The sequence below is a fragment of the Streptosporangium sp. NPDC023963 genome, from assembly GCF_040639135.1.
Taxonomy (GTDB): domain Bacteria; phylum Actinomycetota; class Actinomycetes; order Streptosporangiales; family Streptosporangiaceae; genus Streptosporangium.
In genome coordinates this window covers 285217-341240 of record NZ_JBEZZK010000006.1, presented here as the reverse complement: position 1 = coordinate 341240, position 56024 = coordinate 285217, and the positions used below count along the sequence as shown (strand labels likewise).

Annotated in this window: 58 protein-coding genes (1 of these 58 running past the window's edge); 38 read left to right on the top strand and 20 right to left on the bottom strand. The window is 71.6% G+C overall.

The genetic code is table 11. The features are described 5' to 3' along the window. Positions 1–425: 425 nt before the first annotated feature. The 4 genes from AB0F88_RS21365 to AB0F88_RS21350 all read left to right on the top strand — a co-directional run bounded on the left by AB0F88_RS21365 (position 426) and on the right by AB0F88_RS21350 (position 3748). The gene (locus AB0F88_RS21365) at positions 426–935 is read left to right on the top strand and encodes an integrase core domain-containing protein (RefSeq protein WP_362686436.1); all 510 of its coding nucleotides are present in this window, start codon (positions 426–428) and stop codon (positions 933–935) included. A 530-nt stretch (positions 936–1465) separates the two neighbouring features. Next, a complete protein-coding gene (locus tag AB0F88_RS21360) occupies positions 1466–1903 on the top strand; it encodes a PPOX class F420-dependent oxidoreductase (protein WP_362686433.1) in 438 nt (145 codons plus the stop codon). A gap of 196 nt (positions 1904–2099) precedes the next feature. After that, positions 2100–2582: a cation:proton antiporter regulatory subunit gene (locus AB0F88_RS21355; RefSeq protein ID WP_362686430.1), complete on the top strand. Its 483-nt coding sequence runs from the start codon at positions 2100–2102 to the stop codon at positions 2580–2582. 86 nt (positions 2583–2668) lie between these two features. Further along, positions 2669–3748, top strand: coding sequence for a cation:proton antiporter (locus AB0F88_RS21350; protein WP_362686427.1), 1080 nt, complete (start codon positions 2669–2671; stop codon positions 3746–3748). A 54-nt stretch (positions 3749–3802) separates the two neighbouring features. Here the strand turns inward: AB0F88_RS21350 and AB0F88_RS21345 are convergent, their stop codons facing one another. The 6 genes from AB0F88_RS21345 to AB0F88_RS21320 all read right to left on the bottom strand — a co-directional run bounded on the left by AB0F88_RS21345 (position 3803) and on the right by AB0F88_RS21320 (position 9777). Beyond that, the gene (locus tag AB0F88_RS21345; protein ID WP_362686424.1) at positions 3803–4174 is read right to left on the bottom strand and encodes a VOC family protein; all 372 of its coding nucleotides are present in this window, start codon (positions 4172–4174) and stop codon (positions 3803–3805) included. Between the two features lie 89 nt (positions 4175–4263). Continuing rightward, a complete protein-coding gene (locus AB0F88_RS21340; RefSeq protein WP_362686421.1) occupies positions 4264–4635 on the bottom strand; it encodes a VOC family protein in 372 nt (123 codons plus the stop codon). 270 nt (positions 4636–4905) lie between these two features. Continuing rightward, positions 4906–6039, bottom strand: a complete 1134-nt coding sequence (locus AB0F88_RS21335; RefSeq protein ID WP_362686418.1) for an MsnO8 family LLM class oxidoreductase — start codon at positions 6037–6039, stop codon at positions 4906–4908. Continuing rightward, positions 6036–7250: an LLM class flavin-dependent oxidoreductase gene (locus tag AB0F88_RS21330; RefSeq protein WP_362686415.1), complete on the bottom strand. Its 1215-nt coding sequence runs from the start codon at positions 7248–7250 to the stop codon at positions 6036–6038. Before AB0F88_RS21330 ends, AB0F88_RS21335 begins: the two co-directional genes overlap by 4 nt. Continuing rightward, positions 7247–8572, bottom strand: a complete 1326-nt coding sequence (locus AB0F88_RS21325; protein ID WP_362686412.1) for an NtaA/DmoA family FMN-dependent monooxygenase — start codon at positions 8570–8572, stop codon at positions 7247–7249. Before AB0F88_RS21325 ends, AB0F88_RS21330 begins: the two co-directional genes overlap by 4 nt. Next, positions 8569–9777 carry an LLM class flavin-dependent oxidoreductase gene (locus tag AB0F88_RS21320; RefSeq protein WP_362686409.1) on the bottom strand — a complete coding sequence of 403 codons (1209 nt, stop codon included), beginning with the start codon at positions 9775–9777 and terminating at the stop codon, positions 8569–8571. The genes AB0F88_RS21325 and AB0F88_RS21320 overlap by 4 nt, the downstream gene beginning before the upstream one ends. A gap of 153 nt (positions 9778–9930) precedes the next feature. On the opposite strand from AB0F88_RS21320, the gene AB0F88_RS21315 reads away from it, so the two are divergent. Further along, entirely contained in the window at positions 9931–10908 is a 978-nt protein-coding gene (locus AB0F88_RS21315) for a hypothetical protein (RefSeq protein ID WP_362686406.1), read from the top strand. Here the strand turns inward: AB0F88_RS21315 and AB0F88_RS21310 are convergent, their stop codons facing one another. Beyond that, positions 10909–11340, bottom strand: a complete 432-nt coding sequence (locus AB0F88_RS21310; RefSeq protein WP_362686403.1) for a MarR family transcriptional regulator — start codon at positions 11338–11340, stop codon at positions 10909–10911. It lies immediately after the preceding gene. 79 nt (positions 11341–11419) lie between these two features. Here AB0F88_RS21310 and AB0F88_RS21305 point away from each other — a divergent pair, with 79 nt between their 5' ends. Next, a complete protein-coding gene (locus AB0F88_RS21305) occupies positions 11420–11836 on the top strand; it encodes an organic hydroperoxide resistance protein (RefSeq protein WP_362686400.1) in 417 nt (138 codons plus the stop codon). A gap of 32 nt (positions 11837–11868) precedes the next feature. Here the strand turns inward: AB0F88_RS21305 and AB0F88_RS21300 are convergent, their stop codons facing one another. Then, positions 11869–12231, bottom strand: a complete 363-nt coding sequence (locus AB0F88_RS21300) for a DUF2203 domain-containing protein (RefSeq protein WP_362686397.1) — start codon at positions 12229–12231, stop codon at positions 11869–11871. 199 nt (positions 12232–12430) lie between these two features. Between AB0F88_RS21300 and AB0F88_RS21295 the strand changes: the two genes are divergently transcribed. Beyond that, on the top strand, positions 12431–12658 hold the full coding sequence (locus AB0F88_RS21295) for a helix-turn-helix domain-containing protein (RefSeq protein ID WP_362686394.1): 228 nt from the start codon (positions 12431–12433) through the stop codon (positions 12656–12658). 2 nt (positions 12659–12660) lie between these two features. Next, positions 12661–13269, top strand: a complete 609-nt coding sequence (locus AB0F88_RS21290) for a Clp protease N-terminal domain-containing protein (protein WP_362686387.1) — start codon at positions 12661–12663, stop codon at positions 13267–13269. 35 nt (positions 13270–13304) lie between these two features. Here AB0F88_RS21290 and AB0F88_RS21285 read toward each other — a convergent pair whose 3' ends face one another. Together AB0F88_RS21285 and AB0F88_RS21280 are read right to left on the bottom strand one after the other, a co-directional pair. Beyond that, entirely contained in the window at positions 13305–14147 is an 843-nt protein-coding gene (locus AB0F88_RS21285) for an amidohydrolase family protein (RefSeq protein WP_362686384.1), read from the bottom strand. Between the two features lie 325 nt (positions 14148–14472). Then, positions 14473–15834, bottom strand: coding sequence for a cation:dicarboxylase symporter family transporter (locus AB0F88_RS21280; RefSeq protein WP_362686381.1), 1362 nt, complete (start codon positions 15832–15834; stop codon positions 14473–14475). Between the two features lie 86 nt (positions 15835–15920). Here AB0F88_RS21280 and AB0F88_RS21275 point away from each other — a divergent pair, with 86 nt between their 5' ends. From AB0F88_RS21275 to AB0F88_RS21265, 3 genes are all read left to right on the top strand, one after another. Further along, positions 15921–17654, top strand: coding sequence for a sensor histidine kinase (locus tag AB0F88_RS21275; protein WP_362686379.1), 1734 nt, complete (start codon positions 15921–15923; stop codon positions 17652–17654). Continuing rightward, positions 17651–18322, top strand: coding sequence for a response regulator (locus AB0F88_RS21270; RefSeq protein WP_362686376.1), 672 nt, complete (start codon positions 17651–17653; stop codon positions 18320–18322). Before AB0F88_RS21275 ends, AB0F88_RS21270 begins: the two co-directional genes overlap by 4 nt. 81 nt (positions 18323–18403) lie before the next feature. Continuing rightward, the gene (locus AB0F88_RS21265; protein ID WP_362686373.1) at positions 18404–18748 is read left to right on the top strand and encodes an anti-sigma factor antagonist; all 345 of its coding nucleotides are present in this window, start codon (positions 18404–18406) and stop codon (positions 18746–18748) included. Here AB0F88_RS21265 and AB0F88_RS21260 read toward each other — a convergent pair whose 3' ends face one another. Both AB0F88_RS21260 and AB0F88_RS21255 read right to left on the bottom strand, forming a co-directional pair. Further along, entirely contained in the window at positions 18749–18976 is a 228-nt protein-coding gene (locus tag AB0F88_RS21260; protein WP_362686370.1) for an HGxxPAAW family protein, read from the bottom strand. Positions 18977–19013: 37 nt separating this feature from the next. Beyond that, positions 19014–19451, bottom strand: a complete 438-nt coding sequence (locus tag AB0F88_RS21255; protein WP_362686739.1) for a MarR family transcriptional regulator — start codon at positions 19449–19451, stop codon at positions 19014–19016. Between the two features lie 88 nt (positions 19452–19539). Here AB0F88_RS21255 and AB0F88_RS21250 point away from each other — a divergent pair, with 88 nt between their 5' ends. From AB0F88_RS21250 to AB0F88_RS21155, 20 genes are all read left to right on the top strand, one after another. Next, on the top strand, positions 19540–19722 hold the full coding sequence (locus AB0F88_RS21250; RefSeq protein ID WP_362686367.1) for a hypothetical protein: 183 nt from the start codon (positions 19540–19542) through the stop codon (positions 19720–19722). 207 nt (positions 19723–19929) lie between these two features. Further along, positions 19930–20133, top strand: coding sequence for a DUF5302 domain-containing protein (locus tag AB0F88_RS21245; protein WP_350967627.1), 204 nt, complete (start codon positions 19930–19932; stop codon positions 20131–20133). 147 nt (positions 20134–20280) lie between these two features. After that, positions 20281–20721 (top strand): type II toxin-antitoxin system PemK/MazF family toxin, encoded by a 441-nt coding sequence (locus AB0F88_RS21240; RefSeq protein ID WP_362686364.1) that lies wholly within the window; start codon positions 20281–20283, stop codon positions 20719–20721. 209 nt (positions 20722–20930) lie between these two features. Continuing rightward, positions 20931–21473, top strand: a complete 543-nt coding sequence (locus tag AB0F88_RS21235; RefSeq protein WP_362686362.1) for an RNA 2'-phosphotransferase — start codon at positions 20931–20933, stop codon at positions 21471–21473. A 525-nt stretch (positions 21474–21998) separates the two neighbouring features. Beyond that, positions 21999–22760, top strand: a complete 762-nt coding sequence (locus AB0F88_RS21230; RefSeq protein ID WP_344744161.1) for a DeoR/GlpR family DNA-binding transcription regulator — start codon at positions 21999–22001, stop codon at positions 22758–22760. After that, a complete protein-coding gene (locus AB0F88_RS21225) occupies positions 22757–22891 on the top strand; it encodes a hypothetical protein (RefSeq protein ID WP_362686359.1) in 135 nt (44 codons plus the stop codon). The genes AB0F88_RS21230 and AB0F88_RS21225 overlap by 4 nt, the downstream gene beginning before the upstream one ends. Next, positions 22888–23829 (top strand): 1-phosphofructokinase, encoded by a 942-nt coding sequence (pfkB, locus tag AB0F88_RS21220; RefSeq protein WP_362686357.1) that lies wholly within the window; start codon positions 22888–22890, stop codon positions 23827–23829. Before AB0F88_RS21225 ends, pfkB begins: the two co-directional genes overlap by 4 nt. A 61-nt stretch (positions 23830–23890) precedes the next feature. Continuing rightward, a complete protein-coding gene (locus tag AB0F88_RS21215; protein WP_362686354.1) occupies positions 23891–25018 on the top strand; it encodes a PTS mannitol transporter subunit IICB in 1128 nt (375 codons plus the stop codon). Between the two features lie 3 nt (positions 25019–25021). After that, positions 25022–25330: a PTS lactose transporter subunit IIB gene (locus AB0F88_RS21210; RefSeq protein WP_344744158.1), complete on the top strand. Its 309-nt coding sequence runs from the start codon at positions 25022–25024 to the stop codon at positions 25328–25330. After that, a complete protein-coding gene (locus AB0F88_RS21205) occupies positions 25323–25778 on the top strand; it encodes a PTS sugar transporter subunit IIA (protein WP_362686351.1) in 456 nt (151 codons plus the stop codon). Before AB0F88_RS21210 ends, AB0F88_RS21205 begins: the two co-directional genes overlap by 8 nt. Next, on the top strand, positions 25778–26809 hold the full coding sequence (locus AB0F88_RS21200; protein WP_362686348.1) for a zinc-dependent dehydrogenase: 1032 nt from the start codon (positions 25778–25780) through the stop codon (positions 26807–26809). Before AB0F88_RS21205 ends, AB0F88_RS21200 begins: the two co-directional genes overlap by 1 nt. 143 nt (positions 26810–26952) lie before the next feature. Next, complete coding sequence (locus tag AB0F88_RS21195) at positions 26953–27258, top strand: HPr family phosphocarrier protein (protein WP_362686345.1); 306 nt, start codon at positions 26953–26955, stop codon at positions 27256–27258. After that, complete coding sequence (ptsP, locus tag AB0F88_RS21190) at positions 27251–28930, top strand: phosphoenolpyruvate--protein phosphotransferase (protein ID WP_362686342.1); 1680 nt, start codon at positions 27251–27253, stop codon at positions 28928–28930. Before AB0F88_RS21195 ends, ptsP begins: the two co-directional genes overlap by 8 nt. A gap of 281 nt (positions 28931–29211) precedes the next feature. Next, positions 29212–29670 (top strand): hypothetical protein, encoded by a 459-nt coding sequence (locus tag AB0F88_RS21185; RefSeq protein WP_362686339.1) that lies wholly within the window; start codon positions 29212–29214, stop codon positions 29668–29670. Then, complete coding sequence (locus tag AB0F88_RS21180) at positions 29667–33446, top strand: tetratricopeptide repeat protein (RefSeq protein WP_362686336.1); 3780 nt, start codon at positions 29667–29669, stop codon at positions 33444–33446. The genes AB0F88_RS21185 and AB0F88_RS21180 overlap by 4 nt, the downstream gene beginning before the upstream one ends. Before the next feature lie 216 nt (positions 33447–33662). After that, the gene (locus AB0F88_RS21175; protein WP_362686333.1) at positions 33663–36446 is read left to right on the top strand and encodes an AAA family ATPase; all 2784 of its coding nucleotides are present in this window, start codon (positions 33663–33665) and stop codon (positions 36444–36446) included. Positions 36447–36738: 292 nt separating this feature from the next. Continuing rightward, positions 36739–37611 carry a dienelactone hydrolase family protein gene (locus AB0F88_RS21170; RefSeq protein WP_362686736.1) on the top strand — a complete coding sequence of 291 codons (873 nt, stop codon included), beginning with the start codon at positions 36739–36741 and terminating at the stop codon, positions 37609–37611. 275 nt (positions 37612–37886) lie between these two features. Next, positions 37887–38708: a DUF3152 domain-containing protein gene (locus tag AB0F88_RS21165; RefSeq protein WP_362686330.1), complete on the top strand. Its 822-nt coding sequence runs from the start codon at positions 37887–37889 to the stop codon at positions 38706–38708. A 276-nt stretch (positions 38709–38984) separates the two neighbouring features. Then, complete coding sequence (locus AB0F88_RS21160; RefSeq protein ID WP_362686327.1) at positions 38985–40034, top strand: NAD-dependent epimerase/dehydratase family protein; 1050 nt, start codon at positions 38985–38987, stop codon at positions 40032–40034. A gap of 30 nt (positions 40035–40064) precedes the next feature. Continuing rightward, positions 40065–41090: a DUF72 domain-containing protein gene (locus tag AB0F88_RS21155; protein ID WP_362686324.1), complete on the top strand. Its 1026-nt coding sequence runs from the start codon at positions 40065–40067 to the stop codon at positions 41088–41090. A gap of 132 nt (positions 41091–41222) precedes the next feature. Here AB0F88_RS21155 and AB0F88_RS21150 read toward each other — a convergent pair whose 3' ends face one another. The 7 genes from AB0F88_RS21150 to AB0F88_RS21120 all read right to left on the bottom strand — a co-directional run bounded on the left by AB0F88_RS21150 (position 41223) and on the right by AB0F88_RS21120 (position 48282). After that, the gene (locus AB0F88_RS21150; protein WP_362686321.1) at positions 41223–41495 is read right to left on the bottom strand and encodes a WhiB family transcriptional regulator; all 273 of its coding nucleotides are present in this window, start codon (positions 41493–41495) and stop codon (positions 41223–41225) included. A 279-nt stretch (positions 41496–41774) separates the two neighbouring features. Continuing rightward, entirely contained in the window at positions 41775–43433 is a 1659-nt protein-coding gene (locus AB0F88_RS21145) for a catalase (protein ID WP_362686318.1), read from the bottom strand. A gap of 191 nt (positions 43434–43624) precedes the next feature. Next, positions 43625–44017, bottom strand: a complete 393-nt coding sequence (locus tag AB0F88_RS21140) for a ChaB family protein (protein ID WP_362686315.1) — start codon at positions 44015–44017, stop codon at positions 43625–43627. 248 nt (positions 44018–44265) lie between these two features. Then, positions 44266–45204: a DUF2268 domain-containing putative Zn-dependent protease gene (locus tag AB0F88_RS21135; RefSeq protein ID WP_362686312.1), complete on the bottom strand. Its 939-nt coding sequence runs from the start codon at positions 45202–45204 to the stop codon at positions 44266–44268. A gap of 95 nt (positions 45205–45299) precedes the next feature. Continuing rightward, the gene (locus AB0F88_RS21130; protein WP_362686309.1) at positions 45300–46739 is read right to left on the bottom strand and encodes an FAD-dependent monooxygenase; all 1440 of its coding nucleotides are present in this window, start codon (positions 46737–46739) and stop codon (positions 45300–45302) included. A gap of 1 nt (position 46740) precedes the next feature. Then, positions 46741–47346, bottom strand: coding sequence for a PadR family transcriptional regulator (locus AB0F88_RS21125; RefSeq protein WP_362686306.1), 606 nt, complete (start codon positions 47344–47346; stop codon positions 46741–46743). Between the two features lie 171 nt (positions 47347–47517). Then, positions 47518–48282: a hypothetical protein gene (locus AB0F88_RS21120; protein ID WP_362686303.1), complete on the bottom strand. Its 765-nt coding sequence runs from the start codon at positions 48280–48282 to the stop codon at positions 47518–47520. Between the two features lie 215 nt (positions 48283–48497). Between AB0F88_RS21120 and AB0F88_RS21115 the strand changes: the two genes are divergently transcribed. The 5 genes from AB0F88_RS21115 to AB0F88_RS21095 all read left to right on the top strand — a co-directional run bounded on the left by AB0F88_RS21115 (position 48498) and on the right by AB0F88_RS21095 (position 52933). Then, complete coding sequence (locus AB0F88_RS21115) at positions 48498–49502, top strand: MoxR family ATPase (protein WP_362686300.1); 1005 nt, start codon at positions 48498–48500, stop codon at positions 49500–49502. Beyond that, entirely contained in the window at positions 49499–50479 is a 981-nt protein-coding gene (locus AB0F88_RS21110; protein WP_362686297.1) for a DUF58 domain-containing protein, read from the top strand. Before AB0F88_RS21115 ends, AB0F88_RS21110 begins: the two co-directional genes overlap by 4 nt. Continuing rightward, positions 50476–51423 carry a VWA domain-containing protein gene (locus tag AB0F88_RS21105; RefSeq protein ID WP_362686294.1) on the top strand — a complete coding sequence of 316 codons (948 nt, stop codon included), beginning with the start codon at positions 50476–50478 and terminating at the stop codon, positions 51421–51423. The genes AB0F88_RS21110 and AB0F88_RS21105 overlap by 4 nt, the downstream gene beginning before the upstream one ends. 153 nt (positions 51424–51576) lie before the next feature. Further along, on the top strand, positions 51577–52188 hold the full coding sequence (locus AB0F88_RS21100; protein ID WP_362686291.1) for a methyltransferase: 612 nt from the start codon (positions 51577–51579) through the stop codon (positions 52186–52188). Between the two features lie 187 nt (positions 52189–52375). Then, the gene (locus tag AB0F88_RS21095) at positions 52376–52933 is read left to right on the top strand and encodes a TrmH family RNA methyltransferase (RefSeq protein ID WP_362686288.1); all 558 of its coding nucleotides are present in this window, start codon (positions 52376–52378) and stop codon (positions 52931–52933) included. Between the two features lie 22 nt (positions 52934–52955). Here AB0F88_RS21095 and AB0F88_RS21090 read toward each other — a convergent pair whose 3' ends face one another. Then, positions 52956–54716 carry a cytochrome b N-terminal domain-containing protein gene (locus AB0F88_RS21090; RefSeq protein WP_362686285.1) on the bottom strand — a complete coding sequence of 587 codons (1761 nt, stop codon included), beginning with the start codon at positions 54714–54716 and terminating at the stop codon, positions 52956–52958. Between the two features lie 271 nt (positions 54717–54987). Between AB0F88_RS21090 and AB0F88_RS21085 the strand changes: the two genes are divergently transcribed. Next, entirely contained in the window at positions 54988–55785 is a 798-nt protein-coding gene (locus tag AB0F88_RS21085; RefSeq protein WP_362686282.1) for a glycerophosphodiester phosphodiesterase family protein, read from the top strand. Between the two features lie 128 nt (positions 55786–55913). Beyond that, positions 55914–56024 carry the 5' end (the start) of an MFS transporter gene (locus tag AB0F88_RS21080; RefSeq protein WP_362686279.1) on the top strand. The gene runs 1245 nt beyond the window's last position, so only the first 111 of its 1356 coding nucleotides appear in the window; its start codon is at positions 55914–55916; the stop codon falls past the right edge of the window.

Sequence of the window (56024 nt, the reverse complement as noted above, 5' to 3'; positions counted from 1 at the left end):
GTGGCACGGCGCAAGGGTCCGTATTCTCGGGAGTTCAAGCGACGAGGCCGTCCGCATGGTGCTGGACGGGGACCGTCCGGTGACTCATGCGGCCAAAGCTCGGTATTCACGACACGACGCTGCATAACTGGGTGGGTGCGTGGCGCGTGAACACGGGGGTGTCGCATCCGGTTCTTCTTCGCATGACGGGGAGAAGAACGGGCGGGAGCTGCAGTTGGAACGGGAGAATCGTCGACTCCGCAAAGAGAACGGCTTCCTGAAAAAAGGCCGCTACCTTCCTCGCGGCCAAGGAGCGATGACGGCGGCGTTCGAGTTGATCGACGCGGAGAAGGCGAATCATGCGATCGCGGACAGGTGCCGGTGGCCGGCCGTTTCCCGATCCGGTTTCCACGAGTGGCGGGGGCGTCCGGCCGTCGTGGCGGCCGGTGGCCACCGACGCCGATGCGCGACCCGGGATCCCCGACCTGGCCGGGCGGGACTTCACCGCCCCGGCGCCCGGGATGAGGTTCGCGGGTGACATCGCCCATATTCCGACCTGGGAAGGATTCCTTCAGCCGGCGACGGTCATCGACTGCTGCAGCAAGAAGGTCGCCGGCCGGGCGATGGTGGACCATGTCAAGACGCCGTTTGATCGAGGCGGCCATGGATATGGCCGCGGTGAATGTCCGGATCATCGAGGGAACGGTTTCCATTCGGATCGCGAGTCGAACTACACCTCGGAGGCGTTCGGCCGGAAGCCGGCGGCTATGGGCGCCCGGCAGCCGGTCGGCCGTACCGGTGTGTGCGGGGATAATGCGATGGCCGAGTCGTTCTTCGCTACGTTGAAGAACGAGTGGTTCAACAGATTCATGTTCGTCACTCGCGATAAGGCACGCTGTCAGGTTGTGCGCTATATCGAGGGGTTCTATAACGGCAATTGTAGATCGAGACCTTGATGCGGGCAAGGATTACGGGGTGCCTGCGGGCATGAGAACGGCCACCGGCAGCATGACCGTCTGTAACAAAGAATCCGGATGCGGTGACCGCGGGGGTCACCGTATCCCCGACTCGGCGACCTGAGCACCGTGCTCGTCGTCGATGAGACCGGTGATGCGAAATCCTCCACCGACGCTTTCGCGGCGCGAGGCTCGGACTAGTTCCTGTGAGCTGCCGTGAACGGTGAGACTCCTCCGCCGATTCGCCCTTCCCCGCCCCCGGCAAGACATCGCTCCCGAACACGCCCCGCACTGGTCCCGGTGGCGGCGTCGCCACCGATATCGGACAGCGACCTGCCATCGGCAGTGGAATGAGGTGACAGCGGCCGCCGGATCCCCTCGGGCCCGCCCGGCACCGGATCAGCCGCGGCTGACCCATGAAACGGCTTTGCGCATCACCGTGCCCCCGGCCGAGTTCGAAAACCCCCCGATCAGCCGATCGAGACCATTCTGAGAACTGTCACACGTGTATGGAGCGCCATAATCTTCGCATGACTGTTTCGTCTTTCAACCCACGCGCCCTGCTTGCGGAAAGCCGTCTCGGTGTTCTCGCGACGATTAAGCAGGACGGACTCCCGCAGTTGTCCCCCGTGATGCCCTTCTACGACCGGGACGCGGATGTCATCTATGTGTCGACGAGCGCCGGGACGGCCAAGATCGTGAACCTGCGCCGGAACCCGCGCGCCGCGCTGGAGGTCACCAGCTCCGACGGCTGGTCGTGGGCTACCGCCGAGGGCACCGTTACCGTGACCGGCCCGGGAACCGACCCGAACGGGCCCGAAGCCCAGGCCTTAGTCGACTACTACCGCGCCGCCGCGGGCGATCATCCGAACTGGGAAGAGTACCGAGCGGCCATGGTCGCGCAACGCCGCGTCTTGATCACGCTCAAGGTCGACCACGTCTACGGGAGGCGCGTTGCTCCGGCGTGAGCGGCTGCTGACTTCGCACACCTCCGAATGGCGTAAGGCTCGTACGGGCGAGGCGTCGAAGGCACTGGAGCCAAAGGCGCGCAAGCCCGCAAAGTCAATCGGAAATACGGGATATTACCGGTTACGCGCGGCATGGCCCCGATTGGTAGGTTTTCGGTAAAGGACAAGGGAACGCGCACGCGGAGGAGCTGGCACGGTGGAGGTCGAGCAGACGGCACTGCCCGGTATAGGACTGCGGCACGAGTTCACGACGCGGTCGGGCAGGCGCATCGGGATCGTCTCTCACCGCACCGGCCGCCGCGACCTGGTGATATACGACCCCGACGATCCCGACCGCGCGTGCGAGACCATCAAGATGAACGACGAGGAGGCCGACGCGCTCGCCGAGCTGCTCGGCGCCCCGCGCATCGTTCAGCGCCTCAACGCCCTGCACCGCGAGGTCGAGGGCCTGGTCAGCCTGCAGCTGCCGATCCTGCCCGGCTCTCCGTACGCCGGTCGGCCGATGGGTGACGCGCGCGTCCGCACCCGCACCGGCGCCTCCATCGTGGCCGTGGTGCGCGAGGGCCAGGTGTTCGCCAGCCCCGCCCCCGACTTCGGGCTGGCCGAGAGTGACGTGGTGGTCGTGGTGGGCAGCCCCGAGAGCACGTCCGCCGTCTCCGACATCCTTTCCGGCGGGTAGGGCACCGGGTGCACACTGCGATTCTCTTCCTTGAGCTCGGTGCTGTCCTTCTCGGGCTCGGCATACTGGGAGCACTCGCCCTAAAAGTGGGCATATCCCCCATCCCCCTCTACCTCATCGCGGGCCTGGCCTTCGGCACCGGCGGCATCCTGCCCCTCGCCACCAGCGAGGAGTTCATCGCGGTCGGCGCCGAGCTCGGCGTCATCCTGCTGTTGCTCACCCTCGGCCTGGAGTACAACGCCGACGAGCTCGTGACGAGCCTCAAGAGCAACGCGCGCGCGGGCGTCGTCGACCTGGTGCTCAACGCCGCGCCGGGCGCGATCGCCGCGCTGCTGCTGGGCTGGGGTCCGGTGGCCGCCATCGCCATGGCCGGCGTCACGTACGCGACCTCCTCCGGCATCACCGCGAAGGTCCTGTCCGACCTCGGGTGGATCGGTAACCGCGAGACACCGGTGGTGCTGTCGCTGCTGGTCTTCGAGGACCTCACGATGGCGATCTACCTGCCGGTCCTCACCGCGGTGCTGGCCGGGCTGAGCTTCGCCGGCGGCGCGGTCACCGTGGCGATCGCGCTGGCCGCGGTCAGCGTCGTGCTGCTGGTCGCGCTCCGCTACGGCAAGGCCATCGAGGCGTTCGTCTCCAGCCCCAACTCCGAGGTGCTGCTGCTGAAGGTCATCGGGCTCGCGCTGCTGGTCGCCGGGGTGGCCCAGCAGCTGCAGGTCTCGGCCGCGGTCGGCGCCTTCCTGGTGGGCATCGCGCTCTCGGGCGAGCTGGCCGAGGACGCCCAGGCGCTGCTCACCCCGATCCGCGACCTGTTCGCCGCGGTGTTCTTCGTCTTCTTCGGCCTGCAGACCGACCCGACCAAGATCCTGCCGGTCGCCGGGCTGGCCGCGCTGCTCGCCCTGATCAGCATGATCACGAAGCTGCTCACCGGCGCCTACGCCGCCCGCCGGGCGGGAATCGCCAAGGCCGGGCAGGCGCGGGCCGGCATCGCGCTCATCCCCCGGGGCGAGTTCAACATCGTGATCGCCGGACTCGCGGTGGCCGCCGGGGTGCACCCCGACCTGGGCCCGCTGGCCGCCGCGTACGTCCTCATCCTCGCCGCGTTCGGCCCGCTGGCCGCGCGGCTCGTCCAGCCCTTCATCACCGCCATCGCCAAGCGCGCCTGAGATCCGCCCGCCCCGCCGTCCCGGCGGGGCGGGCGGATCCCGCCGCTCAGCCGATCATCCGCCCTGGAGCACGGACAGGACGTTGCCCGCGGGGTCCTTGAACCACGCGATGGGAGGTCCCTCCTCCCGCATGACGCCCCTGTCGTCCTGCGGGAGGCCGTCGTACCGCTCGAAGACCACCCCGCGCCCGACCAGCCCGTCGACGGCGGCGTCGATGTCGTCCACCGGGAAGTTGAGGATGGTGTACGAGGCCGGGACGTGGCCGTGCTTGGGGTAGACCAGCACCTTCCCGCCCTCGGCGAGGTGCAGGGTCAGCATGCCGTTCTCCTCCGACACCTCCAGTCCCAGGGTCTCGGCGTAGAACTTCCTCGCCGTCTCGACGTCGTCCACCGCGAACCCGCTGAACGCCTTGGTCTGCCGGAACATGTGCTTCTCCCTTTCCCGTCGTTCCCCGGACAGGTCCTCTTCCCCGTCGTTCCCCGGACGGACCGTCTTCTCGCCGTTCCCCGGACGGGTCATCGCCGCGCGGCGGCGAGATACTCCGGGCTGAGCTCGATGATCTGGATGTAGTTGCCGTCCGGGTCGACCAGCGTGCCGAACAGCCCGGCGTCGCGCCGCTCGACCTCGACCAGCCAGGTCACCCCCAGGCCGTCGAGATGCGCGGCCGTGGCGCGAGCGTCCTCCACGTGGAAGTTGAAGATCACCCGTCCTGGTTCGGCGGTCGCCGGGGCAACGTCGGCGCGGCCTTCGAAGAGCACCCGGACACCGCCGAAGTCGATGAAGCCGTCTCCGGAGTGCTCGGGTTCCAGCGCGGCGACGTACCAGGCGTGCAGCCGGGCCGGGTCGGCGCTGCCGAACAGGATGCTGCCGAGGGCAGAGGTGCTCACAGTATTGTCCCTTCCCGCACCCCGCGGGGCGCGGTTCTCCTCCCGTGACGGATCCCCGCCCGCCGTCGGGTTGTCCCCGCTGACGGATCGTCGTCCCGTGACGGACTCTCTTCGGCTGACGGATCTCGGACACCCCCGTCGCGGGGCGCCTTACCGGGGACGTCGGAGCCCGCGACGCTTTCTCGACGTCCCTCGACCGGATTCCCGGAAAAAACCTCCGGCACCCGGCGGTGACCGCCGGGTGCCGGAGAGGGTGTGGGTGGTGCGGGCTCAACCTGTGACGGCGCCTCCTTCCCATTCCGCGGCGAGCAGCTCGTAGGAGCGGACCCGGTCGGCGTGGTCGTGGGTGATGGTGGTGACGAGCAGCTCGTCGGCGCCGGTGACGTCGCGCAGCACGCGCAACCTCTCCGTGACGGTCCGCGGGGAGCCGACGAACTGGGTGGCCAGCCGGTCGGCGACCAGCGCGCGGTCCTCCTGCGTCCACTCGTGGGCCGCCGCCTCGGCCGGTGTCGGGAACGGCATCGCCCCGGCGCCGGTGCGGATGCTGCGGACCCAGAGCCCGTACGGGGAGGCGAGCTCCCTGGCCGTCTCGTCGTCCTCCGCCACGACGACGTCGGCCGAGACGACCAGGTAGGGCTCGGCGAGGACCTGCGAGGGCTTGAACGCCGCCCGGTACGCCTCCGCGGCGTCCAGCACCCCGGACGGGCTGACGTGGTAGTTCGCCGCGAACGGCAGTCCCCGCTCCCCCGCCACCTGCGCGCTCTGCCCGCCGCTGCTGCCCAGGATCCACAGCCGCAGATCCGCGCCCTCGCCCGGTGTGGCGTGCGCGGCCACCCCCTCGGGGGAACGGTAGGTCCCGGCCAGCAGCGCCGCGATCTCGTCGACCTGGTCGGCGAAGTCGGGACTCTCCGCGCCCGGCTGCTGCAGCAGCGCGCCGTACAGGGAGAACAGCGGCGACTTCGCGAGCGCGGTGAAGGAGAAGGCCTCCGGGATGAGCAGCCCGTCGACGATCCTGGCGGGTTTCGGCGGGGGCGGGGTCTTCTTGGCGAGCTCCGCGAACTCCGCCTTGCGCTGGCCCGAGCGGCCCAGGCCGAGATCGACGCGGCCCGGGTAGAGCGCGTCGACGAGGCCGAACTGCTCGACCACGGACAGCGCGGTCTGGTGGCCGACCTGGACGGCTCCCGAGCCGACCCTGATCGTGCTGGTCGCGGCGGCCAGCAGGGCGATGAGCACGGCGGGGGCGGCGCCGGCGACGCCGGGCGCGAGGTGGTGCTCGGCCACCCAGTAGCGGCGGTAGCCGAACTCCTCGGCCCGCCGGGCCAGGTCCAGGGTGTTGCGCAGCGCGTCGCCCGGGGTGCCGCCGGAGGGGATGGGGGCGAGGTCGAGGATCGACAGGGAGGTCACGGCCGCCTCCCGTCCCGCGCGTCACCGTGCCGCGAGCCCTCGTGCGGTGCGCCCACGTCCCGCACGTCACCGTGCCGCGAGCCCTCGTGCGGTGCGCCCTTGTGCGGTGTGTCCTCGTGCCGGGCGCTGTCCGGTCCCCGGCCCGGGGTCCCGTGCTCGGAGTCCCCGTGATGGGGGAACGGCCTGCTGGGGATCTCCGCGCGCAGCACGGGGGCGATGTCGCTCTGGAAGAGTTCCAGGGCCGCCCGGTGCTGCTTGTCGGTGAGGCCGTCCGCGTCGGCGTGCAGGTGCATGACCTCGTGCCCGAGCCGCTCGTGGTAGCGGTGGACCTTGTCGATGATCTGCTGCGGGCTGCCGACCAGGATCGAGCTGCGCTCGATGGCGTCCTCCAGGGTGTGGAAGACCGGGGTCACGCCGACCTTCCTGAACAGCTCCAGCCGGGCGTTGAAGATCGGCCGGTAGGTCTCGATCGCGTCCTGGGAGTTCTTCGTCGCGTAGTAGCCGGCGGTGCCCGCGCCCACCAGGGCGTCGGCGGGGTCGTGGCCGTGGAACTCCCAGCGTTCCCGGTAGTGGCGGACCAGTTCCTCGTACGGCTCGACCGGGTTGCTGACGTTGGCGGAGAAGAGCGGGTCGCCGTACAGGGCGGCGAGCTCCACCGACTCCTTGCTGGTGGCGCTGCCGTGCCAGACGCGGATGGGCCGCTGCAGCGGGCGCGGCCAGGTCTCCGCCTCGGTCAGGGACGGCCGGAACGTCCCCGACCAGGTCACCTTGTCCTCCCGCCACAGGCGGCGGAACAGCTCGTAGCCCTCCCGGTTGCGCTCCCACTGGTCCTCGCCGGTCACGTGGAACAGCTGGGCCTGCGCGGCGCCGTTGCCCTTGCCGATGATGAGTTCCAGGCGGCCGCCGGAGAGGTGGTCGAGGGTGGCGTAGTCCTCGTAGGCCCGCACGGGGTCCAGCAGGCTCAGCGTGGTGACCGCGGTGAACAGCCTGATCGCCGACGTCCTGGCCGCGATGTGGCTGAGCACGACCGGCGGGGACGAGGAGATGAACGGGCGCTCGTGCCGCTCCCCGACGCCGAAGCCGTCGAAGCCGAGCTCCTCGGCCAGTACGGCGTTCTCGACGACCTCGCGCAGGCGCGCGTTGGTCGACTTGAGCTCGCCGGTGATGGGGTCGGGGCCATGGACGATCAGGGTGATGGCTAGAAATTTCATCGTTCGTTCTCCAGGCCCAGGTGTCCGCGCAGCGTGGTGGTCTCGTAGTCGGCGCGGAAGACCCCGCGCTCCTGCAGCAGCGGCACGACCCTGTCGACGAAGTCGTCCAGGCCGCCGGGGGTGAGGTGCGGCACCAGGATGAAGCCGTCGGAGGCGTCGCCCTGTACGAACTCGTTGATCTCCTCGGCGACGCGTGCGGGCGAGCCGATGAAGGACTGCCTGCCGGTCACCTCGATGATCAGGTCGCGGATGCCGAGCTTCTTGGCCTCGGCCAGGGCCCGCCACTCCGCCGCCGTCTTGAGCGGGTCGGGGAACATCCGGGTCCGGCCCTTGATGATCGAGTCGTCCGAGACGTCCGGGTCGATCTCGGGCAGCGGGCCCTCGGGGTCGTAGGCCGACAGGTCCCGGTTCCACAGCTGTTCCAGCAGCAGGATCGCGGTCTGCGGGCTCACCTGCTGGCGGCGGATGTGGTCGGCGTTCTCCTGGGCCTCGGCGTCGGTGTCGCCGAGCGCGAACGTGACACCGGGCAGGATCTTCAGGGAGTCGGGCGACCGGCCGTGCGCGGCCAGCCTCGACTTGATGTCGCGATAGAAGGCCTGCCCCTCCTGGAGCCTGCTGTGCCGGGAGAAGACGGCGTCGGCGGTGGCCGCGGCGAAGGCCCTGCCGCCCTCGGAGTCCCCGGCCTGGATGGTGAGCGGGCGGCCCTGCGGGCTGCGCGGCACGGTGAAGTGGCCGCCGATGTCGAAGTGGGTGCCCCGGTGGGCGAACTCCCCCGCCTCCCGCCTGGCGAACGTGCCCGCCTCCGGATCGGCGACGAGGTCGCCGGCGGCCCACGAGTCCCAGAGCTCGTTGACGGTCCGCACGAACTCCTCGGCCCGCTCGTAGCGCTGCGAGTACTCCAGGAAACCGCCCCGCCGGAAGTTCTCCCCGGTGAACGCGTCGGAGGAGGTGACGACGTTCCACCCGGCCCGGCCGCCGGACAGGTGGTCGAGGGTGGCGAGCTTGCGGGCGAGCTCGTACGGCTCGTTGAAAGTGGCGTTGATCGTCCCGGCCAGGCCCAGGTGGTCGGTGACCGCGGCGAGGCCGGAGAGCACGGTGAGCGAGTCGGGGCGGCCGACCACGTCGAGGTCGTGGATCTTCCCGCGCTGCTCGCGCAGCCGCTGCCCGTCCGCGAGGAAGAAGAAGTCGAACCTCCCCCGCTCGGCGGTCCGCGCCAGGTGGGCGAACGAGGCGAAGTCGATCTGGCTGCCCGAGGCGGGATCGCTCCAGACCGTGTGGTTGTTCACGCCCGGGAAGTGGGCGGCGAGGATGACCTGCTTCATCGTCGGCTCCCTGCGTAGCGATTGGCGGGCCGGGGCAGGCGGAGGTGGCCGCGCAGCGTGTCCGCCTCGTACGCGCGGCGGAAGGCGTCGCGCGCCTGGAGCTCGGGCACCAGGCCGCGGGTGATCGCGTTCAGGTCCGTCGGCAGAACGGCGGGCCGGAGCCTGAAGCCCTCCAGACCGGCCGCGCGCCACTCCAGGAGCAGGTCGGCGAGCTCGCCGGGCGTGCCCGCGAAGACGGCGGCGTCGGAGGTGTAGGCGGCACCGTCGAGCTCGTCGAGCCGGGCCCTGCGCTCGCGGGCGTCGTCCCCGTCCTCTCCCAGGAACACGACGAGGTCCGCGAAGATCTTCAGCTCTCCGGCGCCCGGATCGCGCACCTCTCCCTCGGTCTCGCGCACCTCCGCCACGATGGCCCGCGCCCGCTCGGTGTCGTGCGGCGTGACGTGGACGACGTCGGCGCCGCGCGCGGCGAACTCGTACGGCAGCCGGGCGTGCGCCAGCGCGGTGACCAGTGGCTGCCCCTGAGGAGGGCGCGGCACGATGGACGGCCCCTTGACGGTGAAGCGCTCGCCCTCGAAGTCGACGTAGTGGAGCCTGTCGCGGTCGACGAACCGGCCGGTGGCCACGTCGCGGATGACCGCGTCGTCCTCCCAGCTGTCCCACAGGCGCCGCACCGCCTCCACGGCGTCGGCGGCGTCGCCGAACAGCTCCCGCACCAGGGGGGACCTGTCGATGTCGCCGAGGCTCTCCGGCGTCAGCTCGGGGACCTCCCTGCGGCCGAAGTGGGCGGCCTCGGTGTGGCGCCCGGAGATCTGGGCGCGCCATCCGGCCCGCCCGGAACTGACGTGGTCGAGGGTGGCGATGGAGCTCGCGACGTGGAAGGGCTCGGTGTGCGTGGTGGTGACCGTGGGCACCAGCCCGACCCTGCTCGTCAGCGGGGCGATCCTGGAGGCCACGAGGGCGGCGTCGAGACGCCCGCGCACCTGGTCGGTGCGGCCGTCGTGGCCGTCCAGGCGCGTGGTCTGCAGGGCGAGGGAGTCCTCGATGGTGACGAAGTCGAGGAGGCCGTGCTCGGCCTCGGCCACCAGGGCGGCCCAGTAGGCGGCGGTGAACAGGGCTTTCGGGGAGGCGGCGGGGTCACGCCAGGCCGCGGGATGCCATCCGGCGCCGTCGAGAGCGACGGCGAGATGCAAGGGAACTGCCGACATACGACGACGATAACACCAAAACCCTTAATCTCTACATGTTTAGTCGGTTATATCGCGGGAGCCCGCCTGCCGAGCCGCCGCCTCCGGAACGGGGAGCCCCCTGCGGGGACGTCCACCTGACGTCGGCGCCGGGATCTGATAGGCATTCGTCCCGTGACGCGTTTTCTGGTGGTCCTCGCGACGGTTCTCCCCTTGATGGCGGCCACGGCTCCGGCCTCGGCCGCGGCCCCCGGCAAGCCGCACGTCCCGGCGGGAGTGACAGCCGGGTACGTGGTCTTCGACCGGCAGGCGGCGAAGGTGACCGAGTACCGCAACGCGCATCGGAGGTTCCGGTCGGCGTCGGTGGTGAAGATCCTCATCGCGATCGACTATCTGGAGTCGCGCAGGAGCGTTCCCTCGCGGGACCTGGCGCTGCTCAAGGTCATGCTGCGGGTCAGCGACGACGACGCGGCGACGTCCTTCTGGACCCGGGGCGGCCAGGGCAGGATCGTCCAGCGGATGGCGCGCAAGCTGCGGCTCACCGACACCGTTCCCCCGCCGGCCGACAAGCCGGGCTTCTGGGGTTACACCTCGCTCAGCGCGATGGACGTCGTCAAGACCTACCGCTACCTGCTCGACCGGGCCGACCCCGGCGTCCGCGACCTGATCCTGGGCCATCTGCGCAGGTCGGGGCAGTGCGGCTCCGACGGCTTCGACCAGTACTTCGGCATCCCCCGCGCGGTGCGCGGGCCGTGGGCGGTCAAGCAGGGCTGGTCGGGGTACGGCTCCACGCCCCCGGTCCGCTGCCGCCCCGCGACCCCCTCCACGTCCTCCACCGCGCCCTCGACCTCCACCGCATCCTCCACCGCATCCTCCACCGTGCCCGCGCCCGCGTCCGCGGCCCGGCTCGCGTCCGGCGGCGACGTCCCGCTCACCGCGCGGGTCGTGCCCGCCGCGCAGGTCGCGCCCGCCCAGACCGGGCCGGTGCCGGACCTGGGGCGTCCGGTCCTGCACACCACCGGGCTCGTCGGGCCCAAGGAGCGCTGGATCGTGGTCCTGCTGACCGCCCACCCGGCGGGGACCACCTGGCAGCGCTCCACCGCCCAGACGACGAAGCTGGCCCGGGAGGTCCACCTCAGCGGAACCTCCTGATCACCGCGCGGACTCGTCGAGGAAGGCGATGACGCGGCGCAGGGTGCGCTGCAGGTCGAGGACCTCGGCGGGGGCGAGACCGGCCGCCCCGAAGATCTGGGCGGGGACGTCGCACGCCCGCTCCTCCAGCTGGGACCCCTTGGACGTGAGCCGCACCAGCACGGAACGCTCGTCGTCGGCGCTGCGCTCGCGGCGCACCAGGCTCGCCGCCTCCAGCCGCTTCAGCAGCGGCGACAGGGTGCCCGAGTCGAGCCGCAGCCTGACCCCGAGCTCCTTGACCGTCACCGGCTCGCGCTCCCAGAGCACCATCATGACCAGATACTGCGGGTAGGTCAGGCCGAGCTCGGCCAGCACCCTGCGGTAGGCGGCGTCCATCGCGCGAGACGCCGCGTGCACGTCGAAGCAGACCAGGTCGTCGACGGAGATCTTCACGCCTCGATTGTACCGAACTTGACTGCTACCAACTAAATTGCACACAATTGAGTTGCCCGCAATCGAGAAGGAGATCCAGATGAGCACGCTTTACACCGCCATCGCCACCGCCAACGCCGGCGGCAGGGAAGGACGGGCGGTCTCGTCCGACAAGCGTCTCGACGTGGCCCTCACGCCGCCGAAGGAGATGGGCGGCTCCGGCGAGGGCACCAATCCCGAGCAGCTGTTCGCGGCCGGGTACGCCGCCTGCTTCGCCAGCGCGCTCCAGCTGATCGGCCGCAAGCAGAAGGCCGACGTCTCCGAGGCCTCGGTGACCGCCGAGGTGGGTCTCGTCAAGGAAGGCAAGGGCCTGGCGCTCTCCGTGACGCTGCGCGTCGAGCTCCCCGACGAGCTGCACGGCGAGGCCGGCACCGCCCTCGTGGAGGCCGCCCACCAGGTCTGCCCCTACTCCAACGCCACCCGGGGCAACATCCCGGTCAAGCTCGTGATCGAGTAGCCGGGCTCCCGGGGATCGCGGTCAGGGAACGGTCAGGGAAGGGGCCTGCGGCCGGCGAAGCCGAGCTCGTCCCGGTGGTACCACACCAGCTCGCGATCCCCTTCGAGCCAGCACAGCCGCACCCGCACCCCGTCGAGCACCGAAGGGAAGTCGACCAGCAGGGGCGCGACACCCTTGACCTCGATGCCCCGCTCCTCGAACCAGCCGAGGATCTCCTCCAGCCTGGCCTCGTAGGCCTTCGCCTCCGCCAGCCCGCCGGCCTCGGAGGTGCCGGTGCTGCGGAGCTCGTACGCGAGCTCGGCCAGGTCACCCCGCATCGCCACGAACGCGGCGGCCCGCTCCAGCAGCACGGGCATGAGCGCCCGCGCCTCCTCGACGGTGAAGATCCTGTCCACCCCTGCACGCTAGCGCGTCCCCGCCCGGAACGCTGCGAAGCACCGGGAGCACCAGGAGGCGTCGAGGGGTACCGGCGAGGCGCTCGGCGAGATACCCCGCGGGGCGCTCGGCGAGACACGCGGCAGGACAGCCGGCGAGGCGCCGAAATTCCGTCAGCAAATGCTGACAGAACCGGATCTGTCAGCTTATGCTGACAGCATGGGATCGCTGAGCGAGTTCGCCGAGGCCGTCGACGGCGAGGATCCGGTGGTGGCGCTGGCGGCCGTGGCGGCACTGCGCAGGCTCCTGGAGGAGCTTGAGGCCGCGCACGTCATCGAGGCCAGGAACCGGGGTTCGTCCTGGGAGGTCATCGCCGCGGCGCTCGGAGTCAGGCGGCAGACGGCACACCGCAAGCACGCACACCGAATCACCGAGGGCGGGAGCTGACGATGTTCGCGAGATTCACCCCCGAGGCCCGGCGGACCACGGTCCGCGCCGGACTGCTGTCGCTCGACCACGGCCGCACCACGCTCGACGAGGACATGCTCCTGCTCGCCCTGGCCGAGTCGTGGCCGGCGGCGGGTTTCGCGGCCACCCCGCAGGCCGTCACCCCGGGGGTGGCCGGCGCGGAGGCCGTCACCCCCGAGGCGGTCGGCGCGGAGATCCGCGACCGCGAGGCCGCGAGGGGCCGGGCGGGCGACCGCGAGCTGCTGGCCGCCATCGGCGTCGACCTGGACGAGATCAGGCGGCGCCTCCCGGCCCGGCGGACGGATCCCCTGGCGTGGCGGCTGACGCGCTCACGGCTGCGCCCGCTGAACGTGACGCTCAGCGGGCCGGCCGGTGACCTGCTCCTCACCGCCAGGGCGAGGAAGGTCGTCGAGGTCGCCCTGCACACCTCCGGCACCGGCGCCGGTACCGGCTCCGAGGTGACAGGCGAGGATCTGCTGAAGGGCCTGCTGGCCGACTCCTCGAACGCCTCGGTCTCCATCCTGCGCGGCCTCGGTGTCGACCTCCGCGGCCTCGCGGCGAGCATCGGATTCCTGCGCGAACCGGCCTGAGGACGGAGCCCGGCCCGAGAACGGGGCGGGCGAGGTCAGACCTCGATGCCGTAGAAGCGCGCGGCGGTGCCGCCGAGGACGGCGTCCCGGCCGGCCCCGTCGAGACCTGACAGCAGCACGCCGGTCTCCTCCCAGACCTTGGCGTAGTCACCGGCGAGGACGGCCACCGGCCAGTCGCTGCCGAACATCAGCCGATCGGGGCCGAACACCTCGAGCGCGTGGTCGACGTAGGGGCGGAGGTCCTCGGCCGTCCAGGTCTCGGGGTCGGCGGCGGTGTTGAGACCGGACACCTTGCCGTACACGTTGGGATGCTCGGCGGCGCGGGCGATGAGCGACGCCCACGGCTCCCAGCCCTTCTCCCTGATCGGCGGCTTGGCCAGGTGGTCGATGACCAGCCGCAGCCCGGGGACGCGCTCGGCGAGGAACGGCACGTGCTCCAGGTGCCTGGGCAGCACCGCGACCACGTCGAACGGGAGCCCCGCCGCGGCGAGCAGGCCCAGGCTCTCGACCACCGTGTCCTGGACGACCCAGTCGGGGTCGGGGTCGTCGTGGATGAGATGCCTGACCCCGGCGAACCTCGGATGCCTGCGGTAGCGCTCCAGCGCCCCGGCCGCCTCGTCGGGCCGGTTCAGCGGCACCCATCCCACCACGGCGGCGACGAAGTCGTGGGCGTCCGCCTGCGCCAGCATCGCGTCGGTGTCGGCGTAGGTGTCGGCGGCCTGGACCAGCACGGTCCGCTCCACACCGGTGGCGGCGAGCTGCGGGATGAGCTCCTCGGGGGCGAAGGTGCGGTAGAGCGGTCCCGCCTCCGGCGTCAGCCAGGAGTAGGAGCCCGTCTCCAGGTTCCAGAAGTGCTGGTGGGCATCGATGACGGCCATCCACCGCTCCCCTTCGATTTCTCGATAGATCGTCTGAGCCTGCACAAACTAGGGCGCGGCGGCAGGGGTGTCAACGCCGCCGGCTCGCCGGGACCGGCCGGTGAGCCGGCGGCCGTACGGGCGGTGCGCCCGCCCTCACGCGTACGGGCCGGTGGCGGACGCTCCCCGGCGAGGAGTGTCCGCCACCGGCCCGTACGCCCGCCGGAGGGCCGCCGTCGCCACACCGGCCCCGGTCGACGCCGGTCGACCCCGGCTGTACCGGTTACACCGGCTACACCGGCTACACCGGCTACACCGGCTACACCGGCTACACCGGCTACACCGGCTACACCGGTGACAGGGCCGGGTCGTCCGACCGCGAGGCGGGCGGCGGGGGCGGCGGGGTGTCGTCGCCGTGCTCGTCGTCGAGGAGGGTCGTCTCGTCGAACGGCGCCTTGCCCGCCAGCACCTCGGTCGCGCGCTCCCGGTCGAACTCGCCCGTCCAGGTGCCGATCAGGACGGTGGCGACCGCGTTGCCGGCGAAGTTGGTCAGCGCCCGCGCCTCGGACATGAAGCGGTCGATGCCGACGATGAGGCCGACGCCGTCGACCAGGTCGGGGCGGTGGGACTGCAGGCCGCCCGCGAGGGTGGCCAGGCCCGCGCCGGTGACCCCGGCGGCGCCCTTCGACGCGATCATCATGAAGACCAGCAGGGAGACCTGCTCGCCGAAGGCGAGCGGGGCGCCGGTGGCGCTCGCGACGAACAGCGTGGCCATGGTGAGGTAGATGGCCGTGCCGTCCAGGTTGAAGGAGTACCCGGTCGGCACGGTGATGCCGACGACGGGCTTGCTCACGCCGAGGTGCTCCATCTTGGCGATCAGACGGGGCAGGGCCGACTCCGACGACGAGGTCGACAGGATCAGCAGGAACTCCCTGCCCAGGTAGCGCAGCAGCGAGAACAGGCCGATCCGCGCCACCAGCCAGAGCATCGGGCCGAGGATGACGAACACGAAGAGCACGCAGGTCAGGTAGAAGGCGAGCATGATGACGCCGAGGCTCCTGAGCGCGTCGACGCCGGTGGCTCCGACGACCGCGGCTATCGCGCCGAAGGCGCCGACCGGGGCGGCCCACATGATCATGGCGAGGATCCGGAAGACGAGCCGCTGGATGTGCGTGATGCCGTTCAGGATGGGCTTGGCGCGCTCGCCCATCGCCTGCAGGGCGAAGCCGGTGAGCAGCGCGACCAGGAGGGTCTGCAGCACCTGGCCCTCGGTGAACGCCGACACCAGCGTGGTCGGGATGATCCCGAGCAGGAACGACACCGTGTCGGTCTCGCCGCCCTTGGCCGCCTCGGCCTCGGCGGCCTTGCGGAGCTCGTCGGTGAGCTGCAGGCCCTGTCCGGGGTCGACCAGGTTGCCCACGAGCAGGCCGATGCCCAGCGCGACGGTCGACATGGCGATGAAGTAGCCGAGCGCGAGGCCGCCGACCCGGCCGACCTTGGCGGCCTTGGTGACCGACCCGACACCGAGCACGATGGTGCAGAAGATGATGGGGCTGATCATCATCTTGATCAGGGCGACGAAGGCGGTGCCGAGCGGCTTCAGGGCCAGGCCGACGTCGGGGGCCGCGAACCCGATCGCGATACCCGCGACCACGGCGACGATGACGGCGATGTACAGGTAATGTGTTTTGTCTCGGGCCGCGCTCATGCGTGCTCCACGCGCTAGAGGAAAAATCCGGTCGAGCGACTATCTCCGGCCCTGTGATCTAAGTCACCATTGCGTACATTTCGTTCGTGAACTTGCGGAAACTTCCCAGACGCATACGCGACTGGAGCCTGGCCAGGCAGATGCTGGCCCTCCAGATCGTCGTCGTAGGCGTCACCGTGACCGGTGGCGCCCTGCTGGCGTTCCTGCAGATGCGCGACCTGCTCGTCGAGGAGGCCACCGGCACCGCAAGGGCGGTGACCGTCAGCGTGGCCGACTCCCCCTCCGTCCTCGCCTCCCTGGGCGACCCCGCCGCCCTGCAGCCGTACGCGGAACGGGTGAGGCGGGAGACCGGGGTCGACTTCATCACGATCATGAGCCTCGACGGCGTGCGCTACACGCATCCCAACCCCGCCGAGATCGGCCGCCGCTTCCTCGGCAACACCGCGCCCGCCCTGGCCGGGCGGGTCTTCACCGAGACCTACACCGGCACGCTCGGCCCCTCGGTCCGCGCCGTCGCCCCGGTCCGCGACGCCCGCGGCGAGGTGCGGGCCCTGGTCAGCGGGGGCATCACCATCAGCAAGATCAGTGTCAGGCTCCGCGGGCAGATCACCGGCGCCGTGCTGATCGGCCTGCTCGGCCTGTCCGTCGGCGGGGCGGGCACCTACCTGGTCGGGGCCAGGCTGCGCCGCCAGACCCACGGGATGGGCCCCGCCGAGCTGAGCCGGATGTACGAGTACCACGACGCGATCCTGCACGCCGTACGGGAAGGACTGCTGCTCGTCGACGACGCGGGCACGGTGACGCTCTGCAACGACGGCGCCAGGGAGCTTTTGGGCCTGACGGGCGAGGTGAACGGCAGGCACGTCACCCGGCTGGGCCTTCCCCCCTCGCTGGGCGAGCGGCTGGCGGCGACCGAGAACCGTACCGACGAGATCCACATGACCGGGGAGCGGACGCTGGTGGTGAACGCGGCGGTGGTCCGCTCCGGCAACCGCTCGCTCGGCACCGTGGTCACCCTTCGCGACCACACGGAGCTGCAGTCCCTGACCGGGCAGCTCAACGCCGAGCGCGGCTTCGCCGACTCCCTGCGGGCCGCCGCGCACGAGTCGGCCAACCGGCTGCACACGGTCATCACCCTCGTCGAGCTGGGCCGCGCCGAGCAGGCGGTGGCGTTCGCGACCGAGGAGATCAAGGCCGCGCAGCAGCTCACCGACCGGGTGGTGGGCGCCGTGCGCGAGCCCGTGCTCGCCGCGCTGCTGCTGGGCAAGAGCGCCGAGGCCGGGGAGCGGGGGGTGGAGCTGTCGATCACCCCGGACAGCGAGCTCGACGACCTCGGCCTGGACACCCGCGACCTGGTGACGATCGTCGGCAACCTGATGGACAACGCGGTGGACGCGGCCATGGCGGGCACCCGGCCCGCGCGGGTGGAGGTGCGGCTGCGCGCCGACGAGACGACCTTCGTGATCAGCGTGGCGGACAGCGGCCAGGGCCTCGACCCGGCGACGGCGGGCGAGGCCTTCCGGCGGGGATGGACCACCAAGGGCGACGGCCGCGGCCTCGGCCTGGCCATGGTCGGCCAGGCGGTCCGCCGCATGGGCGGGACGATCGAGGTCGGCGGGACGGGCGAGCCGGGCCGGGTGGCGGGGACGGGACCGGCCGAGGCGGGGCGGGCGTTCGAGCCGGGCCCGGCCGTACCGGGCACGACCGCGGAGGCCGCCCGCGTGGTCCCGGGCGAGGCGGGCGCCGGGCGACCGGCGGAGAACGGGACGGGCGCGGTGTTCACCGTACGGCTGCCGCTGCGGGGGAAGGGCACCTCATGATCTCGGTACTGGTCGTCGAGGACGAGGAGATCACCGCCGAGGCGAACCGGGTCTTCGTGGAGCGGGTGCCCGGCTTCCGGGTGGCCGGAGTGGTCAGGTCCGGCGGCGACGCGCTGCGCTTCCTGCGGCGCCACCCCGTCGACCTGATCCTGCTCGACCTCTACCTGCCGGACATGCACGGGCTGGAGGTGTGCCGGGCGCTGCGGGCGGCGGGCGTGATGTCGGACGTCATCGCCGTCACCTCGGCGCGGGACCTGTCGGTGGTCAGGTCGGCCGTCTCCGTCGGCGTGGCCCAGTACCTGCTCAAACCGTTCACCTTCGCCTCGCTGAACGAGAAGCTCACCCGCTACGCCGAGTTCCGGTCGTCGGTGGAGGGCGTGGGAGAGGCGAGCGGTCAGGGCGAGGTGGACCGCGCGCTGGCGGCGCTACGGGGCCCGGCGCAGAACCTCCTGCCGAAGGGGATGACGCAGGCCACCCTCGACGCCGTGCTGGCGGAGCTGCGCAAATCCCCCGGCGGCCTGTCGGCCCAGACCGCCGGGGCGGCGATCGGCGTCTCCCGGGTGACCGCCCGCCGTTATCTGGAGCATTTGACGGAGAGCGGGATCACACACCGGGTGCCCCAGTACGGTGGCCTCGGACGGCCCGAGCTGCTCTACCGGATCATTTGAGGCCCCGCCGAGGCACGGTGACCCCGGAACTGGTAGGAAAAAGGCAGCCCGCCCTGCCACCCGCGGGCGAAGGAGCGCAGCATGACCTTTTTCACTGTCTCATCGAGCCTGCTCGGGACGGCGTTCGTCGTCCGGGCACTCGGAGAACTCGACTACCACCACTCCCCCGCCCTGCGCGCGGAGATGGACAAGGCATGGGCCGCCGAGCCGCCCTCCCTGGTCGTGGCCGACGTCGCGGGGCTCACCTTCTGTGACTCCACCGGGGTCGCCGAGCTGATCCTGGCGCTCCGGCAGAGCCGCACCCTGGGCATCCGGCTCGCCCTCGTCGGCGTGCACGGCACCCTGGAGCGGATCCTCACCATCACCGGCCTGCGCTCCTCCTTCGAGGTCTTCGCCTCCGTCGAGGAGGCGCTGCAGAAGGCCTGATCAGCTGTTGCCCTGGTCCATCGGCACGCGGGGCGCGTCGATGATGACGTCCGAGAAGATGTCGACCACCAGGGCGATCACGCCGCCGATCGCGATGATCCCGGCCCCGACCCAGAAGAACGTCCAGTTGGGGCCGAGGCACAGGGCGACGCCCCCCACGGTGAACCCCAGCAGGATGACGATCACCGCGAGCCAGGACTTGGGGCTTCCCCCGTGACTTCCAGCCATGAGTCTTTCCTCTTTCTGTTCTCTGATTCTCCGCGAATCAGTGATGCACGCCGTCCGCCGCGGCGATCACCTGTGTCAGTGACCGGTGGAGCTCCTGGAGCTCCTCCAGGTTCATACCCAGACGCTCGACGATCGCCGGCGGAACCTTCTCCGCCTCGCCCCGCAGCCTGTGACCCTCCGGTGTGAGCGAGACGGCCAGGACACGCTGGTCCTGGCTGTCACGCCGCCTCCGGATGTAGCCGACGGCCTCGAGACGCTTCAGCAGCGGGGACAGCGTACCGGGGTCGAGTCTCAGTAGCTTGCTCAGCTCCTTGACCGACAGCGGTGCCCGCTCCCAGAGGGCGAGCATGACCAGATACTGGGGGTGGGTGAGCCCCATCGGCTCCAGCAGGGGCCGGTAGAGCCCGATGACGTTGCGCGAGGCGATCGCCAGGGCGAAGCACACCTGGCGGTCCAGCTTCAGAAGATCGACCATCTCGCTCACGCATGCCTCCAACCGACATAGTACGATAATTAGTGTACAAACCATTATCGCCCCAATCGTCGGCGAGTAAAGGATTCCCATGTTTCACAGCAAGCCGATCGAGGAACGGATCGCCCAGCGCCAGGCCGAGCGCTCCACCCTCAAGGAGGGCCGGCACTTCGAGCACGGCCCGGCGAAGTTCGTCTTCATCTTCGTGATCGTCTTCGTGGTCGTCGGCCACCTGGCCGGCCTGCTGCTGATGATGGCCCTGGGCATGCACTGACGTGGCCGGACGGCGTGCCGGCGAAGCTCGCGGCACGCGGCCTTCCCGCACCGCTCCTCCCCCCTTCCCTCAGGGCTTCCTCTCAGAGTCCCTCAGGGCTTCCTCTCAGAGCCGAAGCGGGGGGCCTGCACGCCGGAAGGCTCCGGATGAGAGGATGATGATCCTGTTGGTCGGGGTTGGACCGCCCGATAGATCAGGAGGTCTGTAATGTCTGACGTCACGCCGGAACCCGAAGGTTCCGAAAGTTCCGACGACGAGCTGAAGCGCAAGTTCCGCGAGGCACTGGAGCGCAAGAAGCTCGCCCAGGCGGACGCGGGCTCCGGGGGCAAGGGGAAGAACTCCTCGAAGATCCACGGTGCTCACGGCCCGGCGGCGGCCAAGCGCTCCTTCCGCCGCAAGAGCGGCGGCTGAGCCGTCCTTCGAACCAGGTCCGGACCAGGGCACCCGCCCACCCGGATCTCGGCCGCCCTGCTGGCCCCCGGCCAGCGGGCGGTGCGCTCCCTCCGCCGGCTCCCGGTACCCCTTGGAAGCGTCCGGAGTCTGCAATAGGCTGTGCACGTGCGTGATCTTGGTGAGGACCCCCGGCCGGCTCGAGGCGCGGTCAGCGAGGTCCGCCGCGTCGACCGGACCGCGACCCTGCACTACTCCCCCGATCTCGACGGGCTCGCCGACCCCGGCGAGATCGTCTGGGCCTGGGTCCCCTACGAGGAGGATCCGGACCGGGGCAAGGACAGGCCGCTGCTGGTCGTCGGCCGCCACGGGCGCAAGCTGCTGGCGCTGATGCTGTCCAGCCGGGGCGGTGACGACCCCGGTGACTGGCTGGAGATCGGCCCCGGCCAGTGGGACCGGGAGAACCGGGTCTCGTACCTGCGCCTGGACCGGGTCTTCACCCTCGCCGAGGGCGACATCCGCCGCGAGGGCTCCGTCCTCGACGGCGCGCGTTTCGCCCGCGTGGCCGCCGTCCTCAAGCGCACCCACGGCTGGGCCGCCGACGGCTGAGCCCGCTCCGCACCGGCCCCGGGCGGCCACCCGGCGCAAGGCACGGACACGCGAAGGCGCCCGAACACGCGAAGGCGTCCGGACACGCGAAGGCACGGACACACGAAGACGCCCGGACACGCGAAGGCGTCCGGGTATGCGCTCAGGCCGGGAAGCGCCGGGACGAATCCGGTGGAAAACGGCGGTGTGAGCCAGCATCCTGGTGTCCCATGGACGACAGACGGCTCGTTCGAGTCTCCAAATATCTCTCCAAGCACCTCAGGCACCAGCCCGAACGCATCGGGCTGGTCCTCGACCCGCAGGGTTGGGCGGACGTGGACGCCCTGCTGGCCGCCGCCGCGCGGCACGGCTTCGCGATCACCCGCGACGAACTCGGGCAGGTGGTCGCGGGCAACGACAAGCGGCGCTTCACCGTCGAGGGCGACCGGATCCGCGCCAACCAGGGCCACTCGATAGGCGTCGACCTGGACCTTCCCCCGGCCGAGCCACCCGAGGTCCTGTTCCACGGGACGGTGAGCGCGTACGTGGGCGCCATCCGGGAGGAGGGCCTGCGGCCGATGAACCGGCACGCCGTGCACCTGTCCCCCGACCGGGAGACCGCGACCCGGGTGGGCGCGCGGCGGGGCAGGCCTGTCGTGCTGGTCGTCCGCTCGGGGGAGATGCACCGGGCGGGTCACGAGTTCCGGATCAGCGCCAACGGCGTATGGCTGGCCGCCCACGTGCCGCCCGCCCACATCTCGTTCCCCGGCTGAGGGTCTCGGCGGAACGGCCTCACAGGACGGACTCACAGGACGGACTACGACTTCACGGAATGGCCTCACAGGACGGACTACGACTTCACGGAACGTCCCCGCCCCACCTTGGACCCCAGACCCCGGAATCTTGGGACTCCAGATCCCCGGAATCCGCGCCTCCGCAGGGTCTCCGGCCCTGCGACTCCCGCCTCCGAGAGAACCCGGGTTGCCGCCGGCCCCCACCGGAGAACCTCCGGCCCGCCATCTGGACCGAACATCCGGGCTGAGCATCCGGGCTGAGCATCCGGACCGGGAGAACCCCGGCCCCTGTCTCACCCCGCGCCGGGAGCCGAAGGATTTCCAACGCATTCCAAAATCTGGGCCAACCGAAGGTCACTCCCACCCCGCACCACACCCCCGGGCAAACACCTGGGGTTTTTTCATGTTCATGCTGGTTTGGAGGGAAGTCAACCCATTGACGTTCCAACACATACGGGTGTAAATAAAGCTGAAACAACACTGAAACGGTGGTGAATCAACAGCATGTACGCCGAGGAGCGGCAACAGGAGATCCTGCGCCGGGCGCGGACCGTCGGCCGGGTGGACGTGGTGACGCTGGCGGAGGAGTTCGCCGTCACCACGGAGACCATCCGCCGCGATCTGACCGCGCTGGAGCGCTCCGGGATGCTGCGGCGCGTGCACGGCGGTGCGATCCCGGTCGAGCGGCTGGGGTTCGAACCCGAGCTGGCCGCCCGCGACGAGGTGATGATCGGAGAGAAGGAGCGCATCGCCAAGGCGGCGCTCGCCGAACTCCCCGAGGACGGCGCGATCATCATCGACGCCGGGTCGACGACCGGCAGGCTGGTGCAGGCGCTGCCGGTCGACCGGGAGCTGACCGTGATCGTGAACTCCCCGCCGCTGGCGACGGCGATGGCCACCCGCCCCAACCTGACAGTGATCATGCTGGGCGGGCGGGTGCGCGGCCGGACCCTGGCCACCGTCGACGACTGGGCGTTGCGCCCCCTCGCCGACCTGCACGTGGACGTGGCGTTCATGGCGGCCAACGGGTGCTCGGTGGCCAAGGGGCTGACGACGCCCGACCCGGCCGAGGCCGCCATCAAGCGGGCGATGATCGGCGCGGCGCAGCGGTGCGTGCTGCTCGCCGACCACACCAAGTTCGCCAACACCTACCTGGCGCGATTCGCCTCGATCCAGGAGATCGACGTGGTGATCAGTGACACGGGGCTCGACACCGGGGTCGCGGCCGAGATGGCCGCCGCCGGGCCGGAGGTGGTCCGGGCGTGACCGTCCCCCTGCCCCCCGGCCTCGGCCCCGGCCCCGACTTCGGGCCCGGTCGCGGCTTCGGTCCCGGTCACGGCTTCGGTCCCGGCCCCGACCTCTGCCCCGGCCGTACGATCGAGGTGGTCCCGGCGTGATCGTCACTCTGACCCTCAACCCCAGCCTGGACCGGACGATCGAGGTGGCGTCGCTGACCCGCGGGGCCGTCATCCGCGCCGCCGCCGCCCACCTCGACCCCGGCGGCAAGGGCGTCAACGTCTCCCGGGCGCTGCTGGCCAACCGGGTCCGCTCGTGCGCGGTCGTCCCCTTCGGCGGTGACGAGGGACGGCAGCTGGTGAGCCTGCTCTCGGCCGAGGGCATCGAGATGATCACCGTCCCGGTCGCCGGGACCACCCGGTCCAACGTCGCGCTGGCCGAGCCCGACGGCACGGTCACCAAGATCAACGAGCCGGGGACGGCCCTGTCGCCGGCCGAGCTCGACACCATCGCCGAGGCCGTGCTCGGCGCGGCCAGCTCCGCGGACTGGGTGGTCGCCTCGGGCAGTCTCCCGCCCGAGGTGCCCGCCGATGTCTACGCCCGCCTGTGCGAGCGGTTCGGCGAGGCGGGCATCAACGTCGCGGTCGACACCAGCGGCCCCGCCCTCGTCTCGGCGCTCGCCGAGGCCCCCGCCCTGGTCAAGCCCAACCGGGAGGAGCTGAGCGAGGCCACCGGGATCGCCATCTCGTTTCTGGGCGACGCCATCAAGGCCGCGGAGAGCCTGCGGGTCCGGGGCGCGGGCGCCGTCCTGGCCAGCCTGGGCGCCGACGGCGCGATCCTCCTGCAGGACGACCAGATCTGGCACGGCCAGTGCCCGGTGGCCGAGCCGCGCAGCACCGTCGGTGCCGGTGACGCCATGCTCGCCGGGTTCCTCGCCGGCGGGGCGCGCGGCGAGAGCGCGCTGGTCGAGGCGCTGGCCTGGGCGACCGCCGCGGTCGGGCTGCCGGGAAGCCGGATGCCCTCCCCGCACCACATCCGGCGTGACGACGTCCGCGTCACCGGAGCCGATCCTGCCCTGCCGCTGCGGTCCGGGGGCTGACAGCGGCGCGGATCCACCCCCCTGGCCGGCCCCGCCGGCCGCCCCGGAAGGAGCAGCACACATGAGCGAGTACACCCCAACTGTCACAGGAACCGGGGCGAGAGCGAACATCCAGCGTTTCGGCGGGTACCTCGCCGGGATGATCATGCCGAACATCGGCGCGTTCATCGCCTGGGGCCTGATCACCGCCCTGTTCATCCCCACCGGCTGGCTGCCCAACGAGAAGTTCGCCGTCCTGGTCGATCCGATCGTGAAGGTGCTGCTGCCGATCCTGATCGGTTACACCGGCGGGCGGATGGTCCACGGCCAGCGCGGCGCCGTGGTCGGCGCCGTCGCCACCATGGGTGTCGTCGCCGGCGCCGAGAGCCCGATGTTCCTCGGCGCGATGATCATAGGACCGCTGACCGCGTACATCCTGAAGCTGTTCGACGGGCTCGTCGCCGACCGGGTCAAGGCCGGCTTCGAGATGCTGGTGGACAACTTCAGCGCCGGCATCATCGGCGGTGCCATGGCCCTGGTGGGGGTCCTGGCCATCAGCCCCGTCGTCACCAATGTCACCCGTGTCGCGAGCGACGCGGTCGCCTGGCTGATCGGCAACAACCTGCTGCCGCTGGCCTCGGTCGTGATCGAACCCGCCAAGGTGCTCTTCCTCAACAACGCCATCAACCACGGCGTGATGGGCCCGCTGGGCGTGGCGCAGGCGGCCGAGACGGGCAAGTCGATCCTGTTCATGCTGGAGTCGAACCCCGGCCCCGGACTCGGCCTGCTCCTGGCCTTCATGTTCTTCGGTCCCCGCGCGCTGCGCCCCAGCACCCCCGCCGCGATCATCATCCAGTTCTTCGGCGGCATCCACGAGATCTACTTCCCGTACGTGCTCATGAAGCCCCGGCTGATCCTCGCGGTCATCGCCGGTGGCGCCACGGGCGTCCTGGTCTTCCTCATGACCGGGGCCGGTCTGGTGGCCACGCCGTCGCCCGGCAGCATCTTCGCCTTCCTCGCGGTGACTCCCAAGGGCGGGTGGTTCGGCACCATCGCCGGCGTCCTCGCCGCGACCCTCGTCTCCTTCGCCGTCGCCTCGGCGCTCCTCGGCTTCGGCAGGGGTAAGGACGAGGCGGAGGAGAACCCCGGGGAACCCCCGGCCCAGACCGAGACCGAGACCGAGACCGCACCCGTCGCCAAGGAGGCCTGACCGATGGCCAGCATCGAGAGCAAGGACATCCACAAGATCGTCGTGGCCTGCGACGCGGGCATGGGCAGCAGCGTCATGCTCGCCACCCAGCTCCGCAAGCAGCTGAAGGACCAGAACGTCCAGGTGGAGCACACCCCGGTCAACTCGATCCCCGCCGACGCCGACGTGGTGGTCTGCCACGCCGGCCTGGCGAACCGGGCCAGGGCCGGGGCCCCGGACAAGGTGCTGATCCCGTTCCAGGTCTTCATCGGGGACCCGGCGGTGACCAGGCTGGTCAGCACGATCAAGAGTGGCGGCACCGTCAATGCCTGAGACGGCGCCGCTGCCGCTGGACCCGCGCGCCATCCGGCTGGCGGCCTCGGCCGCCGACCGCGACGACGCGATCCGGCAGTGCGGGGAGGCCCTGCTCGCCGTCGGCGCGGTGGAGAGCGCCTACATCGACACCATGCTCGAACGGGAGCGCTCGATCTCCACCTACGTCGGCGAGGGGGTCGCCATCCCGCACGGCACCCTGGCCGCCAAGGACGCCGTCCAGCACGACGCCATCAGCGTCGTGCGCTTTCCCGGCGGCGTCGACTGGGACGGCGACCGGGTGACGGTGTGCATCGGCATCGCCGCCAAGGGCGACGGCCACGTACGGCTGCTCGCCGAACTCGCCCAGATCCTGATGGATCCCGACCAGGCCAGGGCCCTTCGCGAGGCGACGGAGGTCGCCGAGGTGGTCCGGCTGCTGCAACCGAACGAAGAGGACGAAGCATAGTGAAGGTCGCCCGTTTCTACGCCCCTCGCGACATCCGCGTCGAGGAGGCGCCGGAACCCGTCACCGGACCAGGCGAGATCAAGATACGCGTGCGCAACTGCTCGACCTGCGGCACCGACGCGAAGATCCTCAAGCACGGTCACCATCACATCAAGCCACCGAGGGTCATGGGGCACGAGATCGCCGGCGAGGTGGTCGAGGCCGTCGACGCGGGCGAGTGGGCCCCGGGTGACCGGGTGCAGGTGATCGCCGCGATTCCCTGCGGGAAGTGCGCGGAGTGCCGCCGGGGCCGGATGACCGTCTGCCCGAACCAGGAGTCGATGGGCTACCACTACGACGGCGGTTTCGCCGAGTACATGATCATCCCGGCGAAGGTCCTCGCAGTCGACGGCGTCAACCGCGTCCCGGACGGGGTCGGTTTCGCCGAGGCGTCGGTGGCCGAGCCGCTGGCCTGCGTGCTCAACGGCCAGGAACTGGCCCGCGTGGGTGAGGGCGACGATGTGGTGATCATGGGCTCTGGCCCGATCGGCTGCCTGCACGTGCGGCTGGCGCGGGCGCGGGGCGCGGCGCGGGTCTTCCTCGTCGACATCAACGCCGGGCGGCTGGAGATGGCCGCGGGGCTGGTCCACCCGGACGCGGTCGTCCACGGCGAGGACGTCGTCGAGCAGGTGCTCAAGCTGACCGACGGCAGAGGGGCCGACGTCGTCATCACCGCCGCCGCCTCCGGCGCCGCCCAGGAGCAGGCGCTGCGGATGGCGGCCCGCCAGGGACGGATCAGTTTCTTCGGCGGCCTGCCCAAGGACAACCCGATCATCCAGTGCGACTCCAACCTGGTCCACTACCGGGAGCTGACCATCGTCGGCGCCAACGGGTCCAGCCCGGCGCACAACGCCCGGGCCCTGCGGCTGATCGCCGACGGCTCGGTGCCGGTCGCCGACCTCATCACACACCGGCTGCCGCTCACGGAGGTCCTGGAGGGGATCGACATCGTCAGCAGGGGCGAGGCCATCAAGGTGACCATCGAACCCTGACCGGCTCCGGTCTCCCACGCCCCTTCCGCCGGGTCCGGCGGAAGGGGCCGCCCCCAACGGTCCGGAAGGGCCCGGCCAGGCCCCGCCAAGCTCGAACCGAACCACTCGAACCACTCGCAGAACGCGCAGAAGGAGAACCGGAGATGCCGGAGAGGACAGTGGTCGTCGCCTCACGCACGGGCCTTCACGCCCGGCCCGCGAAGATCTTCGTGCAGGCCGCGGCCAAGCAGGGGATGCCCGTCCGCATCCGCGTCGGGGACGGCAAGCCCGTACCGGCCAACAGCATGCTCGCCGTGCTGGCGCTGGGCGCCACGCACGGCACGGAGGTCACGATCGAGGCGGAGGGACCGGGCGCCGACGAGGCGCTCGACTCCCTCGCCGAGCTGCTCGCCCGCGACCTCGACGCCGAAGAGGCTCCCCGTGGCGCCGGAGAGACCTCCCGTGGCTGAGACGCTCAGTGGCCTGGGCGTGAGCCCGGGCCGGACCGCCGGGCGGGTCTGCCGGATGGCGGGCCCGCCGGAGCTGCCCGCCCCCTCCCCCGTCACCGACGCCGTCGTCGAGTTCGACCGGGCGATGAACGCGCTGCGGGCCACGGTCTCCGAGCTGGCGGCTCGGGCGGAGAAGGCGCCCGACGCCGACGCGAAGGCGATCCTGGAGGCGCAGTCCTTCATCGCCGACGACCCCGGCCTGCACGAGTCCGTGGAGGCGAACATCAGGTCGGGCAAGGACGCGGCGCACGCCATCGACGAGGCCTGCGCCCACCACCGGCGCGCGCTGCTGGCGGCGGGCGGCTACTTCGCCGAACGCGCCGCGGACCTCGACGACATCCGCAACCGGTCCGTGGCGGCCGTGCTGGGCCTGCCCGTCCCCGGGGTGCCCGACCCGGGTCACCCGTTCGTCCTCGTCGCCGCGGACCTGTCCCCCGCCGACACGGTGAACCTGGATCCCGGGTCCGTCCTCGCCCTCGTCACCGAGAAGGGCGGCCCGACCAGCCACACCGCCATCCTGGCCCGCGCCCGCGGCCTGCCCGCCGTGGTCGCCTGCCGGGGGGCGGGCGACATCGGCGAGGGGACGTGGGTGTCGGTCGACGGCCTGCGGGGCGAGGTGGAGGTCGGTATCGGCGAGGGGGCCGCCGCCGAGATCCAGCGCCGAGCCAAGGCCGACCGCCGCCGGACGGGCGCCGTCCGGGGCCCCGGCAGGACCTCCGACGGCCACCCGGTCAAGCTGCTGCTCAACATCGGCTCGGCGGCCGACCTCGCACCGCGGGACCGGGTTCCCCGGGCGGATGGGGCCGAGGGCGTGGACGCCGAGGGGGTGGGGCTGTTCCGCACCGAGTTCCTCTTCCTGGACCGGCGCGAGGAGCCGGGCTACGAGGAGCAGGTGGCCGCCTACGCCGCGGTCCTCCGCGCCGCCCCCGGCGGGCACGTCGTGGTCCGCACCCTCGACGCGGGCACGGACAAGCCGCTGCCGTTCCTCGGGCTGGCCGAGGAGACCAACCCGGCGCTGGGCGTACGGGGACTGCGGGTCTCCCGGGTCAGGCCCGAGGTGCTCGACACCCAGCTCGGCGCCATCGCCGAGGCGGCCCGCGCGACCGGGACCGAGCCGTGGGTGATGGCGCCCATGGTGACGACGGTGGCCGAGGCCGCCGACTTCGCCGGGCGGGCCCGTGCCCGGGGGATCGCGCGCGTCGGGGCGATGGTGGAGGTCCCCGCCGCCGCGCTGCGTGCCGGGCGCCTGCTGGAGGAGCTCGACTTCCTGAGCATCGGCACCAACGACCTGAGCCAGTACACCTTCGCCTCCGACCGGCAGCACGGGGAACTCGCCGACCTGCTCGATCCCTGGCAGTCCGTGCTGCTCCAGCTGATCGCCGACTGCGCGGCGGCCGGGCGGGCTGCGGGCAAGCCCGTCGGCGTGTGCGGCGAGGCGGCGGCCGACCCGCTGCTGGCGACCGTCCTGGTCGGGCTGGGCGTCAGCAGCCTGTCGATGTCCGCGCCCGGGATCTCCACGGTACGGGAGACTCTCGCCGCCCACTCCCTGGAGCGGTGCCGCGACAACGCCCGGATCGCCCTGGCCGCCGACGACCCCGGACAGGCCAGGAAGGCGATCGCCCCGGACCCGTGAACACCCCGGACCGGTGAACACCCCGGCCCCCACCCCTCGGCCGGGCCCTCCTGTACCTACCGGTGGCTTGGCGGTGGCCCGCCCTTGCCCAGCGCCGCCGCCCTGGCCACTACCGCCTGGGTCCTCGCCCGCACCAGCGCCGCCGTCCTTGCCGACCTCATCGAGGCCACCGCCGTCCCCGCCGCCCCGCCATCGCCGTACGAGGAGCATCGTCGATGCGGCCGCCCTGGGCGAGGCTCGCCTGTGGGTGGGTGACGGTCACGGGTCTGTGTCGTATTCATGTGATCACCTTTCGTGATCCTTTGGTGCGGTTGATGATGTGTCCTATGACGCGAAGGTCGTTGATATGGGCGGGCGGGATCCTGATCGCGGTGGCCGCAGGACTGATCGGCTATGTGGCCGGGGTCGGGTTGGAGGAAGGGGATCGGCTGGCCAGTGTGATCGCTGCGATCACCGGTCTGGCCGGACTCGGCGTGACCCTGTACGCCCTGCAACAACCCCCCGCCTCCTCCGGTGCCGCACCGCCCCCTGAGGTTCCGGCCGCGCCCCCTCCAGCGGCGAAAGCGGCTGACGGCTCGCGGGTGCAACTGAATGTGCCTCAGCCGGGGGCAACGCTGTACGCGGCCCAAGACGGCACGATGAACATCCACCACCATGCGCCGCCGCCCGCACCGCCCGGCGCGGGGTCACCCGGCAGTGAGAGTTCTGGTGGCGTTGATGGCGGCGGTAGCCGACGGTGAGTGATCGCGACGACAAGTCGTCCTGGACGCGCTGGCGCCATCGCCCGAGCGGGCCCCCACCCTCGCACACCGGGCCCGGAAATGTTCAGATCAACGCCCCGCATCCGGGCGCGACGGTCAACGCGGTGCAGGGCGGGGTGCTGAATGTCTTTCAGTGGAAGCCCGCTTACCGGATCGAGGACTACCCCTTCCAGCCGCAAAGCGTGCAGCCGGGCCGGCTGCGGCAACAGCCGTCGTTGTTGTTGCGGGCCGGCCGTCAGGTGGTGCCATTCACCGGCCGGGAGGGGGAGCTGGCGCAGCTGAGCGCGTGGCGTGATGACGCCGAGGAGCCCGGCCTGGCGGTGCGCCTGGTCCACGGGCCCGGCGGGCAGGGCAAGACCCGACTGGCCGCTCGTTTCGCGGAGCTGTCCCAGGCGGCGGGGTGGAGGGTGTGGCAGGCCGAGGCCAACCCCGCCGGGGCCGGCGTCACCGCTCCTGTCGCTGTCGCCGATCCTGACCGCCGAAACCGGGATTCCGGGTGGGGACGAGGGCTGGTGGTGGTGGTCGACTATGCCGAGCGCTGGCCGCTACCGGCGTTGCACGAGCTGTTGCAAGAACCGCTGCTGCATCACGGTGGTGCGGTGCGGGTCCTGGTGCTGGCCCGTCCGGCCGGGGGGTGGTGGCAAAGCATCACCTCCTGGATCGACAAGAGGCTGAACGCGCCCGCGGACGCGTTGAAGCTCGCGGCGCTGGCCCCGCAGCCGGGCCAGCGAGGGGAGCTGTTCGCTCAGGCTCGTGACCATTTCGCCTCCCACCTCGGGCTGCCGGCTGAGCGGGCCGGCCGCATCGAGCCGCCGCCGGGCATCGAGGGTGATGCGGCGTACGCGCAGGTACTCACCATTCACATCGCGGCCCTGGCTGCGGTGGACGCCCATCGGCACGGTCGGCAAAAGCCGGATAATCCGGCGCAGGCGTCGGCGTATCTGCTGGCGCGTGAGCGTGAGCATTGGACGGCGCTGCATCAACGCAGCCCGCAGCCCTTGGCCAGCGATCCGGCCACGATGGGGCGGGCGGTCTTCGTCGCCACCCTTACCCGCCCGCTGGCGCGGGCCCACGGCTGGCAGGCGTTGCGTCACGCCGGGCTCGCCGAATCGGTTCAAGCGGCCAACACCGTGCTGGACGATCATCAGTACTGTTACCCGCCGGCTCAGGCCGACACCGTGCTGGAGCCGTTGTATCCCGACCGGCTGGGGGAGGACTTCCTGGCCCTGGCCATGCCCGGCCACACCGTCACGACCGCCCCCAGTGACGATTGGGCCAGGCACGCCGCCACCCGTCTGCTCCTCGCCACCGACCACGCGTACCAGGACCTGGAAAACCAGCACGGCACTCAGCGCAGCCGTGACAACGCCAGCGACAGAAAGGGCCTGGACGATCTCGATGAGGGGATTGTGCTGCCGTGGACACGGGCCGCGCTCACCGTGTTGATCGAGACCGCTCGCCGCTGGCCGCACGTGGCCGGCGACCAGCTCTATCCCCTCATCACCACCCACCCCCAGCTGTTCCTGCACGCCGGCGGCGTCGCCTTGGCTGCGCTGGCCGACCTGCCCGACATCGACCTGGCCGCTTTGGGTGCCCTCGAAGCCCATCTGCCGCCTGATCGGCACATCGATCTGGACATCGGCGTCGCCGCTGTCACCGCCCGCCTCACCGCTCACCGCCTGGCCATCACCAGCGACCCCGCGCAACGCGCTGCCTTGTATCTGAGCCTCAGTTGGCGCCTGGTCAACGCCGGCCAGCACGAGCCGGCACTAGCCGCCACTCAGGAGGCCGTCGCCCTCTACGGGGAGTTGGCGCGGCTCAACCGCACCGCCCACCTGCCCCACCTGGCGATGTCGCTGAACACCCACGCCGTGCGGCTGGCGGAGGTGGGACGGCGCGACGAGGCCGTACCGGTCAGCCACGAAGCCGTCACCCTCTACCAAGAACTGGTACGGCTCAACCGCACCGCCCACCTGCCCAACCTGGCCGCCTCGCTGAACAACCACGCGATGCGGCTGGCGGAGGTGGGACGACGCGACGAAGCCGTGCCGGTCAGCCACGAAGCCGTCACCCTCTACCAAGAACTGGTGCAACTCAACCGCACCGCCCACCTGCCCAACCTGACGGCCTCGCTGAACAACCACGCCGCGCTGCTGGCGGAGGTGGGACGACGCGACGAAGCCGTGCCGGTCAGCCACGAAGCCGTCACCCTGCGCCAGGAACTGGTACGGCTCAACCGCGCCGCCCACCTGCCCGACCTGACCGCCTCGCTGAACAACCACGCCGCGCTGCTGGCGGAGGTGGGACGACGCGACGAAGCGATACCGGTCAGCCACGAAGCCGTCACCCTCTACGAAGAGCTGGTGGGGCTCAACCGCGCCGCCTACCTGCCCGACCTGGCGAGGTCGCTGAACAACCACGCCAACCGGCTGGCGGAGGTGGGACGGCGCGACGAGGCGGTGCCGGTCAGCCATGAAGCCGTCGCCCTGCGCCAGGAGCTGGTACGGCTCAACCGCGCCGCCCACCTGCCCGACCTGGCCGCCTCGCTGAACAACCACGCCGTGCGGCTGGCGGAGGTGGGACGGCGCGACGAGGCGGTATCGGTCAGCCACGAAGCCGTCACCTTCTACGAAGAGCTGGTGGGGCTCAACCGCGCCGCCCACCTGCCCCACCTGGCCGCCTCGCTGAACAACCACGCCGTGCGGCTGGCGGAGGTGGGACGGCGCGACGAAGCCGTGCCGGTCAGCCACGAAGCCGTCACCTTCTACGAAGAGCTGGTGGGGCTCAACCGCGCCGCCCACCTGCCCGACCTGACCGCCTCGCTGAACAACCACGCCGCGCTGCTGGCGGAGGTGGGACGACGCGACGAAGCGATACCGGTCAGCCACGAAGCCGTCACCCTCTACGAAGAGCTGGTGGGGCTCAACCGCGCCGCCTACCTGCCCCACCTGGCGAGGTCGCTGAACAACCACGCCAACCGGCTCGCGGAGGTGGGGCAGCGCGACGAGGCGGTATCGGTCAGCCACGAAGCCGTCGCCCTGCGCCAGGAGCTGGTACGGCTCAACCGCGCCGCCCACCTGCCCCACCTGGCCGCCTCGCTGAACAACCACGCCGCGCTGCTGGCGGAGGTGGGACGACGCGACGAGGCCGTACCGGTCAGCCACGAAGCCGTCACCCTCTACGAAGAGCTGGTGGGGCTCAACCGCGCCGCCCACCTGCCCCACCTGGCCGCCTCGCTGAACAACCACGCCGCGCTGCTGGCGGAGGTGGGACGACGCGACGAAGCCGTACCGGTCAGCCACGAAGCCGTCACCCTGCGCCGGGAACTGGTACGGCTCAACCGCACCGCCTACCTACCTGACCTGGCCGCCTCGCTGAACAACCACGCTGTGCTGCTGGCGGAGGTGGGACGGCGCGACGAGGCGGTGCCGGTCAGCCGCGAAGCCGTCACCCTCTACGAAGAGCTGGTGCGGCTCAACCGCGCCGCCCACCTGCCTAGCTATACGCAGAGTCTCGCGGCCCTGGGGTATGTCTTGGTAGAAGGTGCCCAGTTCCGCGAAGCGGTCACTCCCCTGGTTGCGGCATTGGTCCGTGGGCAGGAACTACCGGTCTACGCCCAAAACAGTCTCGGCGCGGTCTTTGATCTGCTGCGCCAGGCCTATGCGGGCGACGCCGCGGGTGTGGCGAAGGAATTTCGCGTGCTTACCGGCCAGAGCGTCCCGGACTGGATGAAGCAACCACCCGCTGCGGAATAGATCCTCCTCGGACCCGCCTCCCCGAGGTCCGCCCGGGACCCGCCCGGCGTCCACCGAGATCCGCCCGAGGCCCGCCCGGGATCCCCCTCGGCGCGCATCGGTGAAATCACCGGTCTTTCCGGGGCCACCGGTACACCGGTGCAGGCCAGCGGAGGCCGGTGGGGAACCCCGCCACCCGCTCTTTCCAGGCGCGACACACGCGCGTAACACTGAGGGATGCCCTCCCTCTCCGCCGCCACCCGGTCACCGGCGCTGCACGGCCGTGACACGGAGCAGGACGCGCTGCTGCGATTACTCGACGCCGCCCGGGGCGGCTCCGGGGGCGCGGCGATCCTGCGAGGGGCGCGGGGCACGGGAAAGACCGCGCTGCTCGACCTCGCGGCGGCCCACGCCGGCGGCACCCGCGACACCGGCGGTTTCGTCATCCTCAGGGTGCGCGGCACCGAGGCGGAGTCGCACCTGCCGTACGCCGGGCTGCACGGCCTGCTCAGACCGTTCGCCGGCCGGCTCCCCGCGCTCCCCCCGGCGCAGGCGGAGGCGCTGACCCGGGCGCTGGAGCTGGGCGCGGCGGACGGCGGGCTGACGCTTCCCGCGGCGGTTCTCAACCTCCTGGCGGCCGCCGGCGGCCCGGTGCTGGCCTGCGTCGACGACGTCCACCACCTCGACGCGCCCAGCCGCGAGGCGCTCTTCTTCGTGGCCAGACGGCTGGCGGGGGAACCGGTCGTGCTGCTGTTCGGGACCGACGACGGCGACGGTGCCGCCGCCCCCGACGACATACCGGCGTTCGAGCTGGGCGCCCTGGACGAGGAGGCGGCCAGGCGACTCGCCGACGACCTGGTGCCGGGGCTGGCCGACGACGTACGGGCGTCGCTGCTGGAGATCGCCTGCGGCAACCCGCTGGCGCTCGGAGAGCTCGCCGGATCGCTGAGCCCCGAGCAGATCTCCGGCGCCGCCTCCCCGCCCGGAACCCTGCCGAGGGGCGGGCGGCTCTGGCGCGCGTACACCGGCCGGCTGGCGCGGCTGCCCGCCGAGACCGCGGACATGCTCCTGCTGCTCGCGGCGGATCCCGACCTGGAGACGGTCACCCTGGTCGGCGCCGCGGAGCCGGAGCGCGCGCAGGCCGCGCTGGAGCCGGCGGAGCGGGCGGGGGTGATCGTCCCTGTCGCCGGCGCCGGCGACGGTGCCGGTGACCGCTACGACTTCCGCGAACCGGCGATGCGGACGGTCGTCTACGCCGGCGCCTCCCTCGCCCGCCGCCGCGCCGCGCACCGCCTGCTCGCGGGCATGCTGTGCCACGACCATCAGCGGCTGCGGCGCGCCTGGCACCGGGCCGCCGCGATGGACGGCCCCGCCGAGTCGCTCGCCGACGAGCTGGCGGCGGCCGCGGCGGCGGCGACCTCCCCCGGCGGCCACCCGGCGACCTTCCTCGCCTTCGAGCGGGCGGCCGAGCTGACCGAGCACGGCGACGTCAAGGCCGCGCGGCTGGCCGCGGCCGCCAACCGCGCCTGGCACGCGGGCCTGCCCCGCCGCGCCCGGTCGTTGCTCACCCGCCTGCAGTCGCTGACGATCTCCGAGGAGGTGCGCAGCCAGGCCGAGCTGATCCGCGGCAGCCTGGAGATGCGCAGCGGGAGGACCGGCAGCGCCGGGGAGGACCTGCTGGCGGCGGCCGAGTCGCTGCTGGACAGGGACCGGGGGCAGGCCGTGCGGGTGCTCATCCGCGCGGGCGAGGCGAGCTATCTGGCCGGCGACAACCTTCGCTACCTGGACATGGCGCGGTGGGCCGCCACGCTGCGCCGCCCGGACGACCCGGCGGCCACCCAGCTGATGTTCGAGTATCTGGCCGGTACGGCGGCGACCTTCGACGGCCGTCACCGGGAGGCGGCCGATCCGCTCCGCCGGGTGCTGGAGCTCGCGCCCTCGGTGCGTACCCCCTCGGTGCTGGTGTGGGCGGGCGTGGCCAGCCTGCTGCTCGGCGACGACGCGCAGGCGGTGCGGTTGTGCGGCCGGGCGGTGGAGACGGCGCGCGCCCGCGGGGCGGTCTCCACCGTGCCGCAGGTCCTGGAGTTCATGATCAATGCCGAGCTCTGGATGGGCCGCTACGCCTCCATCACCGCCAGCGCCGTCGAGGGGCTCCGGCTGGCCCAGGAGCGCGGGCGGCCCAACAGCGCGGGCCAGCACCTGGGGTGGCTGGCCCTCACCGCGGCCATCGAGGGGGACGAGGAGACGTGCGCGATCAGGGCGGCGAGCGCCATCGAGCTGGCGGGCGCCCACGGCGTGTGCGTGGCGGGAGCGCTCGGCACCTGGGCGCTGGCCCACCTCGACCTCGCGGCGGGCCGGCACGCCGACGCCGCCAAGCGGCTGCGGGCCACGACCAGGGCGGACGGGACCAGCGGCCACCTCGTCGTGCGGGTCATGTCGACCCCCCTGTTCGTCGAGGCCGCCGCGCGCACGGGCGACCGGGAGCGGGCCGGGGAGGCGCTGCGGGTGCTCGACCGCTGGGTGGGCAGCACCCGAAGTCCCGACCGGCGCGCGCTGGCCACGCGCTGCCACGCGCTCCTGGCCGCCCCCGGCGACGCCGAGGAGTACTTCCGGGCCGCGCTCGACCTGCACCACCAGGGGTTCTCCGAGTTCGAGACGGCCCGCACCCAGCTGCTCTTCGGCAGCGCGCTGCGCAGGAACCGGCGTCCGGGCGCGGCCAGGGAGCACCTGCACAGCGCGCTGGAGACGTTCGAGCGCTCCGGCGCGCGGCTGTGGGCCGAGCAGGCCCGCGCCGAGCTGCGCGGCGCGGGAGAGGCCGTCCGGTCGCACCGCCCGAAGGCCACCGAGAAGCTCACCGCGCAGCAGTACCAGATCGCGCGCATCGTGGCGGACGGCGCCACCAACCGGGAGGTGGCGGCCCGGCTCTTCCTGAGTCCGAGGACCGTCGAGCACCACCTCAGGAACATCTTCGCCAAGCTCGACATCCGCTCCCGGGTGGAACTGGTGCGGTTGATGTCGTGATTCACCGGTCTTGACCGGTGCGATGGAGTACGGGTGATTTCACCGATGCACTCCGGGGCTGACAGGGAGAAAGTGGCGTCTGTCAGAAACCCGAGGGGTCACCCCGGTGCGCTGACCGTACCGCCGCCGTTCCCGGTGGCGGGCCGACGCGCGACGAACGGCCGTCAGCCTCGACCGCCGTATCGCCGTGGTTCCCCCCACAGGAACGGAGTACAGCAACGTGCAGCCGTACGGCACCACCCCCCAGGCCCCCGCGCCCAGGCGTTCCCGCCGGGCGACGACGGTCGCCACGCTGACCCTCGCACTCGCTCTGCTCGGCACCGGCGGGACCCTCGCGCCCGCCGCGCAGGCCATCGCGGCCCCCGCCGCGCAGGCCGCCTCCGCCGGTCCCTACGACCGCGGCCCCGACCCGACCGACTCCAGCATCGAGGCGGTCAGAGGACCGTTCTCGATCTCGGAGACCACCGTCTCCTCGCTGCGGGTGAGCGGCTTCGGCGGAGGCACGATCTACTACCCGACGTCCACCGCCGAGGGGACGTTCGGCGGGATCGCCATCGCCCCCGGCTACACCGCGAGCAGGTCCACCATGGCCTGGCTCGCCTCGCGGCTGGCCTCCCACGGCTTCGTGGTCTTCAACATCGACACCATCACCCGCTCCGACCAGCCCGCCAGCCGGGGACGGCAGCTGCTGGCCGCGCTCGACTACCTCACGCGGGAGAGCTCGGTCGCGAGCCGGGTCGACGCGAGCAGGCTCGGCGTCGCCGGGCACTCGATGGGCGGCGGCGGCACGCTGGCGGCCGCCGACAGCCGGCCGCAGCTGCAGGCGGCCATCCCGCTGACCCCGTGGCACACGACCAAGAGCTGGTCGAACCTGCGCGTCCCGACAATGATCATCGGCGCGGAGAACGACTCGGTCGCCTCGGTGACCCTGCACTCCAAGCCGTTCTACAACAGCATCCCCGCCTCCTCGGAGAAGGCCTACCTGGAGCTCGACGGCGCCAGCCACTTCGCGCCCAACTCCTCCAACACGACGATCGCCAAGTACAGCGTCTCGTGGATGAAGCGCTTCATCGACGACGACACCCGCTACGAGCAGTTCCTGTGCCCCGCGCCCAGCAACGACAGGAACATCTCCGAGTACCGGGACACCTGCCCGCACTCGTAGGACCGCGGGACCGCCGCCGGGCCACCACATCGGCCGCGGTCCCCGCCGGCGGCCGGTGTTCCCCAGCGGCGGCCGGTGACACTCGACGGCACAGGTCAGCAAACCATCCGTCAAGCCCGCGAAACCCCTGATCCGACGGCGGCCGCAGCATGCGGCCGCCGTCGGCGTACCCCCCCGAAGTTCCCCGGCGCCGCCCTCATATGATGGATTTTCTCCTGGTTTGATCAGTTACCGCCGAGGGGCAATAAGGTTTACGGTCTATGTCCAGGAACGCAATGAGACGTGACCCTAAGACCGTTCTGTGGCTTCTCGCGCTGAGCATCGTGGTCACCTTCACGGCCGGTGGGGCCACGGTGCTGAGCGGTCACCTCGAACCCGTTCCCGACAGGCCCGCGCCTCCTGACGCCGCCCCGCCCGGGATACCGGCGGTGCCCGCGACGCCGACCCCGCCGCCGCAACCCCAGAACCTTCAGGACACGGCCGCGCCCGCGAACTCCGCCGGTCCCACGCCCCCGTCACCGGCCAAGGAGCCGCTGCTGCTCGCCAACGGCCGGCAGCAGCCGCTGAAGGTGAAGGTCCCCCGGTCGGCCAAGGGCCGCTACGCCGTCGCCCCCGGCGAGGCCCGGCCTCCCCGGGGGAAGGGCAAGGTGATCCGGTACGCGGTGGAGGTCGAGCTGGGCCTGCCGTTCGAGGTGGAGGAGTTCGCCGCCGAGGTGCACCGGATCCTCAACGACCCGCGCGGCTGGGGCTACCGGTTCAAGCGGGTGGCCCGCGGCCCGGTGAGGATCAGGGTCTCGCTGTCCAGCCCCGAGACGGCCGACAGGCGGTGCCTGCCGATGCGGACCAACGGCATCCTCTCCTGCTGGAACGGCGAGCGCGCGGTCATCAACGCGGTCCGCTGGAACAGCGGGGCGACCGGCTACGGCCGCGACGTGGCCTCCTACCGCGAGTACGTCATCAGCCACGAGGTCGGCCACGGCCTCGGCCACGGCCACGTGTCCTGCCCGGGGCGCGGCCGGCGGGCGCCGGTGATGCTCCAGCAGACCAAGTCCCTCTACGGCTGCCGCCCCAACCCCTGGCCGTCCCCCCGGCGCTGAGTTCCCGCCGTCTCCCCGCCGTCTCCCCGCCGTCTCCCCGCCGTCTCCCCGCCGTCTTCCGGCCGCCTCTCGCGGGCGGCCCCGGGAACCCGGGGCGCGACCGTCCGGGCCGGCCCGGGCGGCGGACGGCGGACCCGGCCCCGCGTCCGGCCGGGCCGGCGGGCGACGCCCCCGGACGGCCGGACGCGGCGATCACGTGTCGCCGGATCGTCTCCTCGTACGGCAAAGCAGTCGTGGGGATGGATTCACCGGGCCCTCCCGGGGCACGCGGTAGGCATGCGAGTAGTAGTAGTCGGCGCGACGGGAAACGTGGGCACGAGCGTGGTGTCCGCCCTCGCGGCCGATCAGGATGTCACGTCCATCGTGGGCCTGGCCCGCAGGCGGCCGGACTGGTCTCCGCCCAAGACCACCTGGCGGACCGTCGACGTCGCCGGCGGCGACCTGGCGCCACACCTGGAGGGAGCCGACGCGGTCGTCCACCTGGCGTGGCTGTTCCAACCCACCCGCGCCCCGGTGACGACCTGGCGGAACAACGTCCTGGGCAGCATCAGGGTCTTCGAGGCCGCCGCGCGGGCGGGTGTCTCCGCGCTCGTGCACGCCTCCTCGGTGGGCGCCTACTCCTCCGCCCCCAAGGACCGGGCCGTCACCGAGGACTGGCCGACCCACGGCTGGCCCGGTGCCGCCTACGGCCGGGAGAAGGCCTACGTGGAACGGGTTCTCGACCTGTTCGAGCGCGACCACCCGGGCATCAGGGTCGTGCGGTTGCGGCCGGGCTTCATCTTCAAGCGGGAGGCGGCGGTCGGGCAGCGGCGCCTGTTCGGCGGGCCGTTCGTGCCGCAGCGGCTGGTACGGCCGAGCCTGATCCCGTTCGTGCCCGACACCCCCGGGCTCCGCTTCCAGACGGTCCACACCGACGACGTCGGCGAGGCCTACCGGCTGGCGGTCACCCGGCCGGTGTCGGGCGCCTTCAACATCGCCGCCGACCCGGTGATCGAGCCCTCGGTGCTGGCCGAACTGCTCGGTGCCCGGCTGGTTCCCGTCTCGGGCTGGGCGCTCAGGAGCACCGTCGCCGCGGCCTGGCACATGAGGCTGATCCCCGCCTCGCCGGGCCTGGTCGACCTGGTGCTCAGAATGCCGATCATGGACATCGGCCGCGCCCGCGCCGAGCTGGGCTGGCAGCCGCGCCACACGGCAGTGGAGGCGATGAAAGAGCTGTTCGAGGGGCTTCGGGGCGCCGAGGGCATGGACACCCCGCCGCTGTCGCCGAGCACCGGAGGGCCCGCGCGCCTGGGTGAGCTGGCCGGCGGCGTCGGCCGAAGGCCTTAGCGACCCGGCGGCGTGAGGGAGGACGCGGGTATGGGCAGGATCCTCGTGGGCACGGCCTCGTGGACGCACCGGTCGCTGCTGGAGTCGGGCTGGTATCCCGCCGACGCCTCCACCCCGGCGAAACGCCTGGCCCACTACGCGACGAGGTTCCCGATCGCCGAGGTGGACGCCACCTACTACCACCCGCCGTCACAGAGCACCGTGGAGGCGTGGCGCGACCGTACGCCCGCGGACTTCACCTTCGACGTCAAGGCGTTCTCCCTGCTGACCGGGCATCCCACCCGATCCGCCTCCCTCTACAAGGACCTGCGGGAGGACCTCGGCGCGCCCCCGCAGCGCAACCTCTATCCGAAGGACGTGCCGCAGGAGATCCTCGACGAGGTCTGGCGGCGGTTCCTCGGCGCGCTGGAACCGCTGCACGAGGCGGGCAAGCTGGGGGCGGTGCTCTTCCAGTTCCCGCCGTGGTTCCCGATCGGGGAGGGCAACAGGCGCTACATCCTGGAGTGCGCCCGGCGCTGCGCGCCGATGCGTATCAGCGTCGAGTTCCGCAACCACACCTGGATGGACGAGGAGAACCGCGAGGACACCCTGGCCTTCCTCGCCGGGCACGATCTCGCGTACGTGGGGGTCGACATGCCGCAGGGGCACACCTCGTCGATCCCGCCGATCCTGGCCGCGACCTCCGACCTCGCCGTGCTGCGGCTGCACGGGCACTCCGACAAGTGGACCAGCAAGAACGTCGACGAGCGCTTCGCGTACATGTACTCGGAGGCGGAGCTCGCGCGGTGGGCGGCCAGGGTCCTGGAACTCGCGGAGGGGGCCGAGGTGACCCATGTGCTCTTCAACAACTGCTGCGCGGACAACTCCCAGCGCAACGCCGCCCGGTTCCGCGCCCTCGTCGGGGAGCCCGGGGAGCCCGGGGAGCCCGTTGAAACCGATGAGCCGGGCGGGCAGCTCGCCCTGGACCACATGCCGGTCGGGCAACTCGCCCTGGACCACGTGCCGGGCGGGCAGGGCGAAGCGGGCCGGCCCAGGAAGGGCCGGATGGCCGGCTGACGGCCGACGCGGAAAAGGACCGGGGAAGGGACCGGGACACGGGACACGGGAAAACCGGGGACGACCGGGACACGAGACCCAGGACCAGGGACGCGGAAAGGGGCCGGGACGGCCCGTCGCCGCGGAAAGCCGCTATCTGACCCTGCGCCTCTCCCCGGTCATGGCGGCCCTGCGCTCCTCCGGGGTGGTGCCTCCCCAGACGCCGTACATCTGCTGGGTGTTCAACGCGTACTCCAGGCAGCGCCCGCGCACCGGGCACCGGCGGCACACCGCCCTGGCGCGCTCGTACTGCTCACGACCCGGCCCCTCGTAGGACACGGGGAAGAAAAGCTCGGGGTCCTCGCTGAGGCAGGACGAGCGGCGGGACCAGTGGATGATCGGAATGACGTTGCTCTTAACAGGCATGGCGATCCAATTGGGAGTAGGAACGGCTCAGGTGTTGGCGGCTCAGGTTGAGGATCGCGTGCCCGCTGTAATGGCATTCATACCTTTTAAGCGGAAAAATCGGGCGGCCTTGACCGAGGATTTCGTGCTGTCCTGATCGTCCTGGTCAGAGGGTCACCCGGGGCGGGTGGATCATCTGTCCGCCGCGCCGGGACACCGTCCCGACGCCGTCGCCCCCGTTCACGACTCCCCTCCGCGCCGGGTGCGGAACGCGGCCCGCTCCGCACCCGGCGGCGGTTCCTACAGCTGCGCCCGCGTCCTCTCGTCAGGCACGCAGTGGGTCATCTTCAGGCCGGTCACGTCGCGCGGCCCGTTCTTGCCGAGCCTGGACATCCGCTCGCGATCCTCCTCACTCAGGTCCTGACCGGCCAGCGGCTCCAGGTGGGAGACGTCGTCGGGGCCGATCCCGAGTCCCTCCCCGACCCTGAGCCCGAGGTCGTCCTCGACCATCAGGAAGTGCCAGACCATGCGCTCCTGGACCGGGCGTGAGGCCTGGGACAGCATGCCGACGAAGTTGAGCACGAGATCGTCGCGCTCCCACTCCTCCATCAGCAGGTAGCGCCGGCCCGCCTGGGTGTAGTCGTTCGTACGCGGGATGCGCTTGCGGGTCAGCCGCCCCGAGACGACCGGGCCCTGCTCGTCGTGGGTGGGGTACCGCCCCTCCCTGAGCCCTCCGGTGATGGACGGCTCGTAGTTGACGTGCGGGTTCTCGCCCTGTCCGTCGACGTGGTAGGTCATCTGGCCGTCGCGCTGGTTGGTGCGCACCTCGGCGTTCTTGGCCTGGTTGACCGGCAGCTGCAGGTAGTTCGGGCCCACCCGGTGGCGCTGGGTGTCGCTGTAGGAGAACGTGCGGCCCGTCAGCATCTTGTCGTCGGAGAAGTCGAGACCGTCGACCAGGACGCCGGTGCCGAAGGAGATCTGCTCGTTCTCGGCGAAGTTGTTGGCCACGTTGCGATCCAGGACCATCCTGCCGACCGGCAGGGCGGGGAACTCGTTCTCCGGCCACACCTTGGTGTCGTCCAGCGGGTCGAAGTCCAGCTCGGGGTGCTCGTCGTCGCTCATGATCTGCACCAGCAGCTCCCACTCGGGGAAGTCGCCGCGGTCGATCGCCTCGTGCAGGTCCTTGGTGGCGTGCCCGAGCTCCTGCCCCTGTACGGCGGCGGCGTCCTCGGCGGTCATGCTGCGCACGCCCTGCTTGGGCATCCAGTGGTACTTGACCAGATGGGTCTCCCCCTGCGCGTTCACCCACTTGTAGGTGTTGACGCCGAAGCCCTGCATGTGCCGGTAGTCGGCGGGGATGCCGCGCGGGCTGAACAGGTTGACGATCATGTGCATGCTCTCCGGCGTCTGCGACATGAAGTCGAAGATCCGGCCGGGCTCCTGCCTGAACGTCACCGGGTCCGGCTTGAGCGCGTGGATCACGTCGGGGAACTTGATGGCGTCCCTGATGAAGAAGACCGCCAGGTTGTTGCCGACGAGGTCCCAGTTGCCGTCCTCGGTGTAGAACTTCACCGCGAACCCGCGCGGGTCGCGGGCGGCCTCCGAGGAGTCCCTGCCGCCGATCACCGTGGAGAACCGTACGGCCACGTCGGTCCGTTTCCCGGCCTCCTGGAAGAGCTTCGCCCGCGTGTAGCGGCCGATCGGCTCGTCACCGAGCTTGCCGTAGGCCTCGAAGTGGCCGTAGGCGGTCACCCCCCGGGCGTGGACCACCCGCTCGGGAATGCGTTCGCGGTCGAAGTGGCTGATCTTCTCCAGGAACTGGTAGTTCTCCAGCGTGGCCGGACCCCTCGCGCCGACCGTGCGCTGGTTCTGGTTGTCGTAGACCTGGTGCCCCTGACGATTGGTCAGGACCGGACGGTCATCGCCCGGCTGGGGTCCCACGCTCGACACATCCGTCATGGCGGCGCTTCCTTCCCTCCCGCGGTCGCTTCATCGTGTCTCTGTACATATCGACACACAGCCACCTTGTCCGACAAAAGGCGCTTTATAGCAATAAGGAGGAGAATCTTCACAAAAAGGAGCAGTGGTTTACGCATGACGGCGCCCGCCCGGGGACGCGTCCCCGGGCGGGACCTCCGGCGGTCAGGAGCTCAGCGGGCCTTCGCCGTGGCCCGCCGGTTCGCCTTCTTGATGGCCGAGACCAGCTCCTCCTTCGACATCGTGGACCGCCCCCTGACGTCCAGGCGCCTGGCCACGTCGTAGAGGTGCTGCTTGGAGGCGTTGGCGTCCACCCCCTCGGCGCTCCTGCCTCCCCTGAGCCCGCCCCGGGCGGCGCGGGCGTCGGACGGCCCCTTGCGGCCCTTCGGCTCCCAGTGGTCGCCGACCTTCTCGAAGGAGTGCTTCAGCGCGGCGAACGCCGTACGGTGCGCCCGCTCCCCCTCCCCGTAGGTCTCCACCGCGGAGTCGTGTGCCTTGATCCACGTCTCCTGCGCCTTCTTCGGCGAACGCCGCAGGGTGGTCGGGATCTCCTCGCGTGCCGGCATTGCGTGGTCACCTCTCCTCTTCGCAGGTCACAACCTCATCGGCGACATGCCCGCCCGATCGCCGATCATGCCGTCGCCTCCCGCCCAGCAGGGAGATGACGGCCCGTTCCACGGCGCCGTGCGTGGCCGGCCGCCCGAACCCGGTGTCGGCTCCCAGACGGTCGAGCGCCCGCACGACGGTCCCGCCCCTGGCGTACGCGTCGATGACGCGCGGGTCGATGTAGGAGGCGCGGGCGGCCGTCCACGAATCAAGCCTCGCCCCCCGCGAAGAGCTCGGAGACCACCTGGGACGGCTGGGACGGCTGGGACGGCTGGACGGTCACCCCGGCGTTGCGCAGGATCTCCTCCCCGGGCAGCACCGTGCTCCGCGCGGCCGTCAGGCCGGATGCGGCCAGGTGGGCGTCCACGATGCGCAGGCCCACCCCGTAACCGGCCATGTCGGGGACGCCGGCCGGTTCCCAGCCGAACCTGCTCATGGCCGTGTCGCCCAGCACGTAGGCCGGGGTGTTCCACATGCCCTGCAGACCGGCGGCCGCGGTGATCGTCTCGTACGCGCGGTCGAACTCCGCGCCGGTCACCATCCCCGACCACGGGCCCATGGCCTCGGGGCCGGACAGTTCCCTGACGAACGCCTCGGCCAGCCCCTCGGACACGACGTGCTCGCCGACCGTGACCGTCGCGGGGTTCCACTCCACGTTGTGGTAGCGCACCTGGTGGTGGAACTCGTGCACCGCGCAGTGGGCGATCCTGCCGATGACGTCGTCCGAGGGCCAGGCCAGCAGGTAGAGCCAGCCCGGCGAGCCGCCCATGCCGTAGTAGCCGCCGGCGACGTTCGTGAGGTACGCGTCGCCGGGGTCGCCGAGCACGAGCATGACCTGCAGGCTCTCCGGCCCCTTGATGTCCGGCACGGCGTCGCCGAGATGCCTCCAGGCGGACCGCAGGGCGTCCTCGATCCGGCCGCGCACGTCCTGCTCGACCAGCCGCCGCAGTGCGGGAAGGTGGCGGTCGTCGTCACGGTCCACCCGGAAGCCGCCGCCCGTGTGGTGGATGTCGACGAGGTCGCCGGGCATGGGAATGGCCTCGCGCATGGGCGCCAGCATCGCGCGCAGTGCCTCCGGGCGCCGCTCCAGCGGGAGACCCGCCAGGTCCAGCATGGCCCGCGGGGTGTCGTGAACGGTGATTTCCATGCCCGCGACGGTAAAGGCTCCCGTTACGGGAGACTCAACCCGATTACCGGCGAGGACCCCGGGGGAACGCGGGGGCGGCCGCGGATCGCCCGTCCTCAGGGGCGCGCCACCGCCGCCTCTTCCGCTGCCGCGCCGTCGGTCCACAGGCGGCCGAAACTCATTCGCTTGACCGGCGGCAGGGTGTCGCACAGGCGGAACCAGGCCTTCGCGCCGCGCCGGACGAGGGGACTGCCGGAGATCATGAACTCCGCGAACCTCGCGGAGGTGCGGACGGCGCCGAAGCCGTACTCGCGCATCCGGGTCTCGTAGCCGCCTATGGCCTCCGTCAGGGTGCCCCGGCCCCGCTGGAACGCCGCCAGCCCGCTCGCCAGCAGGGCGGCGTCGCGCAGCGCCGTGTTGGCGCCGAAGCCCATCGCGGGCGTCATGTTGTGGATGGCGTCCCCGAGCAGCGTCACCGGCGTCGCGGGCCACGGGCCGACGGGGACGGAGGTCTTGAACGGCATCAACTGGACGCTGGCCGGATCGGCCTCGGCGACCAGGCGGCGCAGGGCGGGATGCCAGCCGCGGGTCATCGTCCCGGCCAGGTCCTTGAGCCCGTCGCCGTCGAGGTCCGCGGCCCCGGCCGGATAGGTCCCGTGAGGGGCGACGAGGGCCCACAGCACGTAGTCCTGGAGGTCGTCGGCCAGGGACCTCAGGTCGAGCCCGAACCCGGCGAGGCCGCTCTCCAGATCGGCGAGGCCCCCTTCCCGCGCGGTGCGGCCTGCCCCTCCGGCGGCGGGCCCGGGCGCGCGGGCGGGATCGGCACCCGCCCCCCTGGCGAGGAGGCTCTCCGCCCTGCGCCTGCCGTTGAAGGCCGCGGTGAACATGGCGCTCCCGCTCGGCGGCAGGACGAGGTTGAGCCCGTCGGCGAGGTTTCCCGGCAGCCACCCGCGGACCTCGTCGTCCAGCGGCAGCCGGGCGCCGATCGCGAGCGCGCCGGTGTCGACGCGGCGGGCCCGCGGCAGATACTGGCTTCGTACGCGCGAGTTGGCGCCGTCCGCGCCGACCAGCACGTCCCCGGTGGCCGAGGTGCCGTCGGCGAAGAAGGCGACGATCCTGCCGTCCGGCCTCACCTCGTAGCGCTGGAACGTCCTGCCGTGGTGGACGACGCCCTCCAGCCCGGCCAGCAGGAGCCTGCGCAGGGTGGTGCGGCTGACCGCGTACTGGCCGCCCGAGGGGTCGGCGGCCCCGCCGGTCATCACGCTCTCCTCCACGAACACGAGCTCCCGCAGCCGGTGGGTGTGGAAGCCGAAGCCGGGGCCGGGGTGGCCGGAGGTGGCGAGGAACGCCTCCCACAGCGGGCCCGGCAGGCAGCGGTGCAACGCCCGGCTGCCGATCTGGTTCAGATGGATGCGGTAGCCCCGCACCCAGCCGGTGGCGTCGCGCTCGCGCTCGTAGACCTGGACGTTCACCCCGGAGGGCAGCAGCGCCTGGGCCAGCGCCAGGCCTCCTATGCCGCCTCCGATGACGAGGACGTCGAGTGGTTTTCCGGGCATGTCAGGCTCCTTCGCCTTCGTTGTCGCCTTCGTTGTCGCCAGAGGGCGTCCCGGGGGGTCTCCCGGCGGCGCCGATGAGCCGGGGCAGTTCCTCGAGCAGCGTCTCGTGCCAGGTGATCTCCGCCCGCAGGCGGACGAGGGTGTGGTCGAAGCCGAGCGGTTCCAGGCCGCGGAGGTGGGGGGTGGCCGCCTCCCTCAGCCGCTGCCAGGTCTGGAGCTCGGCGGTGAGCTTGCGGTGCCGGTCCTCGATGACGGCCCGCAGCTCCCCCTCGCCCAGGTCGGAGCTGAGCTGGAGGGCGAGGTCCACGGGATCGGGCCGCAGGCGGGTGTCTCGCAGGGCCGCCTCGCGCAGCGACTCCAGCTCCAGCCCGCCGTCCTCGGTGATCGCGTAGACGGTCCGCGCGGGGAGGTTGCCCTGCTGCTCGGTGCGCACCGTCTCGATCACCCCTTCGGCCTCCATCCGGTGCAGTGCCCCGTACAGGGACCCGACCTTGATGTCGGTCCACAGCTCGGTCCGGTCCGTCTGCGCGCTCTGCCGGATCTGGTGACCGTGCATCGGCCCCCGTCGGGCCAGCGCCCCCAGGATGAACAGTCGTGTACTACTCATGCGACTACTCAAACACGAGTAGGTGGAAGTAGTCAATTATGAGTACTCGTAGACGAGTACCCGGACGGCGACCATCCACGGGATCAATCCGGCCGCACGCCCACCGGGCTCGCCTCGAGCCCGACGGGCGTGTCCGGCCCCGACGCGTCCGGACGCCCCCTGGAGGGCTCCCTAGATGGGCTCGCCCTCGTTCTCGTCGCCCTCCTGCGGGCCGGGCGTGCCGGTCCCGCTCTGGCTCGGCGACGGCGAGGGGGTGGGCCGGCCCGGTTCGGGCGTCGCCGGGACCGGCGGCGGGGTCGGGATGAACACCGTGGGCGGCAGCGGCCTCGGCAACGGCTCGAAATCGTCTTCCCTGCGCAGCAGGAACCAGACCATCAACGCCAGCAGCACGAGCAGCACGGTCAGCACGACCCCGGCGATGATCACGGACCTGCGGGTCTCGGTCGGCGGCGGCGCGCCCTTGGGCGGCGCGGGCAGCGCGGGCGAGCGGTCGCCCACCCAGTGCGGCGCGAAGTCGGGGCCGTGCTGCTCGCCGATCAGCGTGCCGCTGACCAGCACCGGCTCCAGGAACCGCTCCGCCCCGGCCCTGTCGGGCTCGTACGGCGTGGCCACCCACGGGGCGCTCCCGCCGTCCATCGCCAGCACCTGCGGGATCGTGTCGGCCACCGCGGTGCGCGTACGTGTCGCCCTGGCCATCCAGCCCCGTACGCCGGAGCGGCTCGCCGTCGCGTCGCGGACCCCGGTGACGAAGCGGTCGCGGGCCGCCGGGTCGAGCGCCGCCCCCTTGGTCAGCACCGCGACCGAGACGGCCCGGCCGTCGGGCGCCAGCCCGAGGTAGACCAGCCCGGCGGGTCCCACGCGCAGGCGGGCCTGCACGAGGAAGGGCCCCAGCTGGGGCGGGTCACCGTACTGGAGTGGAGTGGCCACGTCTGACATGAAAGCACACCCGGCCGATCACACCACGCCCCGCGGGTGCCGGGATCGGGCCGCCCCGCGGGCATGCGAGAGGCACGCGGGAGACGCGCGAGAGGCGCCTCGCGGGCACGCGGCGGGCACGCAGCGGGCACGCGGCGGGCACGCAGCGGGCACTGGCAGGAAATACGGAGCGGGCCCGTCGTGCGAGCCGCCATTTCATTTGATGGAATACCGACATGACCGTCGCCGAAGAACTGCCGAGCGAGACCGACACCGGATTGCTGCGCGACGCCCTGACCGAGGTCCGGCGGGTCATCGTCGGGCAGGAGCACATGGTGGAGCGGTTGCTCGTGGCGCTCCTGGCCAGGGGCCACTGCCTGCTGGAGGGTGTGCCGGGGGTGGCCAAGACCCTGGCGGCCTCGACCCTGGCCACGGTGGTCGGCGGGGAGTTCGCCCGCATCCAGTTCACCCCGGACCTGGTCCCGAGCGACATCGTGGGCACCCGGGTGTACCACCCCTCCCGCGAGGCCTTCGACGTCGAGCTCGGCCCGGTGTTCGTCAACTTTCTGCTCGCCGACGAGATCAACAGGGCTCCGGCCAAGGTCCAGTCGGCGCTGCTGGAGGTCATGGCCGAGAGGCAGGTGACCCTCGCCGGGGAGACCCATCCGCTGCCGAGGCCGTTCATCGTGCTGGCCACCCAGAACCCGATCGAGTCGGAGGGCGTCTACCCCCTCCCCGAGGTCCAGCGCGACCGGTTCCTGTTCAAGGTCCGCGTCACCCATCCCAGCGCCCACGAGGAGCTGGAGATCCTGCACCGGATGAGCGTGACCCCGCCGATCCCCAGGCCGGTGCTCGACCCCGCGCGGCTGGCCGCGCTGCAGGCCATGGCCGACCAGGTCTCGGTCCACCAGCTCGTCGCCGACTACGTGGTCAGGCTCGTGATGGCCACCCGCTCCCCCGCCGAATACGGCCTGCCCGAGCTGCAGGAGAACATCGAGATCGGCGTCAGCCCCCGGGCCACCCTCGGCCTGGTCGCCGCGGGACGCGGCCTGGCGCTGCTGCGCGGCCGCGACTACCTGCTCCCCGACGACGTGCGCGACGTGGCGGTGGACGTGATGTCCCACCGGCTGATGCTCACCTTCGACGCCATCGCCGACGGGATCGACCCCGAGGACGTGGTCCGCCAGATCCTCGCCGCGGTGCCGCCCCCGCTCGTCGTCTGGAACCAGGGCCCCCGGTGACCGGCCTCGAAGGCGCCGGCGATCCCGACCTGGGTACGGCCGAGCAGGCGTTGCGGCGGCTGGAGCTCACCATCGTCCGGCGCCTGGACGGGCTGCTGCAGGGCGCCCACCAGGGGCTCCTCCCCGGCCCTGGAAGCGAGTTCGGCGACAGCCGCGTCTACGTGCCCGGCGAGGACGACATCCGGCGGATGGACTGGTCGGTGACCGCCCGCACGACCGTCCCGCACGTGCGCGACCTGATCGCCGACCGGGAGCTGGAGACCTGGGCCCTGGCGGACCTGTCGCCCAGCATGGACTTCGGCACCGCCGGCATGGAGAAGCGGGACCTGGTCGTGGCCGCCGTCGGGGCGATCGGCTTCCTGTCGGGCCGGATCGGCAACCGCTTCGGCACGTACGTCCTGCACGACGAGTACGTCCACCGGATGCCCGCCAGGAGCGGCCGCCCGGCGCTGTACGGCCTGCTGCACTCGCTGATGGACGCCCCCAGGGGCCGGGTCGTCGCCGGTGCCCCCGACCTGGCCGAGGCGATCGAGATCCTGGCCTCGGCGCGGCGGCGGCGCGGTCTGCGGGTGATCGTCTCCGACTTCCTCGACCCCGAGCCCACCCTCGATCCCGGCCTGGAGCTGCCCTGGGAGCGGCCGATCCGCCGGCTCGCCGCCCACCACCAGGTGCTGGCCGTCGAGGTGATCGACCCTCGCGAGCTGGAGCTGCCGCCGGTGGGGCTGGTCAGCATGACCGACCCGGAGACGGGGCGGAGCCGCCAGATCCAGCTCACGCCCAGGGTCCGCCAGGCGTACGCGGAGGCCGCCGCCGCGCAGCGGATGACCAACCAGGTGGCGTTGCGCCGCTGCGGGGTGGCCCACCTGGTGCTGCGCACCGACCGCGACTGGGTGTTCGACATCGCGCAGTTCGTGCTGCGGCAGCGTCGCATGGCGCACCTGACCCATCGGCCCCCGAGGTCGGGAGCGACACGGTGACCTTCCTCTCTCCGGCCTGGCTGTGGCTGTTCGCCGCGCTGGCGCTGCTCGTGGCCGGCTACGTGGCCGCCCAGTTCGCCCGGCGCCGCTACGCGCTGCGCTTCACCAACCTGCCCCTGCTGACGCTGGTGGCCCCGGCCGGGCCCGGCTGGCGGCGGCACGTGGCCCCGGCGCTGTTCCTCGTCATGATGAGCCTGCTGATCGTGGGCGCGGCCCGTCCCGCCGACTCGGTGCGCATCCCCCGCGACCGGGCGACGATCATCATCGCGCTGGACGTCTCGCTGTCGATGGAGGCCGACGACGTCCAGCCGAACCGGATCACCGCGGCCAAGGAGGCCGCCCAGAAGTTCGTCGCGGACCTGCCGGAACGGTTCAACGTCGGGCTGGTCGCCTTCGCCCGTTCCGCGTCGGTCGTGGTCTCGCCCACCACCGACCACCAGGCGGTCGGCACCTCCCTCGGCACCCTCAGCACCCGGGCGGGCACCGCGATCGGCGAGGCGGTGTTCAGCTCCCTGGAGTCGCTGCGCTCCTTCGACCAGCAGGCGGTGACCGACCCGCCCCCGGCCGCGATCGTGCTGCTGTCCGACGGCGACAACACCTCGGGACGTTCGGTGGCCGAGGCGATCGACTCGGCCAAGGCCGTACGGGTCCCGGTCTCCACGATCGCCTACGGCACCCAGGAGGGGACGGTCTCGATCGACGGCCGCGACGTGAACGTGCCGGTGAACAAGGCCACCCTGCAGACCCTGTCGGAGGGCACGGGCGGCCGGGCCTACGAGGCGGAGTCGGGCAGCGAGCTGAAGCAGGTGTACGAGCAGATCGGCACCTCGCTGGGCTACCGGACGGTCAACCAGGAGATCACCCAGTGGTTCGTGGTGGCGGCGGTCCTGGCCGGGCTGCTGACCGCCGGGGTGTCCCTGCTGCTGGGGTCGCGGATCCCCTGACCCTCGCGCCCCTCATCCGGCGGGGGCGGGCGTACGGGCGGTGGTCGCGGCCGGGGGGTGCCGGGGGCCCGGGGGCAGGGCCGAGGGCGCCGGGGGTACGGCCGGGGCGCGGCCGCCCTGAGCCGGTCCCGGCCGTTGGTAACGTTCTACGACGTGGCACATTACTTCGAGGAGCGTCCGGAGACCGCGGGCCGTCCCGGCTCGGTCACGCTCGTGCTCCCCGACCTCCATCTGAGACTGGAGACCGACAGCGGGGTGTTCTCCGCCGAGCGCGTCGACCAGGGCACCCGGATCCTGCTGGAGAGCGTCCCCCCTCCGCCTCCGGGCGGCGACCTGCTCGACCTGGGCTGCGGCTACGGGCCGATCGCGCTGACGATGGCCTCGCGCGCCCCGGAGGCGACGGTCTGGGCGGTGGACGTCAACCGCAGGTCGATCGAGCTGTGCGCGAGAAACGCCAGGGCCGCCTCCCTTGACAAAGTAAGGTCGATGCATGTCGACGAGGTCCCGCCGGAGGTGCGGTTCTCCGCCATCTGGTCCAATCCGGCGATCCGCATCGGCAAGGCCGCGATGCACGAGATGCTGACCCGCTGGCTGTCACGCCTCACCCCGGACGGCGTCGCCCACCTGGTGGTCCAGAAGCACCTGGGCTCCGACTCCCTGCAGCGCTGGCTGAACGAGCGAGGCTGGCCCGCCGAGCGCGTGGCCTCCCGCTCCTCGTACCGGATCCTCCGGGTGGAGGCGCGCCCGGAGGCGGAGCCGCGGTGAGCCCTCCCGCTCCCCCGCGAGCACGCCTGCGCGACGGGCATGAGCGGACGGGCACGAGCGGACGGGCACAGGGCACAGCCGGCCGGGCACGAGCGGACACGGGGCGGCGGCACGGTGGCGGGCGAGAAGCGGATCACCGCGAAACACGCGGAACGAACGAGGAACGACGAGGAACGGTGAACGACCGATGACGGCGAACCCGCGCAGGCAGCTGCGCCCGACCGATGTCAAGCGCCTCAACCGCACCTGGCGGAGGAACACCGAGGGGCGGCTGGCCCTGATCCTGGAGTCGGTGACCGGCCCGTTCAACATCGGCTCCATCTTCCGCACGGCCGCCGCCTTCGGCGTGGAGCGGATCTGGCTGGCGGGCAACGCCACGCCGCCGACCAACCCCAAGGCGCAGAAGACCGCGCTGGGCACCGACCGCCTGGTGGCCTGGGAGGAGCCGGTCCCCGTCCTGGAGGCCGTACGGGCGGCCAAGGAGGACGGGTTCGCGGTGGTCGCGGTGGAGCTGACCGGGGACGCCGTGCCGCTGTCCGAGGCCAAGCTGGGCGGGGACGTGTGCCTGGTGGTGGGCAGCGAGGATCACGGGTGCTCCCCCGCGCTGCTGGAGGCCGCCGACGGCGTCTGCTACATCCCGCAGGTCGGCCGGGTCGGCTCGTTCAACGTCGCGGTGGCGGCGGCGATCGCGGTGGCCGAGGCCCGCCGCCAGGAGTGGGCGGGCAAGGTGCCGCCCGAGGAGTGAGGGCGCGCGGCCGCCGGACCGGTCACGGCGCCCTGTTCTCGTCCGTTCCCGGCCCGACGGCCGCGCGCCCGGCACGGTCACGCCCGTCGTGCCCGTCATGCTCGCCGTGGCCAGCGCGATCACCCCCGTCATGGCCGTCACGCTCGCCGCGGCCGGCGTGCTCACCGCGGCCGTCGTGGCCGTCGTGGCCGTCGTGGTCCCGGTCGCCGTCGAGCGGGACCTTCTCCCCGCCGTACGCCCTGCTCATCATGGCGCGCAGCCTGCGGAGCGGGTGATGCTTCCCGTTGTGCGCCGGGACACCGTCCCCGTCGCCGTCCTCGGCCGTCCCCGCGAGGATCGGGACCGGCTCCTTGCCCCGCACCTGGGCCTCGATGGACTCCATGGGCGGGACGTGGACCTCGATGTACTCCCCCGTGGGACGGCGCTTGATCACACCGGTCTCCACGCCGTGCCCGAGAGCCTCGGCGTCGCGGCGCTGCAGGCCCAGGCAGATCCGGTAGGTGACGTAGTACGCCACGGCCGGACCGAGGAAGACCAGGACCCTGCCGGTGTAGATGATCTCGTTTATCGAGAGGCGGGAGTTCGCGGCGATCACGTCGGTGGCGGCCATCAGCCACAGGACGCCGTAGAACGTGACCGCCGACATGCCGATCGCGGTGCGGTGCGGGTTGTTGCGGGGGCGGTCGACGATGTTGTGCTCGCGGCGGTCCCCGGTGATCCATTGCTCGGCGAACGGGTACAGGACCAGGCCCAGCAGGATGATCCCCAGCGGGAGCAGCGCCGGGACGATCACACTCATCGGCAGCGTGAAGCCCAGGAAGTTGATCTCCCAGGAGGGCATCAGGCGCAGCGAGCCGTCCAGGAACGCCAGGTAGAAGTCGGGCTGGGAGCCCGCCGAGATGTCGGACGGCGTGTAGGGGCCGTACAGCCAGACGGGGTTGATCTGGGCGAAGGTGCCCAGCAGCGCGATGACGCCGAAGGTGAACATGAAGTAGGCGCCCGACTTGGCCATGAAGGAGGGGTAGGTGGGCGCGCCCACCACGTTGTCGTTGGTGCGGCCCTTGCCCGGCATCTGCGTGTGCTTCAGCACCCACGTCAGGATCAGGTGGGCGGTGATGAGCGCCAGCAGGATGCCCGGCAGGAGCAGGATGTGGATCGAGTAGAACCTCGGGATGATCTCGTCTCCGGGATACTCGCCGCCGGTGAGGAAGAAGGTGAGCCAGGTGCCGACCAGCGGCAGTGACTGCGCCACGCCGGCGGTGATCCGCAACCCGGCACCGGACAGGAGGTCGTCGGCCAGCGAGTAGCCGGTCAGGCCCTCGAGCAGGGAGAGGGCCAGCAGCGCGACGCCGATCAGCCAGTTCAGCTCGCGCGGCTTGCGGTACGCCCCGTTGAAGAAGATCCGGAGCATGTGGATCATCATGCCGCCGATGAACAGCAGGGCGGCCCAGTGGTGCATCTGCCGCATCAGCAGGCCGCCGCGCACGTCGAAGCTGATGTCCAGTGTCGAGGCGTACGCCTCGGACATCGCGATGCCCTTGAGCGGCGAGTAGGAGCCGTTGTAGACGACCTCCTCCATGACGGGCTTGAAGAAGAACGTCAGGAACGTGCCGGTCAGCAGCAGGATGACGAACGAGTAGAGAGCGATCTCGCCCAGCAGGAAGGTCCAGTGGTCGGGGAAGATCTTCCGCATGTTCCGCTTGAGGAATCCCGCCGTGCCGAGACGGTCGTCGGCGAACCCGCTCACGCTCGCCAGGCGTCCGGACGTGCTTCCCTTGCTCATGCGCGGCCTCCGTTCTCACGGACCTCCGCCTCGACGTCGCCGCGCCCCGGAGAACCGGAGACCGGAAACCGGAAATCAGGCGAAACGGCGAGGTCGGCCGTGGACAACCAGGTATCTCCCATCATCCACGGCGATGGGCAGGTCAGGGCAAAGCCCTGCCCGGGGTCCGGCCGCGTCGGGGCCGTCTCCGTGTCCCTTCCGGAGCCTTGTGATCCAAACGTTCACCCGCCCGCGATGACGCGTCCAGCTCGCAGGGGGCATACTCCTGCACGTGCAACGCCGTTACCCCTTCCTCGACCATCCCGGCCCCCTGCCCTTCGCCCACCGGGGTGGAGCCGCCGAGGGCAGGGAGAACACCTTCCCCGCCTTCGAGCGGGCCGTGGAGCTCGGCTACACCTACCTGGAGACCGACGCGCACGCCACCGCCGACGGGGTGCTGCTGGCCTTCCACGACCACACCCTGGACCGGGTGACCGACCGCCGGGGCCGGATCGCCGAGCTGCCGTACCGGCTGGTGCGCGAGGCGCGGATCGGCGGCGTGGACGAGATCCCGCTGATGGAGGACCTGCTGGGCTCGTGGCCCGAGGCGCGCTTCAACATCGACGTCAAGGAGTCGGCGGCCATCGCGCCGCTCGCCCGGGCGATCGGCAGGACCGCCTCCCACGACCGGATCTGCCTCACCTCCTTCTCCGAGGCGCGGCTCGCCAGGGCCCGCGCCGCGATCGGCCGCGAGGTGTGCTCCTCACTGGGCCCGCGCGGCGTGGCGACCCTGCGCGCCGCCGCCACCACCTCCGGGTACGGCCGCCTGCTCGCCCGCCTGGCCCGCGCGGGCGTGCCGTGCGCGCAGGTGCCGGTGGGCTTCCGCGGCCTGCGGATCACCACGCCCGCCCTGATCCGCACGGCCCACGCGCTCGGCATGCAGATCCACGTGTGGACCGTCAACCACACCGGAGTGATGGAACGCCTGCTCGATCTCGGCGTGGACGGCCTGATGACCGACAACATCTCGGGGCTGCGCGACGTGCTGGAGTCCCGCGGCCAGTGGTATCCAGGTCGTCTCGCCGCGTAAGCCGCGTGAGCCGCGTGAGCCGCGTAAGCCGCGCGGGCGCGAGTCCCCTCCCCGCCCGTTCCCCGTTCCCCGCTCCCCCGGTTCCCCCGATTCCCCTCCCCCGCCCCCCGACAGACCGAGGACCGCTCATGACCTCCGAACAGGCCGTCGAGGACTCCCCCCAGTCCCGGCGCCGCGAGCAACGCGGCTGGTACTTCTACGACTGGGCGAACTCCGCCTTCCCGACCACCGTCCTGACG

Excerpts from the sequence above, each read along its gene's own strand:
- AB0F88_RS21095 (WP_362686288.1), top strand. The coding sequence starts at position 52,376 with ATGACGGCGAACCCGCGCAGGCAGCTGCGCCCGACCGATGTCAAGCGC.
- AB0F88_RS21125 (WP_362686306.1), bottom strand. The coding sequence starts at position 47,346 with ATGAGTAGTACACGACTGTTCATCCTGGGGGCGCTGGCCCGACGGGGG.
- AB0F88_RS21360 (WP_362686433.1), top strand. The coding sequence starts at position 1,466 with ATGACTGTTTCGTCTTTCAACCCACGCGCCCTGCTTGCGGAAAGCCGT.
- AB0F88_RS21245 (WP_350967627.1), top strand. The coding sequence starts at position 19,930 with ATGTCTGACGTCACGCCGGAACCCGAAGGTTCCGAAAGTTCCGACGAC.
- AB0F88_RS21280 (WP_362686381.1), bottom strand. The coding sequence starts at position 15,834 with ATGAGCGCGGCCCGAGACAAAACACATTACCTGTACATCGCCGTCATC.
- AB0F88_RS21195 (WP_362686345.1), top strand. The coding sequence starts at position 26,953 with ATGCCGGAGAGGACAGTGGTCGTCGCCTCACGCACGGGCCTTCACGCC.
- AB0F88_RS21140 (WP_362686315.1), bottom strand. The coding sequence starts at position 44,017 with ATGCCGGCACGCGAGGAGATCCCGACCACCCTGCGGCGTTCGCCGAAG.
- AB0F88_RS21235 (WP_362686362.1), top strand. The coding sequence starts at position 20,931 with ATGGACGACAGACGGCTCGTTCGAGTCTCCAAATATCTCTCCAAGCAC.
- AB0F88_RS21115 (WP_362686300.1), top strand. The coding sequence starts at position 48,498 with ATGACCGTCGCCGAAGAACTGCCGAGCGAGACCGACACCGGATTGCTG.
- AB0F88_RS21345 (WP_362686424.1), bottom strand. The coding sequence starts at position 4,174 with ATGTTCCGGCAGACCAAGGCGTTCAGCGGGTTCGCGGTGGACGACGTC.
- AB0F88_RS21290 (WP_362686387.1), top strand. The coding sequence starts at position 12,661 with ATGTTCGCGAGATTCACCCCCGAGGCCCGGCGGACCACGGTCCGCGCC.
- AB0F88_RS21230 (WP_344744161.1), top strand. The coding sequence starts at position 21,999 with ATGTACGCCGAGGAGCGGCAACAGGAGATCCTGCGCCGGGCGCGGACC.
- AB0F88_RS21295 (WP_362686394.1), top strand. The coding sequence starts at position 12,431 with ATGGGATCGCTGAGCGAGTTCGCCGAGGCCGTCGACGGCGAGGATCCG.
- AB0F88_RS21215 (WP_362686354.1), top strand. The coding sequence starts at position 23,891 with ATGAGCGAGTACACCCCAACTGTCACAGGAACCGGGGCGAGAGCGAAC.
- AB0F88_RS21210 (WP_344744158.1), top strand. The coding sequence starts at position 25,022 with ATGGCCAGCATCGAGAGCAAGGACATCCACAAGATCGTCGTGGCCTGC.
- AB0F88_RS21330 (WP_362686415.1), bottom strand. The coding sequence starts at position 7,250 with ATGAAATTTCTAGCCATCACCCTGATCGTCCATGGCCCCGACCCCATC.
- AB0F88_RS21090 (WP_362686285.1), bottom strand. The coding sequence starts at position 54,716 with ATGAGCAAGGGAAGCACGTCCGGACGCCTGGCGAGCGTGAGCGGGTTC.
- AB0F88_RS21255 (WP_362686739.1), bottom strand. The coding sequence starts at position 19,451 with ATGGTCGATCTTCTGAAGCTGGACCGCCAGGTGTGCTTCGCCCTGGCG.
- AB0F88_RS21160 (WP_362686327.1), top strand. The coding sequence starts at position 38,985 with ATGCGAGTAGTAGTAGTCGGCGCGACGGGAAACGTGGGCACGAGCGTG.
- AB0F88_RS21305 (WP_362686400.1), top strand. The coding sequence starts at position 11,420 with ATGAGCACGCTTTACACCGCCATCGCCACCGCCAACGCCGGCGGCAGG.
- AB0F88_RS21135 (WP_362686312.1), bottom strand. The coding sequence starts at position 45,204 with ATGGAAATCACCGTTCACGACACCCCGCGGGCCATGCTGGACCTGGCG.
- AB0F88_RS21165 (WP_362686330.1), top strand. The coding sequence starts at position 37,887 with ATGAGACGTGACCCTAAGACCGTTCTGTGGCTTCTCGCGCTGAGCATC.
- AB0F88_RS21270 (WP_362686376.1), top strand. The coding sequence starts at position 17,651 with ATGATCTCGGTACTGGTCGTCGAGGACGAGGAGATCACCGCCGAGGCG.
- AB0F88_RS21130 (WP_362686309.1), bottom strand. The coding sequence starts at position 46,739 with ATGCCCGGAAAACCACTCGACGTCCTCGTCATCGGAGGCGGCATAGGA.
- AB0F88_RS21285 (WP_362686384.1), bottom strand. The coding sequence starts at position 14,147 with ATGGCCGTCATCGATGCCCACCAGCACTTCTGGAACCTGGAGACGGGC.
- AB0F88_RS21320 (WP_362686409.1), bottom strand. The coding sequence starts at position 9,777 with ATGTCGGCAGTTCCCTTGCATCTCGCCGTCGCTCTCGACGGCGCCGGA.
- AB0F88_RS21150 (WP_362686321.1), bottom strand. The coding sequence starts at position 41,495 with ATGCCTGTTAAGAGCAACGTCATTCCGATCATCCACTGGTCCCGCCGC.
- AB0F88_RS21250 (WP_362686367.1), top strand. The coding sequence starts at position 19,540 with ATGTTTCACAGCAAGCCGATCGAGGAACGGATCGCCCAGCGCCAGGCC.
- AB0F88_RS21145 (WP_362686318.1), bottom strand. The coding sequence starts at position 43,433 with ATGACGGATGTGTCGAGCGTGGGACCCCAGCCGGGCGATGACCGTCCG.
- AB0F88_RS21325 (WP_362686412.1), bottom strand. The coding sequence starts at position 8,572 with ATGAAGCAGGTCATCCTCGCCGCCCACTTCCCGGGCGTGAACAACCAC.
- AB0F88_RS21120 (WP_362686303.1), bottom strand. The coding sequence starts at position 48,282 with ATGTCAGACGTGGCCACTCCACTCCAGTACGGTGACCCGCCCCAGCTG.
- AB0F88_RS21205 (WP_362686351.1), top strand. The coding sequence starts at position 25,323 with ATGCCTGAGACGGCGCCGCTGCCGCTGGACCCGCGCGCCATCCGGCTG.
- AB0F88_RS21175 (WP_362686333.1), top strand. The coding sequence starts at position 33,663 with ATGCCCTCCCTCTCCGCCGCCACCCGGTCACCGGCGCTGCACGGCCGT.
- AB0F88_RS21265 (WP_362686373.1), top strand. The coding sequence starts at position 18,404 with ATGACCTTTTTCACTGTCTCATCGAGCCTGCTCGGGACGGCGTTCGTC.
- AB0F88_RS21155 (WP_362686324.1), top strand. The coding sequence starts at position 40,065 with ATGGGCAGGATCCTCGTGGGCACGGCCTCGTGGACGCACCGGTCGCTG.
- AB0F88_RS21260 (WP_362686370.1), bottom strand. The coding sequence starts at position 18,976 with ATGGCTGGAAGTCACGGGGGAAGCCCCAAGTCCTGGCTCGCGGTGATC.